This window comes from Ramlibacter agri, assembly GCF_012927085.1.
Classification (GTDB): Bacteria; Pseudomonadota; Gammaproteobacteria; order Burkholderiales; family Burkholderiaceae_C; genus Ramlibacter; species Ramlibacter agri.
In genome coordinates this window covers 57,672-115,342 of record NZ_JABBFX010000004.1, presented here as the reverse complement: position 1 = coordinate 115,342, position 57,671 = coordinate 57,672, and the positions used below count along the sequence as shown (strand labels likewise).

6 protein-coding genes (1 of these 6 only partly in view) are annotated in these 57,671 nt (G+C 70.0%); all 6 read right to left on the bottom strand.

The genetic code is table 11. The features are described from left to right. Positions 1-49,607, bottom strand: the 5' portion of a protein-coding gene (locus tag HHL11_RS34215; RefSeq protein WP_281068752.1) for an LEPR-XLL domain-containing protein. 6,199 nt of this gene lie to the left of the window's left edge; only the first 49,607 of its 55,806 coding nucleotides appear in the window; its start codon is at positions 49,605-49,607; the stop codon falls past the left edge of the window. Positions 49,608-49,792: 185 nt separating this feature from the next. Continuing rightward, entirely contained in the window at positions 49,793-50,572 is a 780-nt protein-coding gene (locus HHL11_RS30155; protein ID WP_169422366.1) for a SapC family protein, read from the bottom strand. Between the two features lie 50 nt (positions 50,573-50,622). Beyond that, positions 50,623-51,489, bottom strand: a complete 867-nt coding sequence (locus HHL11_RS30150) for an efflux RND transporter periplasmic adaptor subunit (RefSeq protein WP_169422365.1) — start codon at positions 51,487-51,489, stop codon at positions 50,623-50,625. A gap of 10 nt (positions 51,490-51,499) precedes the next feature. Further along, a complete protein-coding gene (locus HHL11_RS30145) occupies positions 51,500-53,500 on the bottom strand; it encodes a preprotein translocase subunit SecA (RefSeq protein WP_169422364.1) in 2,001 nt (666 codons plus the stop codon). Between the two features lie 5 nt (positions 53,501-53,505). Further along, complete coding sequence (locus HHL11_RS30140) at positions 53,506-55,656, bottom strand: hypothetical protein (RefSeq protein ID WP_169422363.1); 2,151 nt, start codon at positions 55,654-55,656, stop codon at positions 53,506-53,508. A gap of 1 nt (position 55,657) precedes the next feature. After that, positions 55,658-57,547 carry a GAF domain-containing protein gene (locus tag HHL11_RS30135; RefSeq protein ID WP_169422362.1) on the bottom strand — a complete coding sequence of 630 codons (1,890 nt, stop codon included), beginning with the start codon at positions 57,545-57,547 and terminating at the stop codon, positions 55,658-55,660. Positions 57,548-57,671: the final 124 nt, after the last annotated feature.

Here is a 57,671-nt window from a genome sequence, read left to right as displayed (position 1 = left end):
TTGCCAGCGTCGCCATGCAGGAAGTCGCCGCCGGCGCCGCCGACCAGAATGTCGTTGCCATCGTCACCGTGGATGGTGTCGATGCCACCGACGCCGGACGCGCTGCTGGTGATCGTGATCAGGTCGCCACTGTTGTAGACCAGGTCTGCGTTGTCGCCGACGAGGTAGTCATTTCCGGTGCCGCCGCTGATTCCATCGTTGCCGAAGCCGCCGACGACGGTGTCCACGCCATCGTCGCCGGTGATCGTGTCGTCTCCGCCGATGCCGGTGTTGATGGTGGACGCGGTCTGCAGGACCCCTTGCACCAGGCTGACCGTCGCCTCGTCACCGAATATGAGGTCGTTGCCCGCATCACCGTGCAGCGTGTCGCCGCCAGCGCCACCGACCAGGATGTCGTTGCCATCGTCACCGTGAATGGTGTCGACGCCGCCGACGCCGCTAGCACTGCTGGTGATCGTGATGAGGTCACCGTTGTTGTAGGCCAGATTCGCGTTGTCGCCGACCAGGTAATCGTTGCCGGTTCCACCGCTGATGCCATCGTTGCCGAAACCGCCGACCACGGTATCGTTGCCATCGTCGCCGGAGATCGTGTCGTCGCCGCCGGCGGAGGTGTTCAGGCTGGAAGCCGACTGCAGGACGCCCTGGATCAAACTCACCGTCGCTTCGTCACCGAAGATCAGGTCGTTACCCGCATCACCGTGCAGCGTGTCGCCGCCCGCGCCGCCGATCAGGATGTCGTTGTCGTCGCCACCGCTGATCGTATCGACACCGCCGATTCCGCTGGCGCTGATAGTGATCGTGATCAGGTCGCCGTTGTTGTAGACGAGATCTGCGTTGTCGCCGACCAGGTAGTCGTTGCCAGCACCGCCATTGACGCCGTCGTCGCCGAAGCCGCCGATGGCCGTGTCGTTGCCGCCATCGCCGGTGATCGTGTCGCCGCCGCCAGTGGCGGTGTTGATGCTGGAGGCGGTCTGCAAGACGCCCTGCACCAGGCTCACCGTCGCCTCGTCGCCGAAGATCAGGTCGTTACCCGCATCGCCGTGCAGCGTGTCGCCTCCAGCGCCGCCGACCAGGATGTCGTTCCCGTCATCGCCATGGATCGTGTCGACGCCGCCGACGCCGGACGCGCTACTTGTGATCGTGACAAGGTCGCCGTTGTTGTAGACCAGGTTCGCGTTGTCGCCAATCAGGTAATCGTTGCCGGTGCCGCCACTGATGCCGTCGTTGCCGAAGCCACCGATCACTGTGTCGTTGCCGCCATCGCCGGTGATCGTGTCGTCGCCGCCGGTGGAGGTATTCAGGCTCGAAGCCGACTGCAGGACACCCTGGATCAGGCTCACCGTCGCTTCGTCGCCGAAGATCAGGTCGTTACCCGCATCGCCGTGCAGCGTGTCGCCGCCCGCGCCGCCGATCAGGATGTCGTTGTCATCGCCACCGCTGATGGTGTCGACGCCACCGACGCCGCTCGCGCTGCTGGTGATCGTGATCAGGTCGCCACTGTTGTAGACCAGGTCTGCGTTGTCGCCGACGAGGTAGTCATTTCCGATGCCGCCGCTGATTCCATCGTTGCCGAAGCCGCCGACCACCGTGTCGATGCCATCGTCGCCGGTGATCGTGTCGTCTCCGCCGATGCCGGTGTTGATGCTGGACGCGGTCTGCAGGACTCCTTGCACCAGGCTGACCGTCGCCTCGTCGCCGAAGATGAGGTCATCGCCAGCATCGCCATGCAGCGTGTCGCCGCCGGCGCCACCCACCAGGATGTCGTTGCCATCATCACCGTGGATGGTGTCGATGCCACCGACGCCGCTGGCGCTGCTGGTGATCGTGATCAGGTCGCCACTGACGTAGACCAGGTCTGCGTTGTCGCCGACGAGGTAGTCATTTCCGATGCCGCCGCTGATTCCATCGTTGCCGAAGCCGCCGACCACCGTGTCGTTGCCGTCATCGCCGGTGATCGAGTCATCGCCACCGATGGACGTGTTCAGGCTGGAAGCCGACTGCAGGACGCCCTGGATCAAACTCACCGTCGCTTCGTCACCGAAGATCAGGTCGTTACCCGCATCGCCGTGCAGGAAGTCGCCGCCGGCGCCGCCGACCAGGATGTCGTTGCCATCGTCACCGTGGATGGTGTCGATGCCACCGACGCCGGACGCGCTGCTGGTGATCGTGATCAGGTCGCCACTGTTGTAGACCAGGTCTGCGTTGTCGCCGACGAGGTAGTCATTTCCAGTGCCACCGCTGATGCCATCACCGCCGAAGCCGCCGACCACCGTGTCGATGCCATCGTCACCCGTGATCGTGTCGTCGCCGCCAGTGGAGGTATTCAGGCTGGACGCGGTCTGCAGCACGCCATGCACCAGGCTGATCGTCGCTTCGTCGCCGAAGATCAAGTCGTTGCCGGCATCACCGTGCAGCGTGTCGCCGCCAGCGCCGCCAACGAGGATGTCGTCGCCGTCGTCGCCGTCGATGGTGTCGATCCCGCCCACGCCGCTCGCGCTGGATTTCGCGGCGACGAGGTCGCCGGTGGCATCGTAGTTCAGCATCGCGTTGTCGCCGAACACCAGGTCGGCCCCGGCGTCGCCATGCACGATGTCGTTGCCCGCGCCGCCGATGATCACGTCGTTGCCGTCGCCGCCGCTGATCTGGTCGTCGCCGCCCGTGGCCGCATCGATGCTCTGCACCACCGACACGATGCCCGCAACGTAGTCGATCTGCACGCTGTCGCCGACGATCAGGTCGTTGCCGGCGCCGCCGGACAGGAGGTCGCCGCCGGCGCCGCCGATGATCGTGTCGTCGCCGTCATCACCCGTGATCGTGTCGACGCCGCCGGTGCCGGTGTTGCTGCTCAGCACCTGGATGAAGGCGCCGTTCAGGAACTGGACCGGATCCTCGTCGCCGACCAGCAGGTCGTTGCCTGCGCCGCCGTGGATTTCGTCGTTGCCGGCGCCGCCGATCACGATGTCGTTGCCGTCGCCGCCCCACAGGTGGTCGTCGCCACCCGTGCCAGGCAAGGTGCTGGTCAAGCTGCGCAGGTCACCGCCCACGTAGTCGAGCCAGCCGTGGTCGCCGAGGACCAGGTCGTTGCCGCCATCGCCGGTGATCGTGTCGCCGCCACCGCCGCCGGCCAGGACGTCGTTGCCGTCCAGGCCATGCAGTTCGTCCGCGCCTTCGCCCGGGATGGCCACGGTCTCGATGCTGAGCACCGTGTCGCCCAGCGCCGGATTGGCAACCGCCATCTCGCCCGGCACGTCGCTCAACACGGTGTTGGCCGCGCCGGCGAAGCGCACGCGGCCGCCGTCGCCGAACAGGATGTCGCCGGCCGAGCCGCCGGTCAGGCTGTCGTTGCCGGCGCCACCGAACACCACGAGCCGCGTGGTAGCCGCAGAGGCGTCGACCTGGTCGTCGCCGCCCTGGGCGTCGATGACGAGGAACTCCGGCGCCGCGGCTGTCACCGTCACGTGGTCCGCGCCCTGCCCCGCATCCAGCACGGTAGCCGTGAGCACGCCGTCGGTGTGGTTGGTCGACGCCACCGTGAAGGTGTTGCCGCCCGCACCGCCGGAGATGGTGATGCCGCCGGCGAAGCTGCCGCCGGTCGCGCCGTACTGGATCAGTCCGGGGGCCAGGCCCTGGATGGTCGAAGACGTGATCACCACGTTGCTGTCGGCGACCGTGGCGCCGGAATCGTCGACCTGCAGCGTGTTGGAGCCGCCACCGGCGTCGATGGCCAGCGTGCCGCGCACCCCGTCCAGCGAGTGTGCAAGCGAGGAGACCAGCACGGTGTCGTCGCCACTGCCGGTCGCCAGGTTCGTGGAGCCGTCCTGCGTGGAATGCACGTAGAAGCTGTCGCCGCCGGTGCCGAGGTTGACGTTCAACGTCTGCAGGCCACCGTAGGTGATTCCGCCGCCCGTCATACCCAGGCCGGTCAGGGTGCTGGCCGTCAGCGTGCCCATGTTGACCGTGCCGTCGGCAGTGTCGTCGACGTTCAGCGTGTCGCCATCGCCGCCGCCATTGACCGACAGCGCCGCCGCGATCCCGTTGACGGTACCCCCCGTAGCCGGCGCCAGGCTGCCGACGTTGATGGTGTCGGCGCCGGTGCCGGTATTCACCGTCAGCGCGGCACCGATGGTCTGCACGTTGACCGTATCCACACCGCCGCTGGTGTTCACCGTCGTGGTGTTCGACGTGTGCGCCACGTTCACCGTGTCGGCACCGGTGCCGATGGCCGTGCCGGTGTTCAGCGTGGTGATCGCGCCGGTGTCGGTGATGTTGAAGGTGTTCCCACCGTTGCCGAGGTTGACGTTCAGCGCCTGCAGACCGCTGTAGGTGATGCCACCACCGGTCATGCCCAGGCCCGTCAAGGTCGTGGCGGTCAAGGTTCCCGTGTTGGGCGAGCCATCTCCGGTGTCGTCGACGTTCAGCGTGTCGCCGTCGCCGCCGCCATTGATCGCCAGCGCCGCTGCGATACCGTTGACCGTTCCGCCAATGGCCGGCTCCAGGCTGCCGACGTTGATGAAGTCGGCCCCGCTACCGGTGTTGACCGTCAGCGCCGCGCCGATCGTCTGTACGTTGACCGTGTCCCCACCGCCGCCGGTGTTCACCGTCGTGATGTTGGACGTGTGCGCCACGTTCACCGTGTCGGCACCGGTGCCGATGGACGTTCCGGTATTCAGCGTTGTCGTCGCGCCGGTGTCGGTGATGTTGAACGTGTTCCCACCATTGCCGAGATTGACGTTCAGCGCCTGGAGGCCACTGTAGGTGATGCCGCCGCCAGTCATGCCCAGGCCGGTCAAGGTCGTAGCCGTCAAGGTGCCCGTGTTGGCCGCGCCATCGCCGGTGTCGTCGACGTTCAAGGTATCGCCGTCGCCGCCGCCGTTGATAGTCAGTACCGCCGCGATGCCGTTGACGGTGCCGCCCGTGGCCGGCGCCAGGCTGCCGACGTTGATGGTGTCGGCGCCGGTGCCGGTATTCACCGTCAGCGCGGCACTGATGGTCTGCACGCTGACCGTGTCCGCGCCGCCGCCGGTGTTCACCGTCGTGACGTTGGACGTGTGCGCCACGTTCACCGTGTCGGCACCGGTGCCGATGGCCGTGCCGGTGTTCAGTGTGGTGGTCGCGCCGGTGTCGGTGATGTTGAAGGTGTTCCCACCGTTGCCGAGGTTGACGTTCAGCGCCTGGAGACCGCTGTAGCCGATGCCGCCACTGGTCATGCCCAGGCCGGTCAGCGTGCTGGCCGTCAGCGTGCCCGTGTTGGCCGTGCCATCGCCCGTGTCGTCGACGTTCAGCGTGTCGCCGTCGCCGCCGCCGTTGATCGTCAGCACCGCCGCGATGCCGTTGACGGTGCCGCCCGTGGCCGGCGCCAGGCTGCCGACATTGACCGTATCGATCTCGCTACCGGTGTTGATCGTCAGCGCGCCGGCGACCGCCTGCACGTTCACCGTGTCCGCGCCCGCGCCGGTATTGACCGTCGTGACGCTGGAGGTGTGCAGCACGTTCACCGTGTCAGCGCCGGCGCCGGTGTTCAGCGTGGTCACCACGGCCGTGTCGGCGATCCCGAAGGTGTCGCCGCCCGTCCCGAGGCTGATGTTCAGCGCCTGCAGGCCGCCGTAGGTGATGCCACCCCCGGTCATGCCCAGGCCCGTTAGCGTGCTGGCCGTCAGCGTGCCGGTGTTCGCGCTGCCATCGCCGGTGTCGTCGACGTTCAGCGTGTCGCCGCCGCCACCGCCGTCGATCGACAGCGCCGCGGCGATGCCGTTGACCGTTCCGCCCGCCAGCGGCGCCAGGCTGCCGACATTGATCGTGTCCCCCTCGGTGCCGGTGTTGACCGCCAGGACGGCTGCGATCGTCTGCACGTTCACGGTGTCCGCGCCCGACCCGGTGTTCACCGTCGTGGCGTGGGACGTATGCAGCACGTTCACCGTGTCCGCGCCCGCACCGGTGTTCAGCGTGGTCGCCGCACCGGTGTCGACGATGGTGAAGGTATCGCCACCCGAGCCGAGGCTGATGTTCAGGTTCTCCAGGGCACCGTAAGCGATGCCGCCACCGGTCATGCCCAGGCCGGTCAGCGCACTGCCCGTCAGGACGCCGGCCAGCGAGCCCGTGTCGGGGATCGTGTCGCCGCTGTCATCCACGTTCAGCGTGTCGGCGCCGAGACCGCCATTGACCGTCAGCAGGGCCTGGATGCCGTTCACCGTCGCCGGCGCGGCGCTCCCCACGTTGACGATATTGCCGTCGTTGCCGCCATTGATCGTCAGCGCCGCGCCGATCGCCTGCACATTGACCGTGTTCCCGCCGGCCCCGGCGTTGACCGTGGTGACGTTGGAAGTGTGCAGCACGTTCACCGTGTCGGCGCCCGAGCCGGTATTGAGCGTGGTGACCGCGCCGGTGTCGTTGATAGTGAAGGTATCGCCGCCGGAGCCCAGGCTGATGTTCAGCTTCTCCAGCGCGCCGTAGGCGATGCCGCCGCCCGCCATGCCCAGGCCGGTCAACGTGGTGCCCGTCAGCACGCCCGCGAACGGGCCCGCATCGGCAAGCGTGTCGCCGCTGTCGTCCACGTTCAGCGTGTCGACGCCGAGCCCGCCCATGACCGCCAGCAGCGCCTGGATGCCGTTCACCGTCGCCGGCGCGCTGCTGGCCACGTTGATGGTGTTGCCGTCGTTGCCGCCGTTGATCGCCAGCGCCGCGCCGATCGCCTGCACGTTGACCGTGTTCGCGCCGGCGCCGGTGTTGACCGTCGCCGCGTTCGAGGTGTGCAGCACGTTCACCGTGTCCGCGCCCGCACCGGTGTTCAGCGTGGTGACCGCGCCGGTGTCGCTGATGGTGAAGGTATCGCCACCCGAGCCCAGGCTGATGTTCAGGTTCTCCAGGGCACCGTAAGCGATGCCGCCACCGGTCATGCCCAGGCCGGTCAGCGCACTGCCCGTCAGGACGCCGGCCAGCGAGCCCGTGTCGGGGATCGTGTCGCCGCTGTCGTCCACGTTCAGCGTGTCGGCACCGAGCCCGCCATTGACCGTCAGCAGGGCCTGGATGCCGTTCACCGTCGCCGGCGCCGCACTCCCCACGTTGACGGTAGTGCCGTCGTTGCCGCCATTGATCGTCAGCGCCGCGTCGATCGTCTGCACGTTGACCACGTTCAGCCCGGCGCCGGTGTTGACCGTCGTGGCGTTGGAAGTGTGCAGCACGTTCACCGTGTCGGCACCCGCGCCGGTATTGAGCGTGGTGACCGCGCCGGTGTCGGTGATGCTGAAGGTGTCGGCGCCGGAACCGAGGCTGATGTTCAGCGCCTGCAAGGCGCTGTAGCTGATGCCGCCGCCCGTCATGCCCAGGCTGGTCAGCGTGGTGCCCGTCAGCACGCCCGCGAGCGAGCCCACGTCGGCAAGCGTGTCGCCGCTGTCGTCCACGTTCAGCGTGTCGCCGCCGCCTCCGCCGTTGATCGCCAGCGCCGCCGCGATCCCGTTCACCGTCGCCGGCGCCGCGCTTCCCACGTTGAAGGTGTCCGCGCCCGCGCCGCCGTTCAGCGTCAGCGCAGCGCCGATCGCCTGCACGGTGAAGGTCTCGTTGCCGCCGTTGCCGTCGATGATGGTCGCGGCCGAGGTGCCCGTCACCGTGAAGCTGTCGTTGCCGCTGCCCAGTTCGAAGCGCAGGTTCTCCAGGCCGGAATAGCTGATGGCGCCATTGCCCAGCCCCTGCACGGTCGTGGCGCTCAGGGTGGCGTTCACGGCCGCCGGCGCCAGGTGGTCGTCCACCACCGCGCTGTCAGTTCCGCCGCCACCGGAAAGCACCAGCGAGGCAGCATGCACCTGTGTGAGGTCGTCGACCAGGATGGTGTCGGCGAAATTGCCGCCCGCAAGCGTCACCACGGGCGCGGTCAACGAGCCGTCGATGGTGATCGTGCCGCCCGCGACGCTGCCGTCGGAGATCGAGATGCTGGTCGCCGCCTGCACCGGCGCGCCGGCTTGCACCGTCACGTTGCCGCCGGCCGCCAGCACGACGCCGCCCGTCACGCTGGCCACCATCAGGCCGTCCAGCGGATTGGGAATAGCGTCCGGATTCGGGATGGCGTTCGGATCCTGCGCCACCGGCGGCGGGGCGCTTGCCACCGTCAGGTTGCCGTCGGTCGTGAGGTTCACGCTGCCCTGCGCCGTGACGCCCTCCATCGCCGTGCCGCCGCCGGCCGGGGTGAGCGTGGTCACCAGCAGCGAGCCATGGTTCTCGAGCCACAGCGATCCGCTGTCGGAAGTCGCCGCGATGGCGCCCACCTGCAGGCTCAGCGGATTGGCCTGGGTGCCGATGCCGCGCGAACCGCTCAGCATGGCCTCGGTGCCGACGATGGCCGGACTCGCGAGGGTCGAACCGTCAACGATGGTACCGCTGGCAATCACGCGCACGCGCCCTGCCGCCTGCAGGTGGCCCAACGTGATGTCGGCGCCGCCGACCTGGACGGTCCCGGCGTCGGACACCACGCTGGTGTACGTGATGTCCTGGGCGGAGCCGATCGCCACGTTGCCCGTCGCGTGGGCCGTCGCCTGGTCCGCGCTGGCGTTGAGCGCGATGCTGCCGGCCGCCGCGGTCAACGTCACCGCATGCGCCGTCAGCTGGCCGCCGCTGATGCCGGCCTGCGAAGCGAGGCTCACGTTGCCGCTGCCGGCGTCGACGCTGGTCAGCGTGAGATCGCCCGCGCTGACCACCACGTTGCCGTTCCCGGTGGAAATGTCGTCCAGCGCCACCGCGCCGGCCTGGGCCAGCGTGAAGTCGCCGGTGATGTGCGCCACGACGTGATTCACCGCCGTACGTGCGAGCGACACGGCGCCGCTCGCCTCGATGTCGAGAAGGTCGCCCGTGATCGAAGTTCCCGTCCCCGCCAGCAGGACAACGCCGCCGTTCGGCGCGTTGAGATTCACGCTGCCGGTCGAGCCCGCGCTGACGCTGCCGATGGACAGCGTGCCGCCACTGGTGAGCGCGACGCCGCTGCCGGTGACCAGTTGCGCGACGAGGCTGCCGCCCGCCGTCACGCTGGCCGAGCCGCCCGCCACGACGGAATCCAGCGTCAGCGCGTCCTGCTCGGTGATCGCCAGGTCGCCGCCGGCCGTCGCGTGCAGGTCGCCGATGCTGGTGGTCAGCGTGAGGTCGCCGCCTGCATTCGCGATGAGGGTCGCCGCCTTCACGCGGTCCGTGGACAGGCTGTTCGCGCGCATCGCGATGTCGCCCGTCGCATCCAGTTCGACGCTGTTGCTGCCGCCGGCCTGCACCAGGCCCACGGCGATCGACCCTGCGGACACCGTGACCGGGCCGCCGGTGCTGCCCACGGAGCCGAGCACGATCGCGTCCTGTTCGGAGAGCGACACGGTCCCGGCCGCGCTGACATTCGCCGTATTCACCGCAGTGTTGAGGTTCACGCCGCCGGCGCTGCTGACGCTCAGCGTGTCCGCGCTGACGAGGGCGCTCGGCGACAGCATGCCCACGCTGCCGGTCCGCGCCGTCAGCGTCACGTCGCCGAGCGAGTGCGTGGCGACCGTCCCGACCTGCAGCGCATTGGCCGTCAGCGCGATGTCGTCGCTGTCGGAAGCCCCGGCCGATTCGACATCCACTGCGGCGAGCGTGCCGCCGGAGCTGATGGCGATAGCGCCGTCGTAGGTGCTGACCTGCTGGAGCGTCAAGGTGTGGCTTGCGGCATCCGTTTCCGTGATGGCGATGCCGCCCGCCAGCGCCACGTTCGCCGTCAGCGTGTTGACGTTCGTGGTCAGCGTGATGCCCGTCTTGGCCTCGGCATCGAGGCTGGGGGCCGTCACCACCACGCCCGCGGCGCTCGTCAGCGTCGTGTTCGCGTTCAGCGTCACCGCCCCGCCCCCGGTCACGTTGCCGCTCAGGCTGATTGCGCCGACACCCAGCGTCCCCTGGTTCGCCACCAGCTCGATCGCCCCGCCGGCGCTCAGGCCGGCCACCGTGATCGAGCCCGCCTGGTGCAGCCCGATGGCGCCGGTGATCGCGGTCGCCGTGAGGGTGCCGACGGCGATGTCGAGATCGGGCGAGACCTGCAGCGCACCGGCGCCGATGTTGCCGCCGGCGTTCAAGGTGAGCGTCTGCGCGAAGAGGTCGATGTCGCTGTGGTTGCTGTCGCCCTCGTAGATCGAGCCGCCCGCCGTGATCTGCACGTTGCCGCCCGCGCCTTCGAGGTCGCTGACGGCGACGTTGCCGCCGGCATGCAGCTTGATGGAGTTGCCGCCCGAGGTGACGTGGATGACGTAGATGTTGCCGGTCGCGGTGACGTCGACAATGCCGCGCACGTCTTGGTCGAGGTAGTAGTCGCCGACCACGTTGACCACCAGGTCGGTCAGGATCGCGTTCGTGGTGCTGAGTTCGAGGTCGTAGACCGACGCCGGCGAGGTCACGCCGGATACGTAGGCCTTGCCCTTGGCGTACAGGCCCACGGTGCCGGCCGCGACGTCGACGTCGGTGTCCGCCGGCTGCGTTTCCTTGATGTCGCCGAGCTTGGACGTCACGATGATCTTGCCGTGCAGGATGCCGGCCGCCATCGCGTTGATGTTGACGTCGCCGCTGGTGGCGGTCACGTTGATGTCGTTGCCCGTGGCGTCGGTGGACGACTCGGCGCGCGTGACGTTGATGGTGCCGCCGGCCGTGATGTCGATCGCGCCGTTGACGGCCGTCACGCTGTTCAGCGTGACGCCATTGAGCTCGTTCAGCACGATGTCGCCGGCGCCGGTCGTGCGCAGGTCGACGTTGCTGGCGGAGGTGATCAGGTCGATGCCGGTGACGGCCCGCACGGTCAGCGTCCCCGCCACGTCCAGGCGCCGGCCGCTGTCCTGCCGCACCACGCCGCCCGCCGCGGTCAGCGTCATGTTGGTCGCGCTGACGTTTGCCGTCGTCGAGTCGCCGCGGTAGTACACGTTGCCGGCCTGCGCTTGCGTCGTCACGGGGGTCAGGCCCAGCGCGCTGAGGGACAGTGCCAGCAGCGTGTACTGGGGCGTCAGCAAGCCGATGCTGGCGCGGTCGGCGGCTGCCACCGCGGTGCTGTTGTCGGCGTAGTAGAGGTTGCCCTGGGTCGGATCGGTGTTGCTGCCGACCGAGTCCCAGAAGGTCTCGACCTTGCCCGTGAGCGAGTTGAAGGCGGTGAAGGCGAAGCGCTTCGTCGTCGCGTCCTGCCAGGCGTACGCCTTGTTGCCGGCCAGGTCGGCGGCGTACTGGACGCCGTTCGCGTCCTGGTAGATCAGCATGCCGGTGGTGGCGTCGATGATGAACGAGGTGATGACGCCCGTGCCGAGCGCGTTCACCTGCAGGTTCGCCAGGCTACCGGAGCCGATGCCCTTGATGACGCCCTGGATCACCACGTCGCCATCGTCGCTGGTCAGCTGCACCAGGTCGCTCGCGTTGATCGTCCCGTCGATCACCAGCGACGGCCCGGTCTCGAGGATGACCGTCTTCGCCTGCAGGTTGGGCAGGCTGGTGGCCGACCCGATCTGGATGGTCGTGCCCGCGCGCAGCTCGATGCGGTCGGTGACCGCGGGCAGGGACGGCGTCCGAACGGCCTGGCCGGCCACCAGCGTGATGCCGCCCGTCACGGCCAGCGTGCTGCCGGCCTGGACGGAGGTGTTGCCGTCGACGGAAGTGAGGCTGATCGAGGAGCCCGCGCCCGGGGCGCTCACGGTTCCCGGTGTCGTCGAAAGAACCGTCCCGTGGCTGTCGGTCAGGAGGCGGCCGACGGAGAGGTCGCCGCCGGCCGTGATGTTCACGTGCACCGTGCCGCTGCTGGACAGGCTGCGTGCGAGCAGCACGACCAGGCCGGGCGTGAGCTCCGAAGCCCCGTCCACGTCGACGAGGTCGATCGAGCCGGTGGTGCTGGTCGCTTCCACCAGCGTGTTCATCGCCGTGTTCAGCGTGGTGATGCTGCCGCTGGCGCGCAGGATGAGTTCGTCGGCGACGAGGTTCACAGCGCTTGCCGCCACGAGGCCGGACTTGCCTATCGTCCCGCCGGTGGCGGTCAGGGTGATGTCGCCCTGCGAGTTCAGCCCGGTCGCGCCGGTTCCCGCCAGCAGTTGCGCCGCCTCGGCGGCATTGGCCGCATAGACCCCCGCGGAGACATAGCCGACCTGCAGGTTGCCGGCGGCCGTGATGGTGATGTCGTTCGCATCCCGGTTGACGGTGGAGACGACGTACTGCGCCACCACGTTGCCGCCGCCCGTGACGCTGATCGAGCCGTCATAGCTTTCGACGTCGGCCAGGACCAACTGGCGCGTATCGCTCTGGGTGATGGTGATGTCGCCAGCGGAGGTCGTCTGCGCGCTGATCGCATTCACCAGCGGCGTGAGGTTGAGCGGACCGTCGGCGACGACGGACAGGTGGTCGCCCTTGAGCGTGCTGCCGCTCGCCTGCGTCAGCGAGCCGTGGGCCAGCAGGTCGATGTCGCCGCCCGAGACCACCGATTGGACCGTCAGGTTGCCGGCCACCCCAGCCACGCTGTCCAGCGCGCTCAGCGTGATGGTGTTCGAGTTGCCGCTGCCATGCGTCTGCACGTCGGTCGCGGCGAGGTTGCCGAGCGCCGTCACGTCCACCGCGCCGTTGTGCGTGGAGACGTGGTCCAGCACCAGGTCGCCCGCGTTGCGCAGCGTGATGTCGCCCGTCCCGCTCGTCTCGGCATTGACGTGCGACACCTGCATGTCGGCTTCGATACCGGTGCCCGCCCGGACGTAGAGGCTGCCCGCATCGATCACCGACCCGGCGTAGGACGAGCCGGCCACCCGCGTGAACGGCGAGACCGTGGCGTCCACGCTGCCGCCGGCCGTCAGCGTGACGGTGCCGGTGCTCGTGACGGAAGAATCGGTCAGCGCGATGTCGCCGGCCTGGGCCGTCAGCGTGACGTTGCCGGTGAGCGCAGCGCCGATGTTGCCCGTGATGTCCTGCGCCGCATTCACCGTGATGGTGCCGGCCGTGATGGCGGAACCGAGCTCCACGTTGGCGCTGGAGCTCACGCTGACCGTGCCCGGAGCCGTGACCGCGCCGGAGACGTCGGCATCGCCGGTCGCCTGCAGCAGCACGTCGGAGCCGCCGGTGAGCTCGCCCGAACTGGCGACGGTCAGCGCGCCGCCCGCCGTCAGCTGGATGCCGCCGGCCGACTGGAGCTGGGCCGTCGCGGGAATCGCGTTGCTCGTGCCGGCAGGCGTCACGCCCTGCACCGTCAGGCTGCCGCCCGCGGCGACCTGCATGGCGCTCTGGGCGCCGGTCTGGGCCAGGTTGGCGCTGATGGTGACGTTCGCGCCCTGGATGTTCAGGCCGCCGCCGGCGCTGATGGAATCACCGGCGAAGGCGCCGGTCGGCTGCGCCGCGCCGTCCTCATACACGCGCTCGGTGGTGTAGACCACCTTCGTCTGCGTCACCGGCTGCGACTTCCACAGCGTCACCGTCTGCTGCGTGGTCACGGGAACCTGGATGTTCTGCGTCTCGTAGCGCGTCCGCAGGCCGGTGATGTCCGACGACTCGCTCACCCACTGGTACTTGGCCGTGTAGCGGTCGTCGGTGATGTTCGTCCACTCCGAGATCCAGTGCTGGTTGTAGTTGGTGTAGGTGCCGTACAGCGTCTGGTTGCTCCAGGACGGGTCGTACTGGATCACGTAGCCGCGCTGCGCCGTCGCGACGAGGTCGTTCCAGGCGCCCACGGTGCCGTTGGAGCCGGTCCGGAAGTCTCCGTACATCTCCACGGCGAACTCGTTGCCGTTGGCATCGTTCGGCTCGCCGCTGTTCCAGTTGCGATAGCCGGACGTGTTCATGGAGATGACGTTGGCGGAGATGTTGTACCCACCATTGCCGTCGAAAGTGCCGCTGTACCACTGGCGCAGCCACAGCCAGCCGTTCTGGGACAGCAGGCCGCCGATCCAGGCGTCCGCGTCGCTCGGGAACGTCAGCCAGACCGCGTGGTTCTGGGCCTCCGTCAGCGGCTCGGCGAGGAAGCCGCCGGCCGCAGCCGCCTTGTTGGCCGCCGTGAAGAAGTCGGTGGGCGTGGAGACGTACTGGTAGTGGCGGGCGTTGTAGACGCTGCCATAGGACGTCCCGATTGTCACGGTGTGCTGGCCGTACGCGTAGTTGGTCGCCACCGAGGCCGTGTACGGGTTGCCCAGCGCATCCTTGCTGTAGTACTGGGCGTGGGTGGAGCTCGGCAGGTCGCCCGCGATCGTGCCGGTCGTCGTGTCCCCCGTCCACATCGGCACATGGCCATAGTTGCCGTCGCTCGTGCCCGCTTCGTTGTAGACCTGGGTCTCGCGCACGCCACTGTCGGAATAGGTGATGTTCCACTGCGGGATCACCGTCACGTCCGTCGCGACGTTCGTCGGATTGCCCGACTGGCCCGGATTCGGGTAGTACTCGGTCCCGGTGACGGTGCGATAGTTCGTCGCGTAGTTCGCCGTGGCGACTTCCGTGTAATTCAGGTTCGCCTGGTCGCGGTACTGGCCGACGACCGTCGGGTTGTCGGTCACCGTGCCCTGCGAAACGACCTTCAGGATCTGCGCCTCGATCAGCGCTTCCGCGCCGGACGGCATCCGCAGGTACTTGTCGCTCCAGCCGGGCACGTCGATCAGGACGACGTCCGGGCTGCCGCTGAAAGTGGGGTTGACCGGGTTGGTGTGCGAACTCACGCCGTTGACCGTCGACCACACGATCTCGTTGGTCGCCTGCACGTCGTACAGCGGCTTGTAGCCCAGGTACGCGAGCACCGCGTTGCGCTGGTCGGTCGACAGCTCGTCGAAGGTGATCCACGAGCCGTCGGCGTTCTTCAGGTTGGCCGGCGCCTTGATCACCTTGCCGTCGGAGCCCAGGATCGTGTTCCAGATGGCGGTGTTGCTGACGTCGTAATCCACGCCCGCCACGAAGAAGGCGCGCTGGGTCTGGGTTGCCTCGTTCCAGTAGCCCGCCTGCACCAGCGTGATGTCCATGGTGGTGAACCGCGAGCCGATCACCACCGTGTCGGTGCCGACCGGGACCGTCCGCGTGCTGTCCACCATGGTCGTCACGTCTTCCACCCTCGTGCCGGCCGGGACCTGGATCGAGCCCGTCACGACCTGCACCGTCGTCGCGTGCGTGACGATGTGCGGGTTGGCGGGATTGGTGCTGCCCGCATCGGCGGCGTAGGCGACCACGCGCACGTCGCCGCCTGCCAACACGTTGGCGGCGCCCACCGCATGGATGTGCGCGGAACTGAGCACGTCGACCGTTCCGCCCACCAGCTTGACGAAGCCCGCCTGCGCCGTGCGCGAGAACTGCGCGGCGAGCGACTGCGCCTCGCTCAAGTCGCCCGGCACCCCGGCGTTGATGTCGATCGAGCCGCTCGCCTCGATGTCGCCGTAGATGGTGGCGCTGTCCACCGCGTTGATCAGGATCCGGCTGCCGGCATCGCGCGTCTGCAGGAAGCCGTCCATCTCGATGGTGGGCGCCTGGAAGTGGATCAGGCTGCCGGCCTCGACCATCGCCCGCGCGGTGGTCGTCGGGCTCAGTTCGACGGCGATCAGGTTGCTGGCATCGAAGTAGACGACGGAACCCGCATGCCGCGTCTTCACCAGCGCGTCGTCCACCAGGTGGATTTCCGCGCCGGCGATGTCGATGCGGTCGCGCGCGTTGACCAGTTCGTACACCAGCACGCTGCCCTGCGTGGAGGCGATGTGCACCTGCGCCACGTCGACTTCGGGATGGTCGCCGTCCTTGTAGACGTTGCCCACCATGCCGAGCAGCAGGATGTCGCCGGTGGCGTCGATGTTGATCGTGCCGCCGATGGCCGTGTGGATGGTGCCGCCGGACTGCCGGATCACTTCGCCGCCGTAGATCGGGTTGCCGCTGTCGTCGAGGATCTGCTTCCCGCTGGCGTCGATCAGGAAGCCGTCCTGGTCGATCGCCTTCAGGGTGCCGTTGACGTCCGTCACCGCGTGGCCGTTGGCGTCGGTCTGCACCACGAGCTGGGTCAGGAAGACGCCGGTGCCCTGGTCGTTGCGCCCGCCCGTCAGCGTGACGGTAGAGACCGCCTGCACCGTGCCATCCAGCAGCAATTGCCCCGAGGCCGTGAGGTCGGCGGTGGCGTTGCCGCCGCGCGAATCGACCAGGCCGTAGAGGTCCGCGTCGCCGGCCACGTTCAGCACCACGTGGCCGCTGGCGCCGGTGTCGGCCCAGGTGCCGTGGCCGGTCGGGTCGCTGATGAAGGAGCTTTCGGTCGTCGTCTGCAGCAAGGCGCCGTTGGCCGGATCGACCGTCGCCAGGTTCACCTCGCCCGTCGCCTGCAGCGAGCCGCCCACTGGCACGAGCGCACCGGTGCCGTCGTAGGCATCGCCGCCGACCGAGACGGCTCCATGCACCGTGACCTGCACGTCGGCGTCGTGGCCGGTCCAGGTGGTGGTCGAGCCGTCGGTGCTGGCGCCGGCCAGCAGCTCGCCGCTCAGGTTGAGGCTGCCCGCGTCGACGCGCACGCGCGAGCCGTCGCCCGAACTCGCCACGATCGCACCCGCGAACACCTGCATCACGCCTTGCGAACTGAGGTCGACTTCGGTCACCGCCGTGACGACGGCGCCCAGCATCTGGTAGTGCGTGCCGTCCTGGCTCAGGCCCACGCCGCCCAGCACCAGCGAGTTGCCGGAGTCGAGCGTCAGCACCGCGCCGCTGCCGGTCACGTGCAGCGAGCCGTTCGCCACCGTGACGTTGTCGCCGCCATGCACCCGCAGGTTGCCGGCGCTGCTGACCGAGCCGGCGATTTCCGCCGCGTACGTGGCTTCGATGTCGACCATGGGCGAGCTGCCCGTGCCCGCCGTGGTGCCCACGATGACGCCCTGCACCGTGACGTTGAGGCCCTGGACCGTGATCGGCGCGGCCGCTTCGAGCCAGCCGGACTGCTTGGCGACGAACACGTCGGCCTGGGTGGACCGCACGGTCAAGGCATCGATGTCGCCGACGTCGGCGATGTGCGCATTGACGATCACGTCGGCCGCGCCGGCGATGCTGATGGTGCGCGCCGCGCTGCCGCCCGTGCCGGTGACCTGCAGGTGGGCGGACGGCGTGAGCACCACGCTCACCGTGGCGCTGGCCGCGAGCTGGTTGCCGGTGAGCTTGTACAGCGCATACGGGTCCAGCGGGTCGCGCACGCTCTGTTCCATCCGCGTCGAAAACTCGGTGTGCGACAGGCCGGCGCCGGTGGTGCTGAGGACGATGCCCTGGTCCGCCTCGATGTCCTGGCGGATCACCAGGCCGCGGCTGGCGCTCAGCGTCACGGTGGAGCCGGCGCCGCCGGCGATCACGTTGCCCTTGATGTCGCCGAATTCGCCCGCGTCGAAGGCGATCGAGCCGTGCAGCGTCCGCAATTCGCCGCTCAGGTCGACCTCGATGTCGATGCCGTCGGGCGAGGTCCCGCTGTACAGGTTGATCGCCTTGTCGGCCAGCACGTGGCCAGCGATGTACAGCTTGCCGTTGGGGCCGGCCGGCGCGCCGATCGAGATCGTCGAGCCGGTGCCGGTTGCCATCAGCGACGCCGGCGTTTCCTGCGATGCGACTTCCGTACTTCCGAACTGGCTGAAACCGAGCGCACCGGCGTCGCCGGACAGCACGCTGAATGCATAGGAGCTGGCCAGCAGGATGTGGCCGTCGCGCAGTCCGACCGTGACGGCCGGATAGCCGGGCCCGAACTCGGTGGCGAAGTTCGTGTAGACGTCGCCCAGCGAGCCGTCGGCGTTGACGGTGTTCCAGGTCGCCCCGTTCAGGGCGGTCTGCAATTGCGCGACGAGGTCGGCGATGCCGGTGTTGTCCGCGGTCAGGCCCTTGTCCAGCGTCACCGTGGCCCGGATATGGGCGCTGGCCTTGTCGACCTCCAGGACGAAGGTCGCGCTGTCGTCCAGGGCGCCGGTGGCATGGGCGATCCAGCCGTCCGCCTCGATCTCGTGCGCATGGTCGGGTGCCAGGATGTCGATCGAACCGGGCGCATTGAGGTTGATCGCGCTGTCGTCCTGCCAGGTGGAGACCTGGGCCGAGCCGTAGAGCACGAGGCCCACGCCCGAGGCGGCGCGTACGTCCGAGCCGGTGCCGCCGCCGACCAGGTCGATGGTCTTGCCCGCGCGCAATTCGGTGCCGACGCGGATCTGGCCGCCGGCGTGGACGCTGATGACGGAGTCACCGGTGCCGTCGACGATGCGCCGGCCGACCATCTGGAGCTGGTCGTCCAGCACGGTCTGCACCGTGCCGCCGGGCAGCACGACGCCCTGGATGTCGGCGTCCTGTGTCGCGCTGAGGGTGATCGTGCTGTCGGCACGGTGGGTCACCACCTCGCTGGCCGCATGGACCAGCACGCTGGTGCGGTCGGCATGGTCGCCGCCGTCGATGTCGATCTGGTCGCCGGCGTAGACGTAGCCGCCGGTGGTGATCGGCTGGTGGTTCACGTCGAACGTGTTGCCGCCGATGTAGGCCTGGCCCATCGCGCTGATGGCCACGTCGGACCAGGTATCGGACCAGACGAGCACGCCATCGACCGAATTCGCGCCGGCCACCACGTAGCCCATGATCTCCAGGTCGCCGGTCGTCGCGGTGACTTCCACGTGGCGCCCGCCGTAGAGGCCGCCAGGCGTGCCGACCACGACCTCGCCGCCCCGCGCAGTCACCGTGTCGGAAGCCTGCAGGCCGGTTTCGACATCCAGCTTGCCGGCCGGCCCGGCCTCGGCCAGGATGCTCGAATGCGTCCCGTCGAAGGTGACGCCGGCCGTGCCGATCTCGCCGCCGGCCACGACGGCGCCGTACAGCACCACGTCCTTGGTGCCGTAGATGGCGATGTTGCTGTAGTCGTCGGACGTCGTCAGGTGCGCCGTGTGGGCGACGTAGACGCTGTTGCCGCGGTCCTCGCTGCTGCCGGTGGTCGCCTGCAGGTTGTCGTCCAGGGCGCCGTACACCGAGATGGCGCTGCGCGCCTGCGTGAAGCCGTCGTAGAACACCCAGGCTTCGGAGCGCACGACCACGCTGCTGTCGGCGCCGAGCGCGTCGATGTTGCCGCGGATGATGACGGCGCCGGGCGCTTCGATCCGGAGCTGGGCATCGTCGGCCAGCGTCGTCAGCGTGCCGGCCATCAGGACGCTGAACTGGGTGAAGCCGGCCAGGTAGGTTTCCTGCTGCCCCACGTTGTTGAACCAGGCGCTGTGGTTGTACAGCGCCGTGCCGGCGCTCAGCTGCATCTCGCCGCTGGTGGTGACAGTGCCGTCGATTTCCAGCTCGTGCACGCTGTCCAGGTGCACGGTGCCGCCTTCGGCGGTCTTCACGGCCGTGACATCGTCGAAGCGCGCGCCAGCCAGCACCGCACCGCCGCTTTCGATGGTCAGGGCGTTCTGCGCGCTGATCTCGACCAGCGCGTCCTGGCCCTCCGCCGTGACCGTGCCGCCGAACAGCAAGTCGAACTTGCCGCCTGCGGTGAGTTCGATCTTCGCGTTGGCGCCGTCACCCTGGATGAGGCCCAGCACGAACATGTCGGCCACGGACGTCAGCGTGATCAGGCCACCCGCCTGCGTCGTCTCGATCGTGCCGAAGTCCTGGTAGACGCTGTTGCCGTCGACCTCGACCAGCTGCGGCGCCTGCAGGTCGGTGTGGCGGCCGAGGTAGACCGCACCCGTGCCCTGCACGAAGATGACCCCCGCGCTGCTGGTCAGCGTCGTGTCGGCCAGCACCGAGAGGTCGTGGTCCGACTCCAGCACCAGGTCGCCGACGCTCGTCACGACGTTCTGGACGTCGATCGACATGTTGCCGCCGGCCGTCATCTGCACCGAACCGGCAACGGCGGTGATCGTCACCTGCGCCAGGGTCACGAGGTCGCCGGTGGCATCGAGGGTGACGTCGCCTGCGCTGGTCACGATGTTGGCGCCGCCCAACGTGAGCTTGCCGTCGGCATGCAGGTCGATGGAATTGCCCAGCGCACTCATCTCGACGTCGAAGGTCGTCGCCAGGTCGCCGGCGACCTGCATCGAAATGACGTCCGTGCTCTTGACGCGCGTGTAGTCGCCCAGGTTCACGTCGCCGCCGGCCGTCACCTGCACGGCGCCGCCGGTGGCGTTCAGCCACGCCTCGGTGCCCGTCGTCAGGTCCTCGCCCAGCTGCAGCAGCACGTTCGCCGATGCAGTGACGCGCGAGTCGTCCCCCAGGCTCGCGCTGCCGCCGGTCGTCAGTTGCACGGCGCCGCCATTGGCGGTGACCAGCACCCGGCTGCCTGTCGTCAGGTCCTCGCCCAGTTGCAGCAGCACGTTCGCCGATGCGGTGATGCGCGAGTCGTCCCCCAGGCTCACGCTGCCGCCGGTCGTCAGTTGCACGGCGCCGCCATTGGCGGTGACCAGCACCTGGCTGCCCGTGGTCAGGTCGCCGGGCAACTGTATCAATACCCGGCTCGAGCTCGTGACCGTCGCCTGGTCGCCCAGGCTCACGCTGCCGTCGGCGTACACCAGCACGGGGCCGTTGCCGGCGGTCACCGCCGTACCGGCCGCGGCATGGATGTCGTGCGCCGACATGAGCAGGACCATGCCCGTCGTCGCCCGCAGCACTGGCGCGCTTCCCACCGTGGCCATGTCGCCGGCCCCGGTGGCGTGTTCGGTCGCCAGGTCGAGGCTGCCCTGCGCGGTGATGGCGTGGCCGAAGTTCATCGTCCCGCCCGGCTGCGTGAGGTTGATGCCCGTACGCGCGTCGGCGTTGGTGGCGCCGCTGCCGGAATAGGAGCCGAAGACCAGCAGGTCGTTGGCGGCCGTGCCGATCGAGCCGGTGGTCGCCGCAAGAGTGAGGTTCGTGCCGGTGACGCCTTCCGCCAGCGTGCTGGTCTCGGCGTCGACCGGGGTCAGCCGGTAGCCGCCACCGGTGGTGGCGCCGAGGTCGAGCGCCGGGCCGCCGGACGTGGCGCTCAGCTGGATGTGGGTCGCATCGACGACGATGACGTAGTACAGGCTGCCCGGGTTCAGGTTCCCGATGGGAGCCGATCCGGCGGCCATGGAGTACAGCACCTTCTGCCCGTTCGTGAACGGCTGCGTGGCCAGCGCGATCTGGTCCAGCGTGGCATCCACGGCACTGAAACTGGCGTCGCGCTGCACCGCGTCGACGATGCCCCCCTGCGCCGTCAGCGCGACGTCGCCGAAGATGCTGGTGATGGCGCCGACCCGCAGGTCGCCCTGCGACTCGGTCAGGCTGACGCTGCCGCCGGTGACCACGTCGATGTGGCCGGAGCCGCTCAGGTTGCTTGTGGCCGTGAGGGCAATCGCGGTGGCGGCCGTGGCCGGCGCCACGGAACGCAGGGTGATGTTGCCGGTACCGCTTTGCGCGCCGGCCGTGATGGAACCGATGCTGAAGCTGCTGGTGCCGGTGGTCCTCTTGCTGCGGTCCGCGAACTCGGTCGGGTCGAAGCTCTGTGCGGTGCCCTGGTCCGGGCGGAAGTGCCGGATGTAGGCCTGGCTCAGGCCGGCCACCGCGACGAACAGGCCCTTTTCGGTGCCCGTCTTCGCCGTCGTTTCCACTGCCAGCGATTGCAGGAGCACGTCCACGCTGTCGCCAGCCTGGAGCTGGTCGACGCTGAAACTGGTGCCGCCGCCGGTGCGCTGGATGCCTTGCAGCGCGAGATACGCACTGCCGCCGGCCGTGACGCTCAGGTGCGTGCCCACCACCAGGCCACTGCTGGCCAGCTCGGTCTGCAGGCGGCTGCCGGCCGCGCCGATGTTGCCGGCGGCCCAGAGCGTGACGGCGTTGCCCAGGATTTCGCCGCCCGCGCCCTGCAGGATGTCGCCGCCGAAGTTCTGGATGTTCACGCTGCCGGTCGGGTCGTCGATGAGACCTGCGATCGTGATGTCGCCCGTGCCTTCGTTGCGCACCTGGATGTCGGTCGGGCCGACCGTGTGGTCGATGCCGAACTGCAGCGTCACCGTGCTGCCGGCGATGGTCACCGTCGGTTGGGCGGTGGTGTTGACCGGCTCCAGGCCGTTCAGCACCAGGTCCTTGCTCGACTTGTTGGTGATGGACACCCGGTCGTAAGTGTCCTGCACGTGGAAGGTGCCCAGCGTGCCGCTGACGGTGTCCGCGTTGAAGTACGCGGTGGCCGGCTGGACGTTCAGCGTCGGCGACACCGTGATGGTCGTGGCGGAAACGGTGGCGCTCACGTTCACGTCGGTGCTGATGCTGCCGTCGGCGCCGATCACCAGTTCCGCCGCCTTGCCGGGCAGGAACACGACGTCCGCGTCCCAGCTGATGGTGCGCGTGGCGGTCGTGCCGCCCTGGTCGCTTTCGCTCTCGTCCCCGAGCGTGATGGTGCCGAGGAAGCCGAGATCAATCTCCGGCACGTGCGCATGGGTGCCGCGGGACACGCCGTTGATCTGCTGCAGCGCGTTGACCGACAGGTTCAGCGCGATCACCGTCGCGCCCTGTGCGGCGCTGATTTCCGAGGTGCCGTGGTAATCGGTGTTCGAGGTCGCGCTCGCGTCCCCGATGCCGTCCACGTTGGCATAGGCGTAGGAATAGAGGTCGACGTGGGCATGGCTGGCCGTGATGTCGACCTCGTTGCCCTGCACCCGCGCGCCGGACTGGATGCGCACGGCGGAGTCGTCGTTGACCGTAGCCACCGCAGTGGAGTCCGAGTCGGCCCCGATGCCGCCGGTGTCGGTGCTGGCATTCGAATGCAGGCGGTAGCGGCTGCCACCGACCGTGCTGCTCAGGCGCACGGTGTCGCCGACGAAGCTGGCGTTCGGGCCCACCGTCGTATAGGCCGTCGACGCCGTGCCCGCGCCCACGTCGGTGTGTGCAACCGACGTCCCGAAGCCCACGAGGCCCGCGGCGTTCGCGTCGGACGAGGCGTCGGAACTGAAGTCCGCGCGCGCGTCGGCGCTGGCGATGTTGCCGGCGAGGATCGCCGCGCCGCTGCCGATGGTCACCTCGGAGTCGTAGTTCAGGTGGCTGGTCGCCTCCGCGTCGGCGTCGGCGGCCAGGCCGCCGCCGTCGGTGGACGTGTTCACCAGCACGGTCTGGTTGGTTGCCGACGTCAGCGTCACGTCGTGGCTGGCGGTCAGCGCGCCGTTGACGGTCAAGGTCGCCGTCGTCGAGACGTTGCTGCCGGCCGATGCGGAGCCGACGGAGACCAGGCCGCCGCCCGCATTGGCGGAAGTCGCCGTGGCAAAGCCGAGCGCGGTGGCGCTGGCCACGATGTCCGTGGCGCTGAGGTTCGCGCCGCTGCCGATCGCGGTGCGCACGATCGGCGTCGAAGCGGCATTGGTGGTGGAACCCGCCACCCGCACCAGGCCACCGCTGGCGCCGGCGGCGCTGGCGGTGACGATGCCGTCGCCGCTGGGCGCGCCGGCCAGCGCGCGGGCGCCGCCCACGCCATCCAGCAGCCCGGCGGCCTGCGAGGTGATGTCGACCGTCAGCTGGTGGCTGCCGGTGCCGGCGGAAGTGAGGTCGATGCCTTCGACGCCGATGGTGTGCGTTCCGGTCAGGCCCACGCCGGAGATGGTGAGCGCGGTGCCGCCCTTGGTCGCGGCCAGCTGGAAGGTGCTGGCCGTGCTGTTGACGACGAAGTAGGTCACGCCGTCGGTCAGGCCGGTCAGCGGCGCGTCCGAGGCCTTGCGCAGCACGTGCTGGATGGTCGCGTCGGCGGTCGTCTTCGACGGCGTCAGCGCGATCGGCGTGATCGCGATCGCGGCCGGCGTGCCGTTCGGGCCGGCCGCCACGCCGACCGCCTGGTCGTGCGTGGCCGCAAGCTGGATCTCGTTCGGCTTGGTCGGGTCGAAGATGACGAAATAGTGGGTTCCGTTCACCAGCCCGCCGATGGCGTGCGCCGGGTCGCTGACCGTGTAGACGACCTCGTCACCGGAAACCAGGCCATGGTTGGCGCCGAGATAGATGTTGTTGTTGTCGGCGGTGTCGCCGATGGTGCTGCCGCCGACCACGTCGACCGCGCCGCTGCCGAAGGTGTGCAGCACGGGCGTGTCGTGGTAGGTGACCGCCTGGCCGTCCGTGAAGCCGTGGCCGGCCAGCGTCACCGTGTTGTTCGCCACCGCGCTGCTGGCAATGGATTTGGCGGCCTGCAGGCCGACATTGGCGTCGACCAGCTTGATGTGCAGGTCGTCGATCTTGCGCACGATGTAGCGGCCGCCGTTCGTGAGCCCGCCTACGGAATCGCCACCGAGGTCGTTGTACCAGACGATGTCGCCGGTCTGCAGGTTGTGCGCCCGCGTGAACGTGATCTCGTCCAGCGCGGTGTCGACCAGCGGCGCGCCGGGCCCGTCGGCCGTGGACGGCGCCGCCGAGTCGAACTGCGTGCCCAGCTTCACGACGGTGTCGCTGACGTAGATGACGCCGTACTTGTGGCCGTCGACCAGCCCGCCGATCACCGGGTTGCCGTTGGCCTGGTAGGTGACCGTGTCGCCGGTGACCAGGCCGCTCTTCAGGCCCAGGTTGATGCTGTCGGCGGAGGTGTCGACGTTGCCCGCGCCGAAGGTACCGTCGGCCAGCGGCGCCGGCACCGCGCCGTGGGTGGCGCTGATGGTCAGGGTGCTGCCCGCCTCGATCAGCGTGTTGGCCGCGATCGTGGTCGTGACGTTGGGATTGGTCGAGACGTTGGCGTTCAGGTTGGCGACGTCGACCAGGCCGCCGGAGGCGCTGCGCGAGGTCGAATCGGCATCGGTGTTCGAGTTCGCCTGGATCGTGGCGTTGTTGGCCACCCGGATCACGCCGCCGGCATTGGCGCCCACGGTCGGGTGGGTGCTGGCCACGACGTTGGAGCTGCCCACCGACACCAGCCCGCCGCCGGCCGTCTCCGAACCTGACGTGGTGGCGTCGGCCGCCTGCGCGTTCACCGTGAGGTTGAGGGCGCCCGCGCTGCCGTCGGCGCTGGTGATGTTGCCGTACATCGAGGCCGTCGTCGTGCCCGCGGCGGTCGCCGTGGGATCGGTCGAATCCGCCCGCACCGCCGCGCCGCCCGAGCTCTTGATGCGGGCGTCGGCGAAGTTGCTGGAGCGCGAATCCACGCTCACGTTGCCGCTGACCGCGCGGATCGTCGCGCCGCTGCCGACCGAAGCGCCGACCACCGCGGCCGCCGTGCTTTCGACGGTGGCGCTGCCCACCGCCACGCCCGCCGCGGCGGAGAGCGACTCTGAGCTCGCGTGGGTACCCTGCCCGGCGAGGAACTGGCCGCTGTCGGTGTCGTACTCGTGGGCGGACAGCAGGGCTACGCTGCCGGCCGTGCTGGTCACCGAGGCGCCGCCCAGGATGTCGGTGCCGACGTGGGCGCCGACCGTGGCCTCGATGTCGACCAGGCCGACCGCGGCGCCGAAGCCGAACTGCATCGCGTTGCCGATCGCGTCGGCGGCCGTCAGCAGCGAGCTGGTGACGGCGATGTCGCCGGTCGACGTCATGTCGGCCGTCCCGCCGATGTAGGTGTGGACCGTCGGCGAAGTCGTCGCCGTGACGCTGGTGTCGTTCAGCGCGCCGCCCACGCCACCGCCGCCGGCGCGGCCGTGGGCCACGCTGCTGGAGTTGACGTCGGAAAGGATCTGCACGCTGGACGCGGCCTGCAGCACGCCGTCGAAGTGCGCGGAGATCGTGCCGCCGGTGCTGGCGGACGAGCGGATCACGCCGATGCCCGCGCCGACGCCACCGCTGGCCGACAGGCCGTCCGCCTGCGCCTTCTGGAACACGTCGGACTCGACGTCCACCGTGCCGGTCGCGTGCACACGCGTGCCGGAGCCGACGGCGGCTTCGACCACCGAGGCATCGCTGACCGTGATGGTGCCGCCCGCGGCGCCCGCCGCGAGAGCGACGCCGCCGAGCGTGACGTTCGCATAGGCCGGCGCCACCACGTTGCCCTTGTACGTGGGCTGCAGCGGGTTGCCCGCCGCGTCCTCGTTGACCCGGGCGTTGAAGTTCACGTCCTGGGCGGTGATCGAGCCGCCACCGTAGTGGCCGGCGAACACATGAGTGGCCAGCGTGCTGTTGACGACCGCACCGGCGGCCGCGAAGCCGGCGCCGGCCGAGATGCCCATGCCGTCCGCGATCGCGAAAGCCCGCGCAGTGGCCGTCACATTCAGGTCGCCACCAGCGACCACCTGGGCACCCTGGCCGAGATAGGCACGCACCGTCGGCGCCGCGTAGGCCGTCGTGTTGGTTCCGGCGCCACCGGCAAGGGCGCTGATCGCCACCGCGTTGAAGGCAGCCGTCACGCTGGACACCGCGTTGGCATGCACGTTCACGTCGCCGGCCACGTTGACCTGCGCTGCCGTGCCGGCCGAGGCGGTCCCGGCCACCGGGCCGATGAAGGCGTCTGTTGTGCTGGTATCGGAAGCCGTCAAGCCGATGCCCGCGCCGGATGCCAGACCGATACCCAACGCCGTGGTCGGCGCGCTCACGCTGTTGGTGGCGGTCGCGCCGACGTCGAGGCTGGCGGCGCTCACGGAAGCGCCGTCGTTCACGTAGGCACGCGTCGTGTTGGCGACGCCGATGTCGACCACCAGCGCGGTGATGGAGATGGCACCCGCAGAGGCGCCGGCCGTGTTGCCGGTCACGTTGGTGGTGGAATTCGCGTGCACGGTGATCGCCCGGCTGCCGGCGTCGATGTCGGCATCGGTGGCGATGTAGGCTTCCGTGGTCCGCGTGACCCGGACCACGGACTTCGCCCCCGCGCCCGTCAGGCCGCCGACGCTGGCCACCAAGGTGGTCGGCGCCGCATTGTTGGTGTCCGTGGCGCCGATGTCCAGGCCGTTGGCGACGATGGTGGTCGCGCCGCCCGCGTAGGCACGCGTGACGCCGCCGATGCGCGCATCCGACAGCATGACGGCCACCGAGCCGACCCCGGCGGAGCTGCCCTGCGTGCTCGGGTTCGCCACCGCGCTGGTGCTGGCCGCGATGTTGACGCCGTGCCCGACCGCCGTCAGCGTTCCGCCATCGGCATAAGCTTCGGTCGTGCCGTTCAGGTCCACGTGCGATTCCGCGCCCGCGCCGGCCACGCCTATGCTGGCCGACAGCGCCGACACGCTCGTCGAGCTGCTGACCGAAGGCGTGGAGTTGGCGGTGACGGAGATGTCGCCGCCCTGCGCCGTGACGTTGCTCGAAGCGATGAAGGCCTTGACGTCGTCAGCCACCGTGTTGTCGGTCAGCGCCACGCCGACGCCGACGCCTATCAGTCCCGCCGCGGCCGCCAGGGCGTCGACGGTCGCATGCATGGTGGAATTGCCGCGCGCCGAGATCACGATGCCGCCGGACGCGGTGACCTGGCCGGAATCGGCGACGCCCGCGCTCACGGTGGTCGTGATCGTGTTGGTGGAGCTTGCCGCGCCGCCACTGATGGCGAGGCTGGCCGGCGACAGGGCTGCGGCCGCGGAGGCCGCAATGGCATGCGAGGTGATGCTCGCCGATTCGGTGGCCGTCAGCGTGATCGAGCCCGCCGTGGCCTTGGTGTTCTGCGCATGGTGGATCGAAGCGTCGACCAGGTTGCCGATGCTGTTGCTGGCAAGCGCGACGCCGACCGACAGGGCACCGGCAGCGCCACCGCTGAAGGAGGCGGCCACGGAGGCGGCACCCGCATCGGCGGAGATCGTGGAGGTGTCGCTGGCCGTCAGCGTGATGGCGCGCGCACTGATGCCGGTGGCGCCGTCGCCGTCGATGAAGGCGCGCACCGAGCTGGCGATGGAGTTCGTGCTGCTGACGCCGGCGCCGCTGGCGGCCACGCCCACGCCGCCGCCGCCCGCCACGGCGGCCGAGCCGGCCGCGACAGTGGCGCTGATGCTTTCGTTGGCAGTGGCCGTCGCCGACAGGTTGCCGCCGGCGCTGACGCTGCTGTTCAGGATGTAGGCCTGCACCTGGTCGGGATCGGAATTGCCGTCCGTGTCCGAGCCGATCAGGTTCCGCGCCACGGACGCACCGATGGACGCGCCCACGCCGCCGCCGCCGCCCGCGGCAATGGCGGCCGAGGCCGTCAGCACCTGGGCCGAGATGCTGGCCGTGTCCTGCGCCGTCAGCGTGACGTTGCCGCTCGCCGTCAGCTTGCTGCCGTCGGCGAAGGCATTGGCCTTGCCCAGGATGACGTTGGTGGCTTCGGCGCCGGCGCCACTGAGGGCAATGCCGGCCGTCCCGGCGATGGCCGCCGCGGCGGAGGCCGCGGCCGACACCACGCCGATGTGCGAGGTGTTGCTGGCCGAGATGCGGATGTCGCCTGCCGTCGCCTGCGCCACCTGGTCGGCGTTGCGGATGTAGGCTTCGACGTCGTTGCGGATGCGGTTGCGGGCCAGCGCGACGCCGATGGACAGCGACACCGCGCCGGTACCGGCGAAGGAAGCGGCCAGCGAAGCCGCACCGGCGTTCGCGCTGACCGTGGCGTTGTCGGTGGCGTTGAGCGTGAGGGTCGCGCCCTTGACGCCGGTCGCGCCGTCGCCGTCGATGTAGGCCTTGGTGCGGTTGGAAATGCGGTTGTCGGCGCTGACGCCCGAGCCGCTGGCGCCCACGGCGCCCGTGCCACCGGCAGCCACGGCGACGGAGCCCGCCGCCACTTCGGCGTCGATGGACTCCTGCCCCAGGGCCGTGATGGTGATGGCACCCGGAGTGCTGATGCTGCTGTCACTGACGTAGGCCAGCGACTCCGCCGGCGTCTCGTTGCCGTCCAGGTCGAAGCCGATCAGGTTGCGCGCCACCGCGGCGCCGATGGAGACGCCCACGCCCGCCGTGCCGCCGCCGCCCACGGACACCGAGCCTGCGAGCACCTGCGCCTTGATCTGCGCGGTGTTGCTGGTGTCGATGGCGACGCCGCCAGGCGCGCTCAGCTTGCTTTGCAGGGCATAGGCATTCGCCTTGCCCAGGATCACGTTGGTCGACTCGGCACCCGCGCCGCTGAGCGCGATGCCGGCCGTGCCGGCGATGGAGGCCGATGCGGACGCAGCGGCCGACGTGGCCGTGATCGTCGCCAGCTCCGAAGCGTGGATGCCGATGCTGCCCACCGTGGCGCTCACGCCGTAGTCGGCGTTCGCGACGTACGCCAACACCTCGTTGTCTATCGTGTTGCGCGCCAGGGCCACGCCGATGGACAGCGACACCGCGCCGGTGCCGGCAAAGGCCGCCGCCAGCGAAGCGGCGCCCGCCGTCGCGCTGATGGTCGACCGGTCGGTCGCCGTGACCGTGATGGCGTCGGCACTGATGCCGGTGGCGCCGTCGCCGTCGATGTAAGCGGCGACCTGGCCTGCGATGCTGTTGGTGGCCGAAGCGCCCGCGCCGCTGGCGCCGCCGCCGGCCGTGCCGCCCGCGCCGATCGCGACCGAGCCCGCCGCCACGGTGGCGGCGACCGTCTCGTTGGCCGTCGCCGACAGCGTGAGGTTGCCGCCCGCGGCCACGCTGGAATCCTGGATGCTGGCGACCGTCTTGTCGGTGCTGTTGCTGCCGATCTCGTTGTGCGCCAGGGCCACGCCGATGGAGGCGCCGGCGCCGGTGGTACCGCCGCCACCCACGGCGGCCGAAGCCGTGGCGACCAGGGCCGAGATGTTGGCCGTGTTGCTGGCCGTGAGGGTGGTATCGCCGCTGCTGGCCACCTTGCTGTGCTTGAGGTCGGCTTCGGTGTCGCCGTCGATCACGTTGTGGGCGCCGGCGCCGGCGCCGCTGATGGCGAGGCCCGTGGTGCCGGCGATGGCCGCCGAGGCGGACGCAGCAGCGGCAGTGGCCGTGATGGTCGCCTGTTCCGAGGCCAGGAGGCTGACCACGCCGGATGTGGCCGAGAGGCCGGTGTCGGCATGGTCCGCGTAGGCCAGGACGGCGTTGGCTATCGTGTTCTCGGCCAGCGCCACGCCGATGGATAGCGAGACGCCGCTGGTGCCGGCAAAAGCCGCCGCCAGCGAAGCGGCGCCCGCCGAGGCATTGATGTTCGAGAGGTCGGTGGCCGTGAGCGTCACGGCGTCGGCGGTGATGCCGGTCGCGCCGTCGCCGTCGATGTAGGCCGCGATCTCGCCCGTGATGCTGTTGGTGGCCGAGGCGCCCGCGCCACTGGCGCCGACGCCCGTGGTGCCGCCGGCGCCGACCGCGACCGAGCCGGACTGCACGGTGGCGGAGATCGTCGCCTGGCCGGTGGCCGTCAGCGTCAGGTTGCCGCCCGCGGCGACGCTGGAATCCTGGATGCTGGCGACCGTCTTGTCGGCGCTGCTGCTGCCGATCTCGTTGTGCGACAGGGCGGCGCCGATCGAGGCGCCCGCGCCCGTGGTGCCGCCACCGCCCACGCTGGCCGAGGCCGTGCCGATGGAGGCCGTGATGCTGGCGGTGTTGCTGGCCGCCAGGCTGGTGTTGCCGCTGCTCGTGACGCTGCTGCCGATGATGTTCGCTTCGGTATCGCCGTCGATGACGTTGTTGGCTTCGGCGCCCGCGCCGCTCAGCGCGAGCCCGGTGGTTCCGGCCACCGAGGCGGAGGCGGAAGCCGCCGTCGCGTTCGCCGAGATCGTCGCGTGTTCGGTAGCAGTCAGCGTGATCGCGCCGGCGTCCGCCGCCACGTTGTCCGCGTCCTGGATGTAGGCGAGGACCGAAGTGTCGATGGTGTTGCGGGCCAGCGAGAGGCCGACCGACACGGACACCGCCGTGGTGCCGGCCAGCGACGCAGCCAGGGACACGGCCTGCGCATCCGCGCTGACGGTGCTCTGGTCGCTGGCGGCCAGGGTGATGTCGCCCGCGCTGGTGTGCACCGTCGAGGCATCGTCGATGTAGGCCGCGATGTCCGCCGCCACCTTGTTGTCGGTCCACAGCCCGGCGCCCGAGATGCCGGCGCCGGTGCTGGTGCCGGCGGCAAGGGCCATCGAGGTCGCCTTGATCGTGGCCGTGATCGCCGCCGTCGACTGCGCGTTGAGGCTGATGCCGTGCGCCGCGTGCAGGTCGGCGCCTTCGGTATAGGCCTTGACCGCGGTGGGATTCGCGCCACCGACGTACTCGTTCCAGCCGATCAGGTTGCGCGCCAGCGAGAAGCCGATGGACACCGCAGGCGAAGCACCGGTGCCGGCACTGCCGGCCACCGAGAAGGCCTCGACATCCGCCGTGATGCCGGAGCTGTTTTCCGCCGACAGCGCGATGCGGCCCTGCCCCGCGCCGTTGCCGCTGGCCGTGGCGCTGCCGCCCTGGATGTAGGCCTGCGCGCCGCCCGTGATCAGGTTCACCGCGGTCGCGCCGCCGCCGCTGAAAGCGCGGCCGCCGCCGGCGCCCGCGCCCACCGAGATGGAGGACGCACGCGAGGTCGCATCGATGGATGCGTCCTCGCCCGCGGTGACGATGATGCTGCCGCCGATCGCCGTGGCATTGGCCACGTCGGCGATGAAGGCCAGCACGCTGTTGTGGATCTCGTTCCGGGCCACGCTCAGGCCCACGGAGACCGACAACGCCGCGGAGCCGGACACGCTGACCGACTCCGAGGCGGCCTCGACCTGCGCGTCGACCTGCGAATGGTCGCCGGCGGTCACCGACAGGTTGCCGGCACCAGCCTGCGCCACGGACGCCGTGTCGATGCTGGCCTGCACCGCGGTGTTCAGCTTGTTCAGCGTGATCACCGCGCCGACGCTCACCGAGGTCGACTGGGTGATCTGGCCGCTGATGGAAACGGAGGTCGCGCTGACGTCCGCATCGATCGTGGCATGCGACTCCGCGTCGACGGTGATGCCGTGGCCCGCGTGCAGGTCTGCGCCCGTGACGGAAGCCATCGTGGCCACCGGGTTCGCGCTGGCGAGGCCGGTGCCGAACAGCGCGTCGACCGTGTTGTAGAGGAAGTTCTGCGCGTTGTAGCCGATGGTGTTGAAGGCCAGCGTGACGCCGACCGAGATGCCCTTGGACTTGACCGAGCCGGTGATGTCGGCATCGATGGCGGCCGTGTCGCTGGCCGTCACCGCGAGATTGCCGCCCGCCAGGACGCTGCCGCCGTTCACGGTGGCCGACGCGCCGCTCAACACCAGGTTGGTGGCGATCAGGCCATTCAGCGCCAGCGAGGTGTTCTTGACGTAGCTGCTGCCTTCGGCCACCACGTCGACGTTGTCCTTGGCGTTCAGGATCGCGGCTTCGGTGGCCGTCACCGCGAAGTCGCCGCCCGCCGTGGCGGTGGCACCGGCCAAACCGGCGGCCGCACCACCGTGCACGTCGTTCATTGCCACCGCGAAGCCGAGGCCGTAGGACGAGGACTGGGCGAAGGGGTTGGTGTCGCCGGTCGTCGAAGACGACACGAGTTCCACGTCGGCGTCGATGCCGGACGAGTCGCCGGCCGTCACGTTGAAGTCGCCACCCGCGGCCACCGTGCGCGCGCCCGTGTAGCCGGCGCTGAAGGTGATGGAAGCATCAGCCGCGCTGCTCACCTTGTTCATGGTGATCACGGCGCCGAAGCTCAGGCCCTTGGCCCCGATCAGGTGCGTAGCCGGGTTGGAATTGGAGCTGGTGTCGTTGCTGACGTCCGCGTTGATCTGTGCGGCGGAAGTCGCCGAGACCGTGATCGCGCCGCCGGCGCTGACCGGCGTGTCGGTGATGGAAGCCGTGGCATCCGAGCCGACCTCGCCGCCGAAGGCATTCGCGACCGCCGGGTCGCCGATCAGCGCGTCGATGGTATTGAACAGCACGTTCTGCGCGTTCCAGCCGACGCTGTTGAACGCCAGGGTCAGGCCCACGGCCTTGCTGCCGGAGGTGACGGCATTGACGACGTCGGCGTCCAGGCTGGCCTGGTTGCTGGCCGTGACCTGCACGTTGCCGCTACCGCCCGCGGTCAATTGCGAGGACGCGACGCTGGCCGTGGCGCCGCTCAGCACCACGTTGGTGGCGATCAGGCCGCCGATGGCCAGCGAGGTGCCGTCGCGGAAGTTGCCCGGACCGCCTTCGGTCTTGGCTTCGCTGCTCAGGTCGGCGGTGATGCTAGCGGCTTCCAGCGCCGTGACGCTGATGCCGCCCTGGCTGGAACTGGCCCGCTCGCCCGTGATGGAGGCGGTGGCGCCGCCGCGCACGTCGTTCATCGCGACGCCGCCGGCGACGCCCACGGCCGTGCCGTCGACGAAGGGGTTGGTGTTGTTCTCGTTGGCCGTCGCCGTGCTGGCGAGGGTGATGGTGGCGGTGATGGCCGCGGCATCGTCCGCATGCACGGCCAGGCCGGTACCGGCCGCGATCGACCGTGGCCCGAGCACGCCGGCGCTGTCCGCGATGGTGGCCGAAGCGGCGCTGCTGACCTTGTTCATGGCGACCACGGCGCCGAAGCTGATGCCGCTGCGGCCCGTGAGGTGCGTCGCGCCCTCGTCGCCGGCCTCGGTGACGTTGCTGACGTCGGCCGCCAGCGTGGCGGCGGAATGCGCGCCCACCTCCACCTGGCCGGAGGCGGACACCTTGCTGTCGGTCACGCTGGCCGTGGCGTTGGAACCGACATTGCCGCCGAAGGCGTTGGCAATCGCCGGGTCGCCGATCAGCGCGTCGATCGTGTTGAACAGCACGTTCTGCGCGGCCCAGCCGATGGAGTTGAAGGCCAGGGTCACGCCCACGGCTTTCTCGCCGCCGGTGGTGGCGTTGACCAGGTCGGCCGACAGGTTGGCCGTGTTGGAAGCCGTCACCCGCACGTCCGAGCCGGCGCCGGTGGTCGTGATCGTGGAGTTGCTGACGGTGGCCGACGCGCCCGATTGCACGACGTTGGTGGAAATCAGGCCTCCCACCGCGAGCGAAGTGCCTTCCCGGAAGTCGCCGGGGCCGCCTTCCGTCTTGGCTTCGCTGGTCAGCGAGGCCGCCAGCACGGACTGTTCCTGCGCGCTGACCGTGACGTCGCCGGTGCTCGTGATGCTGCCGCCACTGACGGCGGCGGTGGCGCCGCCGCGCACGTCGTTCAGCGAGACACCGCCGGCGATGCCGACCGCTGCGCCGCTGACGAAGGGGTTGGTGTTGTTCTCGTTGGCCGTCGCCTCGGAGGACAGGTCGATGGTGGCGTCGATGCCCGCGGCATCAACGGCGGAGACGGTGACGCCCGCCGCCTGGGTGCTGCCGCCCGTGAGCCAGGCGGACGCCGCGCTGCTGACCTTGTTGACCGCCAGCACGACGCCGAAGCTGAAGCCGTTGCGCCCGGTCAGGTGAGTGTCGCCCTCCTCGCCGGCGCTGCTCGAATTTCCGATGTCGGCGCTCAGGTCGGTGCCCGTACGCGCATGTACGGCGACGGCGCCGCCCGCCACGAGCGTGCCGCCGCTGACCGAGGCCGTGGCGTCGGAGCCGATCTCGGCGCCGAAGGCCTGGGCAATCTCGGGGCTGCCGATCAGGCCGTCGAGGGTGTTGAACAGCACGTTCTGCGCCGCCCAGCCCAGCGTGTTGAAGGCCAGCGTCACCGCCACGGCGTCCTCGCCGCCGGTGGTGGCATTGACGGTCTTGGCCGCCAGCTTGGCGTCGTTCTCGGCGCCGACGTCGATGCCGCCGCCCGCCGTGAGCGTGGTATCGCTGGCCGTGGCCGTGGCGGAGGCCAGCACCACGTTGGTGGCGATCAGCCCGTTGACCGCAAGCGAGGTGCCGGAGCGGAAGTCGCCGGGGCCGCCTTCGGTCTTGGCTTCGCTGGTCAGCGTGGAATCCAGCGTGGTGTGCTCCAGCGCCGACACGCTGATGGCGCCGCCCGCGCCCACCGAGCCGCCGTCCACCTGCGCGCTCGCGCCGCCGCGCAGGTCGTTCATGGCGACGCCGCCGGCGATGCCGACCGCCGCTCCGCTCACGAAGGGGTTGCTGTTGTTCTCGTTGGCCGTCGCCGCGCTGGCCAGGCTGATCACGGACGTGATCGTGGCGTGGTCGTCGGCCAAGACCGTGACCGCCCCGCCAGCGGTGGTGTCGCTGTCGTCGATGAAGGCCACAGCCTTGCTGCTGGCCTTGTTCATCGACAGCACGACGCCGAAGCTGATGCCGCTGCGGCCGGTGAGGTGCGTCGCGCCCTCCTCGCCGGCATCGGTGACGTTGCTGATGGTGGAGCCGAGCTCGGTGGCAGTGGCCGCTTCCACGTCCACCGCGCCGCCGGCCTGGACCTTGGACGAGGTGATGGAGGCCGTCGCGCCGGAGCCGATCTCGCCGCCGAAGGCCTGGGCGATCGCCGGGTCGCCGATCAGGCCGTCGATGGTGTTGAAGAGGACGTTCTGCGCCGCCCAGCCTATCGTGTTGAAAGCCAGCGTCGCGCCGACCGCGGTCTCGCCGGCGGTCACCGCGTTGACCGTGCTGGCCGTCAGGCTGGCGGTGTTGCTTGACGTGACCTGCACGTCGCCGTGGGCGTCGATGTCCGCATCGCTGACCGTGGCCGTGGCCTGGGCCAGCACGACGTTCGTGGCGATCAGCCCACCGACCGCCAGTGAGGTGCCGGAGCGAAAGTCGCCGGGGCCGCCTTCGGTCTTGGCTTCGCTCTTCAGCGTCGCCTTCAGCTGCGATTGCTCCACCGCCGCCACGGAGACGCCGCCGTCGCTGCTGCCGACGCTGGCCTCGTCCAGGATCCGGGCGGTGGCGCCGCCGCGCACGTCGTTCATGGCGACGCCGCCGGCCACGCCGACCGCGGTCCCGCTCACGAACGGGTTGGTGTTGTTCTGGTTGGCCGTGGCTTCGGAGGACAGCTCGATCGTCGAATCGATGCTGGCGCCGTCGGTGGCGGCAACGGTCACGCCCTCGTCGCCATCGACGGAGCCGCCGTCGATGTAGGCGCTGGCCGCGCTGCTGACCTTGTTCATCGACAGCACGACGCCGAAGCTGATGCCATTGCGTCCGGTGAGGTGCGTGGCGCCCTCTTCGCCGGCCGTCGTGTCGTTGCTGATGTCGGAGCCGAGCTCGGTCGCCGTTTCCGCTTCCACTTCGACCGCGCCGCTGGCGCTGACCGTGGCGCCGCTGATGGAGGCCGTCGCGCCGGAGCCGAGGTTGCCGCCGAAGGCATTGGCGATCGCCGGGTCGCCGATCAACGCGTCGATGGTGTTGAACAGCACGTTCGATGCTGCCCAGCCGATGGTGTTGAAGGCCAGCGTCGCGGCTATGGCATCTTCGCCGCCGGTCACGGCATTGACGGTCGCCGCGGTGAGCTTCGCTTCGTTGTCGGCCCGCACCGAAACGTCGGAGCCGGCGCCGGTGGTCGTCACGCTGCCGCCCGTGATGGACGCTTCGGCGCTGGCCAGCACGACGTTCGTTGCGATCAGCCCGCCGACGGCCAGGGAGGTGCCCGAGCGGAAATCGCCAGGCCCGCCTTCGGTCTTGGCCTCGCTCTTCAGCGAAGCGTCCAGGATGGAGTGTTCCGTCGCTTCGACGGTGACGTCGCCGCCGGCGGTGATCGCCGCGCCGCCCTTCACGTCGGCCGTCGCGCCGCCCCGCAGGTCGTTCATGGCGACGCCGCCGGCCACGCCGACGGCGGTTCCGCTCACGAACGGGTTGGTGTTGTTCTCGTTGGCCGTCGCCTCGGCGGACAGTTCGATCGTCGAGTCGATGCCCGCGGCGTCGCTCGCATCGACGGTGACGCCTTCGTCGCCGTTGACCGTCCCGCCATCGATGTAGGCGTCCGCGGCGCTGCTGACCTTGTTCATCGACAGCACCACGCCGAAGCTGATGCCGTTGCGGCCCGTCAGGTGGGTCGCGCCTTCGTCGCCCGCCGTCGTGTCGTTGCTGATGTCGGAACTGAGGTCGGTCGCCGTCTCGGCGTGCACTTCCACCGCGCCGCCGGCATCCACGTCCGAGCTGCTGATGAACGCCGTGGCGCCCGAACCCAGGTTGCCGCCGAAGGCATTGGCGATCGCCGGGTCGCCGAGGATGCCGTCGATGGTGTTGAACAGGACGTTCTGGGCCGCCCAGCCGATGGTGTTGAAGGCCAAGGTCGCCGCGACGGCGGTCTCGCCGCCGGTGACCGCATTGACGGTGTTCGCCGTGAGCTGGGCGTCGTTGTCCGCCGCCACCCGTACGTCACCGGTGGCGCCAACCTGCGCGCCGCTGATCGAGGCGGTGGCCGAAGCCAGCACCACGTTGGTGGCGATCAGGCCGCCCACCGCCAGGGAAGCGCCCGAGCGGAAGTCGCCCGGGCCGCCTTCGGTCTTGGCCTCGCTGGTCAGCGTGGCCGTCAGCACCGATTGCTCGGTAGCGGTGACCGTCACCGCGCCGCCCGTGGCGGTGGCGCTGCCTCCCGCGATGGACGCGCTGGCGCCGCCGCGCAGGTCGTTCATCGCCACGCCACCGGCCACGCCCACCGCGCTGCCGCTGACGAAGGGATTGGTGTTGTTCTCGTTCGCCGTCGCGGCGCTCGAAAGCGCGATGGTCGAAGCGATGCTGGCGCCGTCCAGCGCCGCCACCGCCACGCTGGCGCCGCTGACGTCGCTGGCTGTGATGGTGGCCGAGGCCGCGCTGCTGGCCTTGTTCATGGCCACGACCACGCCGAAGCTGAAGCCGCTGCGGCCCGTGAGGTGGGTGTCACCCTCCTCGCCGGCATCGCTGGTGTTGCCCATGTTCGCCTGCAGGTGCGTGCCGTCCTGCGCCTGTACGCCGACCGCGCCGCCCGCGGTGACCGAGCCGCCGCTGATGGAGGCCGTGGCATTGGAGCCGAGGTTGCCGCCGAAGGCGTCGGCAATCGCCGGGTCGCCGATCAACGCATCGATGGTGTTGAACAGCACGTTTTGCGCCGCCCAGCCCAGGGTGTTGAAGGCCAGCGTCACCGCGACGGCATCCTCGCCACCGGTCACGGCATTGATCGTGTGCGCCACCAGGCTGGCATCGTTGGTGGCCGCCACCTGCACGCCACCGCCGGCCGTGAGGTCCGCGTCATTCACAGTGGCGGTGGCCGATGCCAGCCCCACGTTGGTGGCGATCAGGCCACCCACCGCTAGGGACAGGCCGGCGCGGAAGTCGCCCGGGCCGCCTTCGGTCTTTGCTTCGCTGGTCAGCGTGGCCCCCAGGCTGGTTCGCTCCAGCGCCGAGACGGTGATCGTGCCACCCGCGCCCAGGGAGCCGCCGTCCACCCGCGCCGTCGCGCCGCCACGCAGGTCGTTCATGGCGACGCCGCCCGCCACGCCCACGGCATCGCCGCTGACAAAGGGGTTGGTGTTGTTGTCGTTGGCCGTGGCCGTGCTGGCCAGGCTGATCGTCGAGGCGATCTGCGCGTGGTCGTCCGCCGACACCGTGGCCGCGCCGCCGGCGGTGGTGGTGCTGTCGTCCACGTAGGCCAGCGCCTTGCTGCTGGCCTTGTTCATGGACAGCACGACCCCGAAGCTGGTGCCGCTGCGCCCGGTGAGGTGCGTCGCGCCTTCTTCGCCGGCATCCGTGACGTTGCTGATGCTGGACGTGAGCTGCGTGGTCGTGGCCGCTTCGACCTCGAGCGCGCCGCCGGCATCGACGTGCGCGCCGCTGATGAAGGCAGTGGCGCCGGAACCGATCTCGCCGCCGAAGGCCTGCGCGATGGCCGGATCGCCCAGGATGCCGTCGATGGTGTTGAAGAGGACGTTCTGCGCCGCCCAGCCTATCGTGTTGAAGGCCAGCGTCGCGCCGATCGCCATCTCGCCGCCGGTCACGGCATTCACCGTGTCCGCGCTCAGGCTGGCACTGTTGGTGGCCAGCACCTGCACGTCGGAGCCGGCGCCGGTCGTGGTGATGCTGCCGCCCGTGACGGAGGCTTGCGCGGCCGACAGGACCACGTTGGTCGCGATCAGTCCGCCCACGGCCAGCGAGGTGCCGGAGCGGAAGTCGCCCGGGCCGCCTTCGGTCTTGGCTTCGCTCTTGAGCGAGGCATTCAAGGTCGACTGCTCCAGCGCCTCGACGACGACGTCGCCGCCTGCGGTGATTGATGCAGCGTCCTTCAACTGCGCCGTCGCGCCGCCACGAACGTCGTTCATCGCGACGCCGCCGGCCACGCCGACGGTGCTGGCGCTGGCGAAGGGATTGGTGTTGTTCGCGTTGGCGGTGGCTTCCGAGGACAGTTCGATCGTGGAGCCGATCCGGGCCGCGTCGATCGCGACGACGGCAACTCCATCGCCGCCGTTGGTCGTGCCGCCGGAAATGGAGGCGGCCGCTGCGCTGCTGGCCTTGTTCATGGACAGCACGACGCCAAAGCTGATGCCGCTGCGGCCAGTGAGGTGCGTGGCCCCTTCCTCGCCCGAAGTGGTGACGTTGCTGATGTCGGAGTCGAGGTCCGTCGCCGTCTCGGCATGCACGTCCACCGCGCCGCCGGCGTCCACCTGCGCGCCAGTGATGGACGCGGTGGCGCCGGAGCCGAGGTTGCCACCGAAGGCGTTGGCAATGGCCGGGTCGCCGATCAGCGCGTCGATCGTGTTGAAGAGGACGTTTTGCGCCGCCCAACCGATCGTGTTGAAGGCCAGCGTCGCGGCGATGGCCTCTTCGCCGCCCGTCGCGGCATTGACGGTGTGGGCCGTCAGCTTGGCGTCGTTGTCCGCGCTGACGGACACGTCGGAGCCGGCGCCGGTCGTGGTCACGCTGCCGCCGGTGACCGAAGCTTCGGCGTTGGCCAGCACCACGTTGGTGGCGATCAGGCCGCTGACGGCCAGCGAAGTCCCCGAGCGGAAGTCGCCGGGACCGCCTTCGGTCTTGGCTTCGCTCTTCAGCGAAGCGTTCAGCACGGAGTGCTCCGTGGCCTCGACCGCCACATCGCCGGCGGCGGTGATGATCGCGCCGCCCTTCACCTGCGCCGTGGCTCCGCCGCGCAGGTCGTTCATGGCGACGGCGCCGGCGACGCCGATGGCCGTGCCGCTCACGAACGGATTGGTGTTGTTCTCATTGGCCGTCGCCTCGGCCGACAACTCGATCGTCGAATCGATGCCGGCGGCATCCGTCGCGTCGACGGTGACGCCTTCGTCGCCGTTGACCTTGCCACCGTCGATGTAGGCGGAGGCGGCACTGCTCACCTTGTTCATCGACAGCACCACGCCGAAGCTGATGCCGTTGCGGCCCGTGAGGTGGGTCGCGCCTTCCTGGCCCGCGTCGGTGTCGTTGCTGATGTCCGAGCTGAGGTCGGTGGCCGTCTCGGCATGCACATCCACCGCGCCGCCGGCGTCCACGTCCGAGTTGTGGATGAACGCGGTGGCGCCGGAGCCGACGTTCCCGCCGAAGGCATTGGCGATCGCCGGATCGCCCAGCAGCCCGTCGATCGTGTTGAAGAGGACGTTCTGCGCCGCCCAGCCGATCGTGTTGAAGGCCAGCGTCGCCGCAACTGCCGTCTCGCCGCCGGTGACCGCGTTCACCGTCTTCGCGGTGAGCTTGGCGTCGTTGTCGGCGAGCACCTTGGCGTCGCCTGCAGCCGTCACGTCGGCATCGCTGATCGAGGCGGCGGCCGAGGCCAGCACCAGGTTGGTGGCGATCAGGCCGCCGACGGCCAGGGAAGCCCCCGAGCGGAAGTCGCCCGGGCCGCCTTCGGTCTTCGCCTCGCTGGTCAGCAAGGCGGACAGGACTGCCTGTTCGTGGGCATCCACCGTCACGGCGCCGCCGCTGCCTACGGAGCCGCCGGCCACGGTGGCGCTGGCGCCGCCGCGCAGGTCGTTCATCGACACGCCGCCGGCCACGCCGACCGCGACGCCGCTGACGAACGGGTTCGTGTTGTTCTGGTTGGCGCTCGCCGAGCTCGCCAGGCTGATGGTCGAGGCCATGCTGGGCGCGTCGCTGGCCGTGACGCTGACGTCGCCGCCGGCCGTGATGTCCGCATCTTCCAGGGACGCATAGGCGCCGCTGCTGGCCTTGTTCATGGACAGAACGACGCCGAAGCTGACGCCGCTGCGGCCCGTGAGGTGGGTGTCGCCCTCCTCGCCGGCGTCGCTGGTGTTGCCCACGTCCGCGGTGAGCACGGTGGCGGTCTGGGCCGCCACGGTCACGGCGCCGCCCGCCTTGATGGTGGAGCTGGTGATCGACGCGGTGGCGTTCGCGCCGACCTCGCCGCCGAAGGCCTGCGCGATGGCCGGGTCGCCGATCAGCGCGTCGATGGTGTTGAACAGCACGTTCTGCGCCGCCCAGCCCAAGGTGTTGAAGGCCAGCGTGGCCGCCACAGCCTTCTCGCCGCCGGTGACGGCGTTGACGGTGCTCGCCGTCAGCGAGGCGGCGTTGTCGGCGCTGACGGTGACGTCCGAGTGCACGCCGGTGGTCGTCAGGTCCGCGCCGGAGATGGAAGCCGTTGCCGCCGCCAGCACCAGGTTGGTGGCAATCAGGCCGCCAACCGCCAGCGAATCGCCGCTGACGAAGTCGCCCGGGCCACCCTCGGTCTTCGCTTCGCTGGTCAGGTGCGCGACCAGGGATGCGCCCTCGTGCGCGCTCACCGTCACGGCGCCGCCGCTGGTGAGCGTGCCGCCGGTGATGGCCGCCGTGGCGCCGCCGCGCAGGTCGTTCATCGCCACGCCACCGGCCACGCCCACGGCCTCGCCACCGACGAAGGGGTTGGGGTTGTCGATGTTGGCCTGGCCTTCGCTGGACAGGCTGATGCTGGCGTTGACCTGCGCCGCGTCGTCGGCGTGCACCGTGATGCCGCCGCCGGTATCGGTCTTGCCGCCGGTGATGGAAGCCGATGCCGCGCTGCTGACCTTGTTCATGGACAGCACCACGCCGAAGCTCATCCCGCTGCGCGCGGTGAGGTGCGTGGAGCCTTCGTCGCCGGCATCGGTGGTGTTGCCGACGTTGGTGGACAGAGCCAGGACGGTCGAAGTCACCGCCTCGACGTCGACGGCGCCGCCGGTCTTGACCGTCGAATTCGTGATGGCTGCCGTTGCGCCCGAACCGATGTTGCCGCCGAAGGCATCGGCAACCGCCGGGTCGCCGATCAGGCCGTCGATGGTGTTGAACAGCACGTTCTGCGCCGCCCAGCCGATGGTGTTGAAGGCCAGCGTCGCCGAGATCGCCTTCTCGCCGCCGCTGACGGCGTTGGTGCTGTTCGCGCTGAGGCTTGCCTGGTTGTATGCCGTGACGTCCAGGTCGGAGCCGGTGCCGTGCGTGGTGATGGTGGAATCCGTCACCGTCGCCTGGGCCGCGGCCAGCACCACGTTGGTGGCGATCAGGCCGCCCACTGCCAGCGACTCGCCGTCGCGGAAATCGCCGGGGCCGCCCTCGGTCTTGGCCTCGCTCTTCAACAAGGCGTTCAGCTGCGAAGCCTCGAAGGCGCTCACCGTGACGTCGCCGTCGCTGGTGATGCCAGCGCCGTCCAGCACGCGGGCGGTGGCGCCGCCGCGCAGGTCGTTCATGGACACGGCGCCCGCCACGCCCACGGCATCGCCGCTGACGAAGGGGTTGGTGTTGTTGTCGTTCGAGGTCGCCGTGGCGGCCAGCGCGATGTCCGAGTGGATGTCGGCCCCGTCCAGCGCGAACACCGTGACGCCGCCGCTGCCTGCCGTCGCCGTCCCGGCATCGATGTAGGCCGAGGCGGCGCTGCTGGCCTTGTTCATCGACAGCACGACGCCGAAGCTGATGCCGCTGCGGCCGGTCAGGTGGGTCGCGCCTTCCTGGCCGGCGTCGGTGGTGTTGCCGACGAAGGACGTGAGCTGGTTGCTGGAAACCGCCTGCACGTCGACGCCGCCGCCGGCCGTGGCCTGTGCATGGTCCAGGAAGGCGGTCGCGCCCGCGCCCACCTCGCCGCCGAAGGCCTGGGCCAGCGCCGGGTCGCCCAGGAGGCCGTCGATCGCGTTGAACAGGACGTTCTGCGCCGCCCAGCCGATCGTGTTGAAGGCCAGCGTCGCGCCGATGGCGGTCTCGCCGCCGGTGACGGCGTTGACGACGTTGGCATCGAGCTGCGCGAGATTGGTCGCCTTGACCGCTACGTTGCCGCCCGCGCCGGCGCTGGAATTGGCGATCGAGGCTTGCGCCTGGGCCAGCACCACGTTGTTGGCGATGAGTCCGCCCACCGCCAGCGACCTGCCGGAGCGGAAGTCGCCCGGGCCGCCTTCGGTCTTCGCCTCGCTCTTCAGCGCGGCGTTGAGGACTGCGTACTCCTGCGCGGACACGGTGATGTCGCCGCCGGCCGTCAGCGCCGCGCTCGCGCTCACCGTGGCGGTCGCGCCGCCCCGCAGGTCATTGGTGGCGACGCCGCCGGCCAGGCCGACGGCCGTGCCGCTCACGAAGGGATTGGTGTTGTTGTCGTTGGCGGTGGCCGTGGCGGACAGTCCGATCGTGGAAGCGATGCCCGCGGCGTCGACGGCGGCGACGGTGATGCTGCCACCGGCACCGGTCGTTCCGCCGCTGATGGACGCCATCGCTGCACTGCTGACCTTGTTCATGGAGAGCACGACGCCGAAGCTGATGCCGCTGCGCCCGGTCAGGTGCGTCGCGCCCTCTTCGCCCGCGTCCGTGTCGTTGCTGATGTCGGAGCCGAGTTGGGTCGCCGTTTCGGCATGCACGTCCACCGACCCGCCCGCGTTCACCTGCGTGCTGCTGATGAAGGCGTTGGCGCCCGAGCCGACGTTGCCGCCGAAGGCATCGGCGATTGCCGGATCGCCGAGGATGCCGTCGATCGTGTTGAACAGCACGTTCTGCGCCGCCCAGCCGATGGTGTTGAAGGCCAGCGTGGCGCCGATGGCGTCTTCGCCGCCGGTCACCGCATTGACGGTCGCGGCCGTGAGCTTGGCATCGTTGTCCGCCAGCACGCGCACGTCCGAACTGCTGCCGGTGGTGGTGACGCTGCCGCCCGCGATCGAGGCTTCGGACGCCGACAGCACGACGTTCGTCGCGATCAGCCCGCCGACGGCCAGCGAGGTCCCCGCGCGGAAATCGCCGGGACCGCCTTCCGTCTTCGCCTCGCTCTTGAGCGAAGCGTCCAGCTGCGATTGCTCCGTGGCCTGCACGGTCACGGTGCCGCCGCTGGTGATGGTCGCACTGCCCTTGACCTGCGCGCTTGCGCCGCCCCGGACCTCGTTCATGGCGACGGCCCCGGCCACGCCGACGGCGCTGGCACTGGCGAAGGGATTCGTGTTGTTCTCGTTGGCCGTGGCCACGGAGGACAGCTCGATCGTCGAAGCTATGGCGGCGGCATCGTTCGCAACGACGGCGACACCCTCGTCGCCGTTGACCGTGCCACCGGAGATGTAGGCGTTCGCGGCGCTGCTGACCTTGTTCATGGACAGCACGACGCCGAAGCTCATGCCGCTGCGCCCGGTCAGATGGGTCGCGCCCTCCTCGCCCGCATCCGTGTCGTTGCTGATGTCGGAGCCTAGATCGGTCGCCGTTTCGGCATGCACGTCGACCGCGCCGCCGGCATCCACCTGCGCGCCACTGATGAAGGCGGTGGCGCCCGAGCCGAGATTGCCGCCGAAGGCGTTGGCGATCGCCGGATCGCCCAGGATGCCGTCGATGGTGTTGAACAGCACGTTCTGCGCCGCCCAGCCGATGGTGTTGAAAGCCAGCGTGGCGGCAATCGCCTGTTCGCCACCGGTCGCTGCGTTGACCGTGGCTGCGGTGAGCTTGGCATCGTTGTCCGCGCTGACGGAGATGTCGGAGCCGCTGCCGGTGGTGCTGACGCTGCCACCCGTGATCGAGGCTTCGGCACTGGCGAGCACGACGTTGGTCGCGATCAGCCCGCTGACCGCCAGCGAAGTCCCGCTGCGGAAGTCGCCGGGGCCGCCTTCGGTCTTCGCCTCGCTCTTGAGCGAGGCGTTCAGGACGGATTGCTCCCGCGCCGACACCGTGACGTCGGCGCCAGCGGTGATGGTGGCGCCGCCCAGCATCTGGGCGCTCGCGCCGCCCCGCAGGTCGTTCATGGCGACGGCGCCGGCCACGCCGACCGCGGTCCCGCTCACGAAGGGATTGGGGTTGTTCTCGTTGGCCGTTGATTCGGAGGACAGCTCGATCGTCGAATCGATACTCGCGACATCGACCGCTTCGACGGCGACACCCTCGTCGCCATGGACGGTGCCGCCGCTGATGTAGGCCGCCGCCGCGCTGCTGGCCTTGTTCATGGACAGCACGACGCCGAAGCTGATGCCGTTGCGGCCGGTGAGGTGCGTGTCGCCTTCCTCGCCGGCGTCCGTGTCGTTGCTGATGTCGGAGCTGAGGTCGGTCGCCGTTTCGGCGTGGACGTCCACCGCGCCGGCGGCGGTCACGCTCGCGCCGCTGACGAAGGCGGTGGCGCCGGAACCGACATTGCCGCCGAAGGCATTGGCGACCACCGGGTCGCCCAGCAAGGCGTCGATGGTGTTGAACAGCACGTTCTGCGCCGCCCAGCCGATCGTGTTGAACGCCAGCGTGGCGCCGACGCCGGTCTCGCCGCCGGTCACGGCGTTGACGGTCTTGGCGGTGAGATGCGCGTCGTTGTCCGCCAGGACCTGGACATCCGATCCCGCGTTCGTGGTCGTCACGCTGCCGCCGGTGATCGAGGCCTCGGCACTGGACAGCACCACGTTCGTCGCTATCAGGCCGCCGGCCGCCAGCGAGGTGCCGGCCCGGAAATCGCCGGGGCCGCCTTCGGCCTTGGCTTCACTCGTGAGCGTCGCCTGCAGCTGTGCCTGCTCCTGGGCCTGCACCAGCACGTCGGCGGAGCTGGACACGATCGCGCCGCCCTTGAGGCGGGCCCTGGCTCCGCCGCGCACGTCATTTGTCGCCAGGCCGGCGGCCACGCCGACTGCGTGCCCGCTGACGAAGGGATTGGAGTTGCCCGCATTGGCCGTCGCCGTGCTGGCCAGGGTGATGGCGGCCAGGATGCCCGCCGCATCGCCCGCCGTGACCGCCAGGCCCGAGCCGCTGACGTGGCCGCCATCGATGTAGGCATTGGCGGCGCTGCTGACCTTGTTCATGGCCAGGACGGCGCCGAAGCTGATGCCGCTGCGCCCGGTCAGGTGCGTGAGGCTCGAACCGGTGGCCGTCGTGTCGTTGCTGACGCTTGCATTGGCCTGGGCTGTCGCCGTGGCCGCCACGTCCACCTCGCCAAGGGCATTCACGGTCGAACTGGCGATGAAAGCCGTCGCGCCCGCGCCCACGTCGCCGCCGAAGGCATCGGCAATGGTCGGCGCGCCGAGCAGCGCGTCGAGCGTGTCGAACAGCACGCCCTGCGGCTGCCAGCCGATGGTGTTGAAGGCCAGGGTCGCGCCGACCGAAGTCGCGCCCGAGGTCACCGCGTTCACCGTGGTCGCGGTGATGTTCGTCTGGTTCGACGAGGTCACCGTGACCTTGGCGCCGGCCGCGGTCGTCGTGATGGTCGAACCCGTGACCGAGGCCAGCGCCCCGCCCTCGACCTGGTTGGTCGCGATCAGCCCGCTCGCGGCCAGCGACAGGCCCGTGCCCAGGAAGGCCGAGCCTCCTTGCGTGCTGGCTTCGCTGGCGAGCGATGCCGAGATGGTCGCCAGTTCACTCGCACTCACCGTGACGTCGCCGCTGCTGGTCACCGTAGCTCCGGCCACGGTCGCGGTCGCGCCGCCCTGTACTTCGTTCAGGGCCACCGCGCCCGCCATGCCCACGGAAACGCTGAGGAAGGCGGAACTGCCCGCGTCCGACTGCGCGGACAGCGTGATCGTCGAGGCGATGGCCGCCGAGTCTTCGCCCGACACCGTCACGCCGGCGCCGCCCACCGAGCCGGCCGAGACGGAGGCGGCGGTGGCGTCGTTCACTTTGTTCGTGGCCAGCACGAAGCTCGCGGCCAGCCCGCCACCGGGCAGGATGCCGGCGCTCGCGCTCTGCGCGGTGTTGTCGATGCTGGCCTTGATCTGCGAGGCCGTCGTCGCTTCGATCGCGACGGCGCCCGCCGCGCTCACCGCGCTGTTGGTCACCGAGGCCTGCGCCTGCGAGGGCGTGCTCACGCCAAAGGGCAGCACGTTCGCCATCCAGTCCTCGGCCGGGTCGCCCAGCAGGTCCGCGACCGTGCCGCTCAGGACCGCGGTCATGCTCCAGCCCACCGCATTGAAGGCGACGGTCGACCCGAAGGACAGCGCCGGCAGCGGGTATTGCTTGGCGCCGGCCGTCGCCGTGGCCACCAGGCTGGCGTCGACGGCCGCGGCATTCCGCGCGTCGAGAGTGACGTCGCCCGAGCCGGTGGTGGTGAGGGAGGAATTCGCGGCCGAAGCCGTGACGTCGCCGTTGACGACGTTGACCGCATAGATGTTCGCGGTCTCGGCCAGGATGGCGCTCGCATCGACCTGGGTCAAGGCCGTGACGTGCGCCGTGTTCACCGCAGCAATGTCGATGTCGCCGCCCGCGGCCGTGAGGTTCGATGTGCTGACGGACGCGCTGACGTCCTTGTTCACGTCGTTGCTGCCGCTGCGGCTGCCGTCGCCCTGCGAGGTGGCGGTGTACGACGAGCCGTCCTGCGCGCTGACGCTGATGCCGCCCGCGCCCGCCGTCACGCTGCTCGTGTCAACAGAGGCCCGCACCTCGCCGCGCACGGTGTTGGCGCTGGTCGCAGCGGAGGTCGCATACGCCGACGTGTTGCCGGCCTGCACGGACAAGCCCGCCACGTCCAGGTCGGCGTTGGCTACCGAGGCCAGCACGCTGTCGCGCGAGAAGATCGTGGAGTTCTGGGCCAGGAAGTCCGAGGACACGCTGCTGCCCAGCGTGCCGGTGTTGCTGGCCGACACCGTCACCAGCGCGCCCGTGCCTTCGATAGCCGTGCGCGGGCCGTCGCCGCCGATGGACGCATGCGTCGTCCGGTCGAAGGCCATGTTGGCCTGCAGGAAGTCGTAGGCGGAGGCGTCGGCGTCCGTCGCGCTCGCCAGGTTCAGGTGGATGTTGGCGTTGTCCGTGGCCTGCACGGACACGGCGGTCACGGCAGTGACCTGCACGCCAGCGTCGATGCTGGCGATGGTCGTCATGGTGACCGGCGTGGCGATCGTCTCGATGTCGGCGACGCCGGTCAGGCTGGTATTCAGCAGGTCCGAGAGGTCGAAGCTGGGGCCGACGAGGTTCGTGCTCTCCTCGCTGAAGGACTCGCCGCGCAGCAGCTCGCCCATCAGGATCTTGGAGTAGCTGTGGTTGCCGATCGGGCTGGTGGAGCCGGGCTGGTACGGCACGTCCGGGTTGACGTACAGGTCCAGGTCGCCGGCCGGCGCGTCGTAGCCGGCGACGCTGGTCGTATGGAGCACGACGACGCGGTCGGCGTCGCCGGCATCGAGCCGCTGGTCCAGCGGCTTGCCCGGGATGTCCAGCGTCGATTCGAACAGCGGACCCGCCGGGTCCAGCGCGAAGATGCGCGCGATGCTGTGGCCGCCCGTGAGCACCTGGTAGTCGTGGCCGGCGACGCCGCTGACCTGCCCGCCCAGGCTGTGCCCGATCAAGGTCGTCGTCGTCGGGTCGAGGTTGGCATCGACAAGGAACTGCGCCACGGCCTGGCCGACACCTGCGGTGGCATCGGCGGCGGCCGGGTAGTACGGGTTGTCCGCCTGGGGTGACCAGTCGACGAAGAGGACGTTGCCCTCGGGGTCGTACTGGCGCGCCGCGTTCAGCTGGTCGAAGTAGCTCTGGCCCAGGCCGCCGGTCCAGCCGTGGATGACGATGTAGGTCGCCTTCGACGTGTCGATCGTGTCGCGGCCCCAGTTGTAGATCTTGACGTCGCCGCCGTTGTAGGTCGCCATCACGGTGGCATCGGTCGACGAGTCGTCGTAGGCCGGCGAGCCCACGCCGCTGGTGCCGCCCACCGCGCCGGTGACGTCGACGCCGATGTCGGAGTCGGTGTGGGCCGTGACGTTCAGCGTGCCCGCCGTGACCGTCGCGCCGGTGCCGATGCGCGCTACCGCCTGCGAGGCCGAGGCGACGGTGGCCGCGGCGCCGGTCGACGTCACCGCGATCGTGTTCTGCACCTGAGCCTGCAGCGTGAGCACGCCGCCCACGTTCATGGTGCCGTCGACCTCGACCTGGGCGCTGGGCGCCAGCGGGTCCGGGCTGGTCGCGCTGGTCACGCTGCTGGTCGCCTGCGCGAGGAAAGTGATGTCGCCCGTGGTGCTGACGGTAGCGGCCGCGGGAAGCTGGATGTTCTCCGCCTGCACCGTCAGGTCGCTGTCGGCCAGGTGGGCCGTGCCCACGGTGACGCTGTCGACGCCTCCACCGCCATCGATCTTCAGCGCATCGAAGTGCCCCAGCAGCGTGATGTTCTCGAAAGTTCCCTGGCTGGTGATGCCCAGGCCGCCGCCCAGGATGTCGGCGACGTTGATCTGGTCCGCGCCGGCCGTCGCGTCGACGATGACGCTGTGCGCCTGGTCCGGCTGGAAGGTGATCGGCTCCAGCCCCGTGTAGTCGATCTGGGTAGCGTCCAGCGTGATGCTGCCGTCGCCCGGCCCGGTGGCGTCGAAAGTCACCGTGTCGTAGTGCCCGCCCTTCACGGTCAGCGAATCGTTGCCCGCGCCGCCGCTCACGCTCACGTGCACGGCCGCCGTCACGTCATCGAGCTCGATGCTGTCGTCGCCGGCGCCACCGTGGACGACGATGGAATACACCGCGTCGTAGGCGTCGGGCGACGCGTTGATGCTGACCTTGATGCTGCCGTCCGCGTTGGCCCGGCTCTGCGTGAGCACCAGCGCGTTGCCGCCGTCGGCAAGATCGACGGTGAGCACCCCGTTCGCCACCGAGGCAAGCGGATCCCCCGAAAGCAGCACGCGCTGTTCGAGCATCTCGAACAGCACCTTGCGCCTTTGCGGTGGCCGGCGGACCGGCGGCCTGGCCGCGGTACGGCGGCGGGCGGGAATGAGGCGGGTCAGGGCAAGCGCACGAGCTCCGGCCGTCCGGAGAACTCCAGAAATCCACGATTGAGGCATGGCACCCTCGCTTCGGTCCCAGCGACCGGACAGCGCGGCATTTCTTGCGGACGCCTTGCGCTATGCGGTCGCCGGGAAATCCAACGTTCCTGGCACGAAATTCGTCTTTTCTCTCACGGTCGTTCCCAACGCCATGCCGCCGTGTGCCTGCAGTGCGGTCTCGCGCGAGCGAGCCGCACCGGGCCTCAATGCACCTTCTTGCTGTCTGCCGCCTCGTCGGCCGTGGCGACGGTCGTAACCGCCGCCGCCGACGCGAGCCGCTCGCGCATGCCGCCGATGTTGCGCAGCGAGAGCAGGTGGGCGTAGATCAGTTCCAGCTCGTCGGACTTCACCAGTTCGGCGAGCTTGTCCGAGGACAGCGTTTTCAGGCGCGCGCGGTCCACGGCCATGAAGCCGCCGAGCGCGATGCGCTCGCCGGAATCCAGGCTGACCTGCGCGCGCATGGGCTCGAGCAGGTTCAGCTCCTTCAGCTTGCGGCAGAAGTCCTGCGTGCGCTGGAACTCCAGCTGGTACTGCTGCAGGAACTTCAGCACGTTCTGCGTGTACTCCGAGGGCTTCTGCGGCTCGTCGAAGAGCGCCTTGCCGGCGCCGTCCTGCTTGAAGCCGGGGAAGGACTCGTCGATGCACAGGGTGAAGCTCTTGCCCTCGTCCCGGCTGGCGAACACGAAGGGATAGCGCCGCAGGAAGGCCGGCACGTAGCGCGCCTTCCAGCCGCCGTCACCGGACAGGTACAGGTTCTCCTCGTCGCGCATCCCCAGCAGCACCGCGGGCGTCACCACGTCGCCGGTGCCGGCGAAGATGATCACGTATTCCGAGGCGGCCGCCAGGAACTCCACCGCCGTGAGCGGCACCGAGTTCACCGTGCGGCTGAAGCCGAAGTCCGCTCCCGCATCCACCGACCACTTGCCGTGGCGGCTGTACTGCACCGGGACGGCGCTCTCGTAGATCATGAGTTGCTTGGCCATGCGAATTGCCCTCTGTGGTTGGCGTTGGTTGAGGAATGAATCTGGAACGGCTATCCCGCGGGTGCCTTGTGCGCCGCGGCGCGCTGTGGCTTGACGTCGATGCCGGTGAACTGGGCTTTGCAGCGGATGCCGGCCGGCATGCGCCGCTGCGGATTGGCGAGTTCCAGCCGCACGCCGAAGGTGCCGCTGGCGGCGTCGACGATGCGGTCGATGACCTTGACGTGGCCCGTGTAGCGGGCACCGGCCGGGATCTCCGGCAGCACCTGGGCGTCCATGCCCGCCTTCACCTGGCCGTAGGCTTCCACCGGCATCAGCACCTCGACGTACAAGGTGTCGATCTCGGCCAGCTTCAGGATCGGCTTGCGGCCGACGCCGGCCTCGGCGAACTCGCCCACGTTCAGCAGGCGCTCGACCACCACCCCGTCGATCGGGCTGCGGATGGTCTTCATGCGGATCACTTCCTGCTGGCGCGCGAGCTCCAGCTCCGCGAGCTTGCGGTTGTCCTTGGCGTCCTGCAGTTCGGACTGGGCCAGCTGCTGTTCGGTGACGGCTTCCTCGCGGGCCTGGGCGGACACGAAGTTGTTCTCCTCCAGGCTCTTCTGCCGCTTGACCTTGGCGGTGCTGAATTCGACCCGGGTCTCGCCGGAGCGTACTGCCCCGTCCATGACCGAACGATGACGCGCGATGGCCGCGGCCGCGCGGTCCACCGCCGCATCGAGGACGACCAGGTCCTGCCCGCGGCGCACGTTGTCGCCGCGGTCGACGTTGACCTTTTCGATGAGGCCTTCGATGGGCGCGCGCAGCTCGATGATCTCGCGCGGCTCGATGACGCAGTCGAAATCCGCGGCCCGCGCCGGCAGGACGCAGGCACCCGTGGCCACGGCCAAAAGCACCAGGACGGGTCGTACAGCTCTCATGCTCGCCCCTTCATTCGGTTCCGCCCGCGAAGGCGAGTGCGCGGTCCAGCCGCCTGTCCTGCTCCAGCGTGGACCGCCGGTCGGCCCCATTGGCCGCCTCCGCGGCCTGTTGCGCGCGAGCCTGCAGGATCCGTGCCGCCCAGCCGGGCAGCGCCTGCTCGCGCGTTGCGTAGCGTGCGGCCAGGATCCGGGCCAGGCCCGGCGAATGGCGCGCGAATATAGCATCGTCCACCGACACGATCGCTTCGTGCGAACCCGGGTCGCCCTGCCGCGCGCAGCGGCCGAACAGCTGGCGGTCGATGCGCGCAGACTCGTGGAATTCGGTCAGGATCACGTGCAGGCCGCCGCGCGCCACGACCTCTTGCGCGAGCCGGATGTCGGTGCCGCGGCCCGCCATGTTGGTGGCGATGGTCACGCGCCCCGTCCCGCCGGCCTCGGCGACGATCGCCGCTTCGGCGCTGTCCTGGCGCGCGTTGAGAACCATGTGCTCGATGCCCAGCGCCGACAGCACCTCGGCGAGCTCCTCGGACGCAGCCACCGAGCGCGTCCCCACCAGCACCGGGCGGCCGGCGGCGCGCTGCTCCTGCACGGCCCCGGCAACCGCCTGCCACTTGCGCGTGCGGTCGGCGTAGAGGCGCGTGCCCAGGTCGCGCCGCTGGGTCACGCGGTGCGTGGGAATGCGCGTGACCTTCAGGCCGTACACCGCTTCCAGCTCCGGCCCGACCTCGCGCGCGGTGCCGCTCATCCCCGAAACCCGCAGGTAGCGCCGGAACAGGCGCTGGTAGGTGATGCGCGCCAGCGTGCCACGCCGCGCGCTGACGGTGCAGCCTTCCTTGGCTTCGACCAGCTGCTGCAGGCCGCGCTCCCAGGAGCGGTCCGGCATCACGCGGCCGGTGTATTCGTCGATGATCATCACCTTGCCGTCGCGCACCAGGTAGTGCACGTCCAGCACGAACAGGTGCAGCGCCGCCAGCGCCTGCTGCACCAGTTCCTCGCGCGCCAGCTCCGAGCGCCACGCCGGCGGCAAGCGGTGCGCCAGCTCCTGCAGGCGCTTGCGGCCCTGGGGCGTGAGGTGCGCGGCGCGGTCCTGCCGTTCGATGCGGAAGTCCTCGGCGGCATCGAGCGCCTGCGCGATGGCCAGGGCCGTCGCGTGCAGTTCGGCCTGGGCCACGTCGTCGCCGCCCGCGGAGATGACCAGCGGCGTGCGCGCCTCGTCGACCAGCACGCTGTCGGCCTCGTCGATGATGGCGAAGGCCAGCCCCCGCAGCAGCAGGCGCTCGGCGCGGTCGCCCAGGCCGAACATCTGCTGCACCAGCAGCCGGCCGCGGCCGCGGTTGCCGGCCAGCACGAGGCCGTCGCGCAGGTAGTCGAAGCCGAGGTCCTTGTTGGTGCAGTAGGTGATGTCGGCGAGCCAGGCGGCGCGGCGCTCGTCCGGTTCCTGGTCTTCCTGCGCGACGCCGACGCTGAGCCCGAGCGCTTCGTAGACCGGCCGCAGCATGGCGGCGTCGCGAGCCGCGAGGTAGTCGTTGACGGTGATCACGTGCACCGGCTGGCCCGCCAGCGCCGCGGTGGCGGCCGGCAGCGAAGCGGTGAGCGTCTTGCCCTCGCCCGTGTCCATCTCGGCCAGCAGGCCCATCAGCATGGCGTGGCCGCCCATCATCTGCACCGGGAAGTGGCGCAGGCCCAGCTCGTGCCAGGCAGCGGCGCGGACCAGCGCGAAGCTGCGTGCCACGAGCGGCAGCGCGAAACCCTGGCGCAGCAGCGCCGGCCGCAAGGCCTCGGCCTCGCCGCGTAGCGCCTCGCGCCCGAGCGCGTCGATGGCTGGCTGCAGGCGCTCCACTTCCCGCACCAGTTCACGTTCCTCCTTCAATGCCGTCGGCAAGGGCCGCCGCAGCCAGGCGCTGGCCGCGAGCAGGCGCCGGTCGAAAGCGCTTTCCCAGCGGTCGGCGCGCTCCGCATAGGGCGCGGGACCGCGTTCGACGCTGCGCCAGAATGCGGTTTCGGTGGCCATGCCGGTCAGACGTTGAAGCGCTGCAGGAAGGCCTGCCGCAGCCGCCGGTACCACTGCTCGGCCAGCGGTTCGGGGGGATGGATGAAGCGCACGTAGGCGCGGCCGCCGTAGCTGGCGCTGGTCACTTCCGGCGGCAGCTCCAGGTCGAACTGGAAGGTGCTCGCCAGCGCCCGGGCGCCCTGCGGGTCGCGCGGGTCCGCCGCGATGGCGCCGCCGCCCTGGCTGGTGAGCGCGGCGCTGGGCAGCTGTTCGCGTGCGGCCGGCACCTCGCGCACGACGCGCGCCGGATGCACCTGCTCCAAGTGGTCGGCCAGCCGCACTTCGGCGCGTACCACGCCGGCACGCACCAGCGCGATGTCGTCCTGCGAGACCACGGCCCGCACCAGCGTGCGCGCGTCCTGCGCGACATAGCCGATCAGCTCGCCCTTGCGCAGGAAGCGGCCCGGCAGGTCCTCGGGCCGGTCGATCACGAAGCGGCCGGTCGCGGCGCTGCGCACCACCAGCTGCGCATTTCGCTCCTGCAAGCGCGCGAGCGCGGCGCTTTCGCGCGCGATGTCCTGGCGGGTGATCTCGGCCTGCACGCGATCGTCGAACAGCTGGCTGTCCAATCGCGCCTGGTACTCCTCCAGCTTGGCCTGCGACAGCACGATCTGCTGGGCGAGCGCCGGGTCTTCGGTCTGCACCAGCGCCGTCCCGGGCACGAGCCGGGCGCCAGGCGCCAGCATCACCTTGCGCACGAAGCCGCTGGCGCCGGCGCGCACCTGCGCTTCGTCGGGCAGCCACACCACGCCTTCGGTGCGCGTGCGCAGCGGCATCGGCACGGCCAGCACGATGACGACGACGCCCAGTGCCAACACCGCCATGGCCGTAGCGGCACGCCGGCGCTGGCCCTGCGCCCGCGGCAGCGCCGACAGCCAGCCGACCGCCTTGAACACCGGCAGCAGCAGCATCGACGCCGCGCCCCACAACGCCAGGATCACGCCGATGAAGAACCAGGCGCCCGCCACATAAGTGACGATGGCCACCAGCACCGTAACGCGATAGGCGAAGGCGAGCGGCGTGTATGCCAGCAGCCAGCGGCGCTCGCCCGCGGTCAGCGGCGGCGGCTCGGCGTCGCGCATGCGGAACAGGTACTTCTCGGCCAGGTGGCGCCAGTACAGCGTGCCGCGCTGCGCCAGGTTGGGCATCTCGATCAGGTCGGCCAGGATGTAGTAGCCATCGAAGCGCAGCAGCGGGTTGACGTTGAACACCACGGTGGACACGCCGGCGATCAGCATCACGTTGAAGGCGACGGCGCGCAGCAGCCCCGGCTCCGCCGCCGCCCACACCAGCATGGCGATGCCCGAGAGGTACAGCTCCACCATCATGCCAGCGGAGCCCACCAAGGTGCGCCGCCACTTGCTGCGGAAGCCATTGGCGGCGGACGCATCCACATAAGGCACCGGCGTGAACACCAGCAGCAGCACGCCCATCTCGTGCACCTCGCCACCGCCGGCCTTGACCGCGTACGCGTGGCCCAGCTCGTGCAGGCACTTCACCACCGGGAAGCAGATCCACAGCAGCAACAGGTTGTGGGCGGACAGAACCCGGTCGTCGAGGTTGCGCGTGAGCTCGGGCAGGTGCACCACCACCAGCGACAGCGCGATGAGGCCCAGCAGGCAGAAGGCGATGGCGCCCGGCACGCCGAACAGCGGCCGCACATAAGGCAGCGTGCGCTCCAGGAAGCGGTCCGGGTCCCACAGCGGCAGCCGGATGCTGAAGGGGTTCTTCCACTGCGCGCTCTTGCGCTGGCGCGAGACCTGGCCGAAGCGCTGGAACAGTTCCGCCGAATCCGGCGTCACTTCGCAATACAGCAGGTCGGCGGCATGCAACTGCGACAGCAGGCGGATCACATCCTCCTGCCCCGGTGCGTCGTCGCCCAGCTGCTCCACCGCCTCGGCCCAGACTTCGTCCATGGTGCGGCGGCCATCCATGAGCCCGAGCAATTGCCAGGCCGCCGGCGTGAAGCGGTTGAAGCGGCCCGAAGCGGTGTCGTGCACCACGTACCAGACCTCGCCGCGGAAGCGGTGCCGCCGCACGCGCGCCTGCGGCTTGATCGCCGGGCGCAACCGCGCCAAGCGATACCAAGAGGGACTGAGGAAAGACTGCGCGGTCATGTCATGGTGTCCACGACCAGAAGGCAATGCGCGCCCAGTCCACGAAGGAGCGGGTCCAGATCCAGGCCAGGCTGGCCCGGCCGGCGTCGATCTTGCCCACGCCTTCCATGCCGGGGCGCAGCGTGGGCGGGGCGTCGGCGAGCGTCGCCTCCACCCGGAAGAAGTTGCGGCCGTCGCGCGGCGTGGAGACCGAGGTGACGGCGCGCACCGAGAAAGGCAGCGTGCGTTCGGTCAGGCCCGCAAGCGCCAAGGTGCCCTGCTCCTGCGGCCGCACGAAGCCGACGTCGCGCTCGTCCACCTGCAGCACGACCCGGTAGGCGTCCAGCGGCGCCACTTCGAACAGAACCTTGCCCTGCTCCAGCGGCGCGCCGAGCAGCTGCGACAGGTCGCCCGTGACGACGATGCCGTCGAACGGCGCCGTCAATTGGGTGCGCGCGAGGCGCTCATCCACCAGGGACAGCTGCGCGTCGGCCTGGCCGACCTGGGCTGCGAGGATGCGCGAAGCCACGCGGTCGCGCCGGGCCAGCGCGTCGCGGTACTTGCGCTCGGCCTGTTCCTTTTCGCTGGTCCAGCGCACGCGCTCCAGCTGCAGGTCGCGGTCATCCAGGCGCGCGAGCAACTGGCCGGCCTTGACGTGGTCGCCGGCACGCACCTTCGCCTCGGCCAGGAAGCTCTCGAAGGGCGCGACGATGGAGCGCTGCGTCGCGCCCTCTATCATGGTGCGCGCCGAGACGCGGAACTCGCCGTGCGCCAGCAGCACGAAGACGCAGGCGGCGACGGCCAGCACCGCGCCCAGCTTCAAGGTGGGATGGCGCGGACCGAACAGGCGCTCGCGCAGGACGGCAAGCTGCTCGACCCAGCGGCCGCCGAGCGGACGCTCGCGCTCCAGCAGGCGCTCCAGGCCGGGCGCCACCAGTTCGGCAAGCACCTGCACCAGCAGCACCGTTTCCGTGTCGAAGGCCGGGCCCTTGCTGCGTTCGAGCATCAGAGCGCCGATGTTGCGTCCGCCGCTGGCAAGCGGCACCGTGAGCACGGCCTCGGCCGAAGCCCGCGCCGCCAGCTCGCGATGCGCCACGCTGACGCGGCCGCGCGCCGACGCGACAGGGGGCAAGGCGACCGCGCTGTCCTGGTCGATGGCTTCTTCCATCGCCGTCGCGATGGCCTCGACCAGCTGCGAACGCGGATCGAACCAGGCGGTGCGCGACAGCGCCTGCACCTTCAGCTGGCCGCCATGCAGCAGGCCGATGCAGACGCGGTCGGCCTGCACCCGCGTGCCGAGCTCGTTGACGAGCGCCATCGCGGCCTCGCCGAGTTCATGGTGCTGCTGCATGGCCTGCAGCAGGTCGAGGGCGGCGGCGGCACGCTCGAGCCGGCGCGATTCGCGGCCGGCGCCCTGGCGGCGCAGCAGGGCCTCGAGCCAGCCCGCGCCCCACAGCAACTGGCGCAGGACAGCTTGCAACTGGGCTTCGGGCCGCGCGGCCAGGTCGAGAACCACCGCGCCATGGACGGCGCCTTCGGTCTCCACGGGGAAGGCCACGTGCAGCGTGCCGCCCGCGACCAGCGCCTGATCGGCTGCTTCGAGGCCGAGCACCGTGCCGCTGCGGCTGCCCAGCGCGCGCTGCGCGGCTTCGGTGAGGTAGCTGAGGTCGCGGCGCGGGTCGGGCCACACCGCGGCCGGCACGTAACTGTCGGTGCCGGGTGGTTTCAGGAGCAGGAGGCCGGCGCGGACGCCGGGGACCGCCGTGCATTGGAGGGCGAGCCAGGCCAGGCAGAACTCCGCGTCGGAACCGGCGTTGGCAAAGGCCGTCCATGCATGCGCGTCGGTGGCTGCGTGCGCATGCAGGGCGGTGCCATCACGGGCTCCGAAAGGCGCGGAGGTGACGGTGTTCATCGCCGCCGCGCGTGGCCGAGGATCGCTTGCATGCGGGTCCCTCCTGCAAAGGTCGGCCATCGTAACCCCTCGAAACTATTTGTCCAGAGCGGACATGCCCCGTTGCATTCGGCAACGGACATAG

What these genes read in the sequence shown, in the direction of transcription:
- HHL11_RS30150 (WP_169422365.1), bottom strand. Translation starts at nt 51,489, where the DNA reads ATGAGAGCTGTACGACCCGTCCTGGTGCTTTTGGCCGTGGCCACGGGT.
- HHL11_RS30155 (WP_169422366.1), bottom strand. Translation starts at nt 50,572, where the DNA reads ATGGCCAAGCAACTCATGATCTACGAGAGCGCCGTCCCGGTGCAGTAC.
- HHL11_RS30145 (WP_169422364.1), bottom strand. Translation starts at nt 53,500, where the DNA reads ATGGCCACCGAAACCGCATTCTGGCGCAGCGTCGAACGCGGTCCCGCG.
- HHL11_RS30135 (WP_169422362.1), bottom strand. Translation starts at nt 57,547, where the DNA reads ATGAACACCGTCACCTCCGCGCCTTTCGGAGCCCGTGATGGCACCGCC.
- HHL11_RS30140 (WP_169422363.1), bottom strand. Translation starts at nt 55,656, where the DNA reads ATGACCGCGCAGTCTTTCCTCAGTCCCTCTTGGTATCGCTTGGCGCGG.